General features: G+C 70.3%; 41 protein-coding genes and 2 tRNA genes (1 of these 43 cut by a window edge). 23 read left to right on the top strand and 20 right to left on the bottom strand.

All coding sequences use genetic code 11. From position 1 onward, the window contains the following. A protein-coding gene (locus LWF15_RS20460; protein WP_232812478.1) for a putative bifunctional diguanylate cyclase/phosphodiesterase crosses the window boundary here: on the top strand, positions 1-712 show its end. Its footprint begins 1,601 nt before the window's first position; 712 of the gene's 2,313 nt are visible here — the last part of the coding sequence; its start codon lies off the left edge, out of view; its stop codon occupies positions 710-712. Here the strand turns inward: LWF15_RS20460 and LWF15_RS20465 are convergent. The 4 genes from LWF15_RS20465 to LWF15_RS20480 all read right to left on the bottom strand — a co-directional run bounded on the left by LWF15_RS20465 (position 709) and on the right by LWF15_RS20480 (position 7,741). After that, on the bottom strand, positions 709-2,109 hold the full coding sequence (locus tag LWF15_RS20465) for an ATP-binding protein (protein WP_232812479.1): 1,401 nt from the start codon (positions 2,107-2,109) through the stop codon (positions 709-711). The genes LWF15_RS20460 and LWF15_RS20465 overlap by 4 nt on opposite strands. 4 nt (positions 2,110-2,113) lie before the next feature. Beyond that, the gene (locus LWF15_RS20470) at positions 2,114-3,226 is read right to left on the bottom strand and encodes a DUF2235 domain-containing protein (RefSeq protein ID WP_232812480.1); all 1,113 of its coding nucleotides are present in this window, start codon (positions 3,224-3,226) and stop codon (positions 2,114-2,116) included. A gap of 31 nt (positions 3,227-3,257) precedes the next feature. Next, positions 3,258-4,463, bottom strand: coding sequence for a glycosyl hydrolase (locus LWF15_RS37680; protein ID WP_232812481.1), 1,206 nt, complete (start codon positions 4,461-4,463; stop codon positions 3,258-3,260). A gap of 188 nt (positions 4,464-4,651) precedes the next feature. Further along, entirely contained in the window at positions 4,652-7,741 is a 3,090-nt protein-coding gene (locus LWF15_RS20480; protein ID WP_232812482.1) for an ATP-binding protein, read from the bottom strand. A gap of 362 nt (positions 7,742-8,103) precedes the next feature. On the opposite strand from LWF15_RS20480, the gene LWF15_RS20485 reads away from it, so the two are divergent. The 3 genes from LWF15_RS20485 (at position 8,104) to LWF15_RS20495 (ending at position 11,105) form a co-directional block, all read left to right on the top strand. Continuing rightward, positions 8,104-9,060, top strand: a complete 957-nt coding sequence (locus tag LWF15_RS20485; RefSeq protein WP_232812483.1) for a ferritin-like domain-containing protein — start codon at positions 8,104-8,106, stop codon at positions 9,058-9,060. 74 nt (positions 9,061-9,134) lie between these two features. Further along, complete coding sequence (locus LWF15_RS20490; protein WP_232812484.1) at positions 9,135-10,391, top strand: Nramp family divalent metal transporter; 1,257 nt, start codon at positions 9,135-9,137, stop codon at positions 10,389-10,391. A gap of 24 nt (positions 10,392-10,415) precedes the next feature. Then, the gene (locus tag LWF15_RS20495) at positions 10,416-11,105 is read left to right on the top strand and encodes a TVP38/TMEM64 family protein (protein WP_232812485.1); all 690 of its coding nucleotides are present in this window, start codon (positions 10,416-10,418) and stop codon (positions 11,103-11,105) included. On the opposite strand, the gene LWF15_RS20500 is transcribed toward LWF15_RS20495, so the two are convergent. The 4 genes from LWF15_RS20500 to mmsA all read right to left on the bottom strand — a co-directional run bounded on the left by LWF15_RS20500 (position 11,106) and on the right by mmsA (position 16,551). Beyond that, the gene (locus tag LWF15_RS20500; protein ID WP_232812486.1) at positions 11,106-12,293 is read right to left on the bottom strand and encodes a glycoside hydrolase family 26 protein; all 1,188 of its coding nucleotides are present in this window, start codon (positions 12,291-12,293) and stop codon (positions 11,106-11,108) included. Positions 12,294-12,515: 222 nt separating this feature from the next. Next, a complete protein-coding gene (locus LWF15_RS20505; RefSeq protein WP_232812487.1) occupies positions 12,516-13,640 on the bottom strand; it encodes a substrate-binding domain-containing protein in 1,125 nt (374 codons plus the stop codon). 62 nt (positions 13,641-13,702) lie between these two features. Continuing rightward, positions 13,703-15,007 (bottom strand): multiple monosaccharide ABC transporter permease, encoded by a 1,305-nt coding sequence (gene mmsB / locus LWF15_RS20510; RefSeq protein ID WP_232812488.1) that lies wholly within the window; start codon positions 15,005-15,007, stop codon positions 13,703-13,705. Beyond that, a complete protein-coding gene (gene mmsA / locus LWF15_RS20515) occupies positions 15,004-16,551 on the bottom strand; it encodes a multiple monosaccharide ABC transporter ATP-binding protein (RefSeq protein ID WP_232812489.1) in 1,548 nt (515 codons plus the stop codon). The genes mmsB and mmsA overlap by 4 nt, the downstream gene beginning before the upstream one ends. A 168-nt stretch (positions 16,552-16,719) precedes the next feature. Here mmsA and LWF15_RS20520 point away from each other — a divergent pair, with 168 nt between their 5' ends. Next, positions 16,720-17,946, top strand: a complete 1,227-nt coding sequence (locus LWF15_RS20520; RefSeq protein ID WP_232812490.1) for an ROK family transcriptional regulator — start codon at positions 16,720-16,722, stop codon at positions 17,944-17,946. A gap of 4 nt (positions 17,947-17,950) precedes the next feature. On the opposite strand, the gene LWF15_RS20525 is transcribed toward LWF15_RS20520, so the two are convergent. After that, complete coding sequence (locus tag LWF15_RS20525; protein WP_232812491.1) at positions 17,951-18,412, bottom strand: hypothetical protein; 462 nt, start codon at positions 18,410-18,412, stop codon at positions 17,951-17,953. Between the two features lie 119 nt (positions 18,413-18,531). Between LWF15_RS20525 and LWF15_RS20530 the strand changes: the two genes are divergently transcribed. Beyond that, positions 18,532-19,737: an MFS transporter gene (locus LWF15_RS20530; protein WP_232812492.1), complete on the top strand. Its 1,206-nt coding sequence runs from the start codon at positions 18,532-18,534 to the stop codon at positions 19,735-19,737. An 11-nt stretch (positions 19,738-19,748) separates the two neighbouring features. On the opposite strand, the gene LWF15_RS20535 is transcribed toward LWF15_RS20530, so the two are convergent. After that, positions 19,749-20,591 (bottom strand): alpha/beta fold hydrolase, encoded by an 843-nt coding sequence (locus LWF15_RS20535; protein ID WP_232812493.1) that lies wholly within the window; start codon positions 20,589-20,591, stop codon positions 19,749-19,751. A 159-nt stretch (positions 20,592-20,750) separates the two neighbouring features. Here LWF15_RS20535 and LWF15_RS37685 point away from each other — a divergent pair, with 159 nt between their 5' ends. Both LWF15_RS37685 and LWF15_RS20545 read left to right on the top strand, forming a co-directional pair. Next, on the top strand, positions 20,751-21,866 hold the full coding sequence (locus tag LWF15_RS37685; RefSeq protein WP_232812494.1) for a GGDEF domain-containing protein: 1,116 nt from the start codon (positions 20,751-20,753) through the stop codon (positions 21,864-21,866). Between the two features lie 251 nt (positions 21,867-22,117). After that, on the top strand, positions 22,118-22,426 hold the full coding sequence (locus tag LWF15_RS20545; protein WP_232812495.1) for a DUF7455 domain-containing protein: 309 nt from the start codon (positions 22,118-22,120) through the stop codon (positions 22,424-22,426). Positions 22,427-22,458: 32 nt separating this feature from the next. On the opposite strand, the gene LWF15_RS20550 is transcribed toward LWF15_RS20545, so the two are convergent. Then, positions 22,459-23,034, bottom strand: a complete 576-nt coding sequence (locus LWF15_RS20550; RefSeq protein WP_232812496.1) for a hypothetical protein — start codon at positions 23,032-23,034, stop codon at positions 22,459-22,461. A 285-nt stretch (positions 23,035-23,319) separates the two neighbouring features. Between LWF15_RS20550 and LWF15_RS20555 the strand changes: the two genes are divergently transcribed. From LWF15_RS20555 to LWF15_RS20565, 3 genes are all read left to right on the top strand, one after another. Continuing rightward, positions 23,320-23,392, top strand: a tRNA-Trp gene (locus LWF15_RS20555). A 19-nt stretch (positions 23,393-23,411) separates the two neighbouring features. Beyond that, positions 23,412-23,485: transfer RNA gene (locus LWF15_RS20560), tRNA-Leu, on the top strand. A 61-nt stretch (positions 23,486-23,546) separates the two neighbouring features. Then, a complete protein-coding gene (locus tag LWF15_RS20565; protein ID WP_232812497.1) occupies positions 23,547-24,119 on the top strand; it encodes a dihydrofolate reductase family protein in 573 nt (190 codons plus the stop codon). Here LWF15_RS20565 and LWF15_RS20570 read toward each other — a convergent pair whose 3' ends face one another. After that, positions 24,120-24,416: a hypothetical protein gene (locus LWF15_RS20570; protein ID WP_232812498.1), complete on the bottom strand. Its 297-nt coding sequence runs from the start codon at positions 24,414-24,416 to the stop codon at positions 24,120-24,122. A gap of 181 nt (positions 24,417-24,597) precedes the next feature. Here LWF15_RS20570 and mprF point away from each other — a divergent pair, with 181 nt between their 5' ends. Then, positions 24,598-27,282: a bifunctional lysylphosphatidylglycerol flippase/synthetase MprF gene (mprF, locus tag LWF15_RS20575; RefSeq protein WP_232812499.1), complete on the top strand. Its 2,685-nt coding sequence runs from the start codon at positions 24,598-24,600 to the stop codon at positions 27,280-27,282. After that, complete coding sequence (locus LWF15_RS20580; RefSeq protein ID WP_232812500.1) at positions 27,266-28,531, top strand: alpha/beta fold hydrolase; 1,266 nt, start codon at positions 27,266-27,268, stop codon at positions 28,529-28,531. Before mprF ends, LWF15_RS20580 begins: the two co-directional genes overlap by 17 nt. A gap of 6 nt (positions 28,532-28,537) precedes the next feature. Here the strand turns inward: LWF15_RS20580 and LWF15_RS20585 are convergent, their stop codons facing one another. Continuing rightward, positions 28,538-28,963 (bottom strand): DoxX family protein, encoded by a 426-nt coding sequence (locus LWF15_RS20585; RefSeq protein ID WP_232812501.1) that lies wholly within the window; start codon positions 28,961-28,963, stop codon positions 28,538-28,540. A gap of 275 nt (positions 28,964-29,238) precedes the next feature. Between LWF15_RS20585 and LWF15_RS20590 the strand changes: the two genes are divergently transcribed. Continuing rightward, positions 29,239-29,409 carry a hypothetical protein gene (locus tag LWF15_RS20590; RefSeq protein WP_232812502.1) on the top strand — a complete coding sequence of 57 codons (171 nt, stop codon included), beginning with the start codon at positions 29,239-29,241 and terminating at the stop codon, positions 29,407-29,409. A gap of 39 nt (positions 29,410-29,448) precedes the next feature. Here LWF15_RS20590 and LWF15_RS20595 read toward each other — a convergent pair whose 3' ends face one another. Beyond that, entirely contained in the window at positions 29,449-30,018 is a 570-nt protein-coding gene (locus LWF15_RS20595) for a DUF998 domain-containing protein (protein WP_232812503.1), read from the bottom strand. 255 nt (positions 30,019-30,273) lie between these two features. On the opposite strand from LWF15_RS20595, the gene LWF15_RS20600 reads away from it, so the two are divergent. Next, positions 30,274-31,284 carry a TerC family protein gene (locus tag LWF15_RS20600; protein ID WP_232812504.1) on the top strand — a complete coding sequence of 337 codons (1,011 nt, stop codon included), beginning with the start codon at positions 30,274-30,276 and terminating at the stop codon, positions 31,282-31,284. 57 nt (positions 31,285-31,341) lie between these two features. Here the strand turns inward: LWF15_RS20600 and LWF15_RS20605 are convergent, their stop codons facing one another. After that, complete coding sequence (locus tag LWF15_RS20605) at positions 31,342-31,941, bottom strand: HD domain-containing protein (RefSeq protein ID WP_232812505.1); 600 nt, start codon at positions 31,939-31,941, stop codon at positions 31,342-31,344. A 184-nt stretch (positions 31,942-32,125) separates the two neighbouring features. Between LWF15_RS20605 and chvE the strand changes: the two genes are divergently transcribed. Further along, positions 32,126-33,190 (top strand): multiple monosaccharide ABC transporter substrate-binding protein, encoded by a 1,065-nt coding sequence (chvE, locus tag LWF15_RS20610; protein ID WP_232812506.1) that lies wholly within the window; start codon positions 32,126-32,128, stop codon positions 33,188-33,190. Positions 33,191-33,196: 6 nt separating this feature from the next. Beyond that, positions 33,197-34,810 carry a methyl-accepting chemotaxis protein gene (locus LWF15_RS37690; RefSeq protein ID WP_232812507.1) on the top strand — a complete coding sequence of 538 codons (1,614 nt, stop codon included), beginning with the start codon at positions 33,197-33,199 and terminating at the stop codon, positions 34,808-34,810. A gap of 21 nt (positions 34,811-34,831) precedes the next feature. Here LWF15_RS37690 and LWF15_RS20620 read toward each other — a convergent pair whose 3' ends face one another. The 4 genes from LWF15_RS20620 to LWF15_RS20635 all read right to left on the bottom strand — a co-directional run bounded on the left by LWF15_RS20620 (position 34,832) and on the right by LWF15_RS20635 (position 40,272). Continuing rightward, entirely contained in the window at positions 34,832-36,349 is a 1,518-nt protein-coding gene (locus tag LWF15_RS20620) for an LCP family protein (protein WP_232812508.1), read from the bottom strand. A gap of 124 nt (positions 36,350-36,473) precedes the next feature. After that, the gene (locus LWF15_RS20625) at positions 36,474-38,804 is read right to left on the bottom strand and encodes a transglycosylase domain-containing protein (RefSeq protein WP_232812509.1); all 2,331 of its coding nucleotides are present in this window, start codon (positions 38,802-38,804) and stop codon (positions 36,474-36,476) included. A 200-nt stretch (positions 38,805-39,004) separates the two neighbouring features. After that, positions 39,005-39,922 (bottom strand): DUF1648 domain-containing protein, encoded by a 918-nt coding sequence (locus LWF15_RS20630; RefSeq protein WP_232812510.1) that lies wholly within the window; start codon positions 39,920-39,922, stop codon positions 39,005-39,007. Beyond that, positions 39,919-40,272 (bottom strand): GntR family transcriptional regulator, encoded by a 354-nt coding sequence (locus tag LWF15_RS20635; protein WP_232812511.1) that lies wholly within the window; start codon positions 40,270-40,272, stop codon positions 39,919-39,921. The genes LWF15_RS20630 and LWF15_RS20635 overlap by 4 nt, the downstream gene beginning before the upstream one ends. A gap of 126 nt (positions 40,273-40,398) precedes the next feature. Between LWF15_RS20635 and LWF15_RS20640 the strand changes: the two genes are divergently transcribed. The 5 genes from LWF15_RS20640 (at position 40,399) to LWF15_RS20660 (ending at position 44,615) form a co-directional block, all read left to right on the top strand. Continuing rightward, on the top strand, positions 40,399-41,361 hold the full coding sequence (locus LWF15_RS20640) for an ABC transporter ATP-binding protein (protein WP_232812512.1): 963 nt from the start codon (positions 40,399-40,401) through the stop codon (positions 41,359-41,361). Then, a complete protein-coding gene (locus LWF15_RS20645; protein ID WP_232812513.1) occupies positions 41,358-42,173 on the top strand; it encodes an ABC transporter permease in 816 nt (271 codons plus the stop codon). The genes LWF15_RS20640 and LWF15_RS20645 overlap by 4 nt, the downstream gene beginning before the upstream one ends. A gap of 21 nt (positions 42,174-42,194) precedes the next feature. Further along, positions 42,195-43,433: a sensor histidine kinase gene (locus tag LWF15_RS37695; RefSeq protein WP_232812514.1), complete on the top strand. Its 1,239-nt coding sequence runs from the start codon at positions 42,195-42,197 to the stop codon at positions 43,431-43,433. A gap of 10 nt (positions 43,434-43,443) precedes the next feature. Beyond that, entirely contained in the window at positions 43,444-44,058 is a 615-nt protein-coding gene (locus LWF15_RS20655) for a response regulator transcription factor (protein ID WP_232812515.1), read from the top strand. A gap of 128 nt (positions 44,059-44,186) precedes the next feature. Continuing rightward, a complete protein-coding gene (locus tag LWF15_RS20660) occupies positions 44,187-44,615 on the top strand; it encodes a response regulator (RefSeq protein WP_232812518.1) in 429 nt (142 codons plus the stop codon). Positions 44,616-44,765: 150 nt separating this feature from the next. Here the strand turns inward: LWF15_RS20660 and LWF15_RS20665 are convergent, their stop codons facing one another. Next, the gene (locus LWF15_RS20665; RefSeq protein WP_231443382.1) at positions 44,766-44,972 is read right to left on the bottom strand and encodes a cold-shock protein; all 207 of its coding nucleotides are present in this window, start codon (positions 44,970-44,972) and stop codon (positions 44,766-44,768) included. Positions 44,973-45,276: 304 nt separating this feature from the next. On the opposite strand from LWF15_RS20665, the gene LWF15_RS37700 reads away from it, so the two are divergent. Then, on the top strand, positions 45,277-46,930 hold a 1,654-nt coding region (locus LWF15_RS37700), incomplete at its 3' end, for a sensor histidine kinase (protein ID WP_232812516.1).

The raw sequence follows: 46,930 nt of genomic DNA on the forward strand, positions 1-46,930 counted from the left end.
GGTGGCCGGGGTGGAGGCGCTGGTGCGCTGGCAGCACCCCGAGCGCGGCCTGCTGGCCCCGGGACAGTTCCTCGAGCTGGTCGAGCGCAACGGCCGGATGCGCGAGCTCACCCAGTTCGTGGTCTGGAGCGCGCTGCGCGATGCGGCGGTCTGGGAGCGCACCGGGCTGAAGCCGCTGCGGGTGTCGGTGAACCTGTCGCCCAGCTGCCTGACCGACCCGGTGTTCCCGCTGATGCTCGACCAGATCGTTCAGGCCGGGGTGGAGCCCGGGGTGATCACCTTCGAGGTCACCGAGACCAGCCTGATGAAGGACCCGGAGCACTCGTTGCGGATCTGCGCGCTGATCGTTCAGGCCGGGTTCGGCCTGAGCATCGACGACTACGGCACCGGCTACTCCTCGCTGGCCTACCTGAGCGACCTTCCGGCCACCGAGCTGAAGATCGACCGGGCCTTCGTGTCGCGGATCCAGAGCGACGCGCGGGTGCGGGCGATCGTCTCCGGCACCGTGGACCTGGCCCACCAGCTGGGCCTGCGGATCGTGGCGGAAGGGGCCGAGCAGTCCGGGACCCTGGGCCTGCTGCGCGATCTCGGCTGCGACGAGGTGCAGGGCTACGTGTACAGCCCGCCGCTGCCGGCGGTGCAGCTGTACGCCTGGGTGCTGAATCAGGAGACGGCGCGCGGCTTCACCGACGACGAGGTGGTCAGGACCTAGGTGCGGGCGCCGTCCAGCTTCATGATCGCCAGCTCGAGGTCGGCCTGGGTGATCGGCCCGGCCTGACCGCCGCGGGCCTCGGTCATCGCCTTCTCCAACTGCGCCCGGCGCAGCACCTCGGCCAGGTCGGCCCCGGACAGGCCGGCCGACAGGTGGGCCAGCTCGGTCACCGAGACGTCGTCGGCGAACAGGCGGAAGGCGTCGGTGCTGTGCTTGCCCTCGAGCGCTTTCAGCAGCTTGGCCAGGATGTCGGCGCGAGCCGCGTCGCCGGGCAGTGGGACCGCGAGCTTGACGTCGAAACGGCCCGAGCGGATCAGGGACTCGTCCACCCGGTCGGGGAAGTTGGTGGTGGCCACCACGATGACGTTCGGGTTGGCCTCGATCAGGTCGTTCATCTCCTGCTTGAAGATGCCCGCCACCGAGTTGATCGCCTGGTCGGCCGAACCCTGCGGCCGGCCGGCGTAGCTGACGATGCTGTCGAACTCGTCGAACAGCAGCACGGTGGGCTCGGTGTAGCCGCGGGCCTCGGCGAAGACCTGGGCGATGTTGCGCTCGGAGGCGCCCATCCAGCGGTCGAGGATGTCATTGCTGCGGACCTCCTTCAGGGTGCCGCCGATCTCGTTGGCCAGGGCCCGGGCCAGGGTGGTCTTGCCGGTACCGGGCGGGCCCCACATCAGGATGCCCTGTGGCCGCCGGGCGCCCCAGCGGGCCATCACCTCGGGATGACGGAAGGAGTCGGCCACGTCGCGCAGCTGGCTCACCACGTCTTCGAGCCCGCCCAGGTCGGCCAGGCGGACGTCGTTGTCGAGCGGGGTGCGGGTGGCCGGGGAGTTGCGCGAGAAGCTCGGCCAGCTCGGGCCGGGGCCGGCCGCGGCCGCCTTCGGGTCGAGGCGGAAGCTGCGCCCGCGCAGGTAGGTGCCCGCCTCGGCGGTGGCCAGCCGGCGGGACCCCAGAACCACGAGCAGACGAAGGACGGCCTCGAGCCGGCGGGCGTCCAGCTCACCTCGGGGGAGGGTGGTCAGGAGTCGGTCGGTGACCCGGCCGTCGAGCATCGGGCGCCCGGTGACGGCCGTCGCCTCGACCCCGTCGGCACTGAGCTTCTCACCCCGGCTCTCGTTCTCGAACAGCCGGCCCAGCGCCTCGAAAACCGGTGCCACGTAGTCGGTGCCGACCATGAACTGGTGCAGCGGGCCGTCGAAGCCGGGCTGACGGACGGTGACCCGGCCCTCGACGTGGACCTGCTCGCCCTGGGAGCGCAGCACCAGGGCCAGGCGGGGCAGGTCGTCGCCGGAACCGGTGAGCACCGGCAGCGCGGTCGGGGTACCGAGGACCCGGGCGATCACCAGGTCGGCGGCGCCCAGGTCGAAGCGACCGCCGGCGGCCTCGAAGCTGTCCATTCCGTCACGATAACCCGGCTTGGGGAAGCTCTCCTGTGGCGATGGCCGGGGTGGCCCCCTGCACGGTGGCCGGGTCGACTCCCTGCCGGGCGGCCCAGGCCACCAGGTTGGCCGGCCGGTAGTCCGGATCGTCGCGCCAGCGGTCGAACACCGAGCCGTCGATGGTCTCGTTCAGCGAGTGCGACCAGCCGGGTCGTTTGCGGGTGGCCCGGGGCAGACGGCCGATGGGCCGGTGGAACGGGCGGCCCAGGCGGGTGATCCGGTAGAAGCCGAGCAGGAACGAGCCGAAGCTGTCCTCGACCGGCAGCAGATGGTCGCCCGCCTCCAGCGGGGCGGAGCCATCCAGGTGCAGACCGCACTCCTGGGCCCGGGCCCACAACCAGGCCAGCGGGATCCGGGCCAGGCTGGGGTCGTCGCGGTTGCCGCCCACGTCGGAGTGGGCCCCGGTGAACCAGCGCTGCTCCAGCGTCTGGTCCTCGTGGAGAAGCTGCAGCGGAACGTCTTTCGGGCTGAAGGCGGTCCACAGGGTGGGGGCGTAGGCCTGGCGGTTCTCGTCGATCGCCAGGGCGTGGAACATGTTGCGGTAGCGCACGCTGGGGTTGGTGTTGTGGAAGCGGATGGTGCTGCGGCTCAGGCCCCGGATGCGGCCCCAGGGCACGCCGAGCGCACCCACCGTGTCCCACACGCCCAGGAAGTGGATGTCGACCGCCCGGGCGCCGGGGGCGTGTCCCTTCGGGCCCTGCTGGTAACGCCGGTAGACCTCTTCGGCGGAGATCGGGGCCCGGCGGTCGGTCAGGCCGCAGCGGGCGATCATCCCGGCCAGCGAGCGGGCGGTGAACGCGCCCCGGCTGAAGCCGAACAGGAAGATCTCGTCGCCGTCGTCGTAGTTCTGCACCAGCCACTCGTAGCCCTGGCGGATGTTGCCGGCGGTGCCGAAGCCCAGGACGCCGCCGCGCAGCCACTCGCCCCAGCGGGTGCCCACCCCCTGGACGTAGACGCTGCGCTGTTCCACCCCGTCGGGGCCGGAGCCGGCCAGGGCGGCGTGCATGCGGGACACGTTCGTCCGGGCCGAGGGACGGTTCCAGGTGCCGTCGAAGAACAGGGCCAGGCGCTTCACCGCGACCTCCTTGGGCGAGAAGGCGACCAGCCTACTGCGCGAACAGTTCGCGGAACTCCTTGCCCGACTTCCGGAAGGACTTGGTCAGGCTGTGTTCGCCCTGGAAGGAGTTCAGGTTGAAGTAGTTGGCGTAGGCGACGTTGTTCTGCGGCCGGCTGATGTAGTCGTGCATGAAGTGGATGAACAGCGGGTTGTCACCGCCGCCGGTCTTGTCGAAGCGGTCCCACAGGCCCCACTCGGGCAGTGCGACCGGCTTGTCGTGCTGGGCCGCGAAGTCGGTCCAGAACGCCAGGCCGTGGGGGCCGCCGTAGATCGCCTCGGTCCAGGCCCGGGTCTGGCGCTCGTTCCGGCAGGCCTCGTCGCACTTCTTCGGGTAGGGGTAGACCCCGGCGTGCAGGTCGTACACGTCGACCCCGACGTAGTCCACGTATTTGTCGCCGGGGTAGTACTTCTCGCCGGGGTTGGGGTTGAAACCGTTGTTCGGGTTCCAGTCGAACTCGAAGTCCTGACCGGGCACCGAGCGCATCGCGTCGACGATCTCGCGGTAGAAGTCGATGTAGAGCTTCTCGTCGTCGGTGCCCCAGGCCCATGAGCGCAGGTTGAACTCCCAGCCCACCCGCAGGATCGCCTTCTTCTGACCGGCCTGCACCAGGTTCTCGGCCAGGGTCACGAAGTGATCGTTGTACTCGCCCTTCCCGCCCTGGCGCATCAGCGGGTTCTTGCGCTTCATGCTGTTGTCCGGGTTCAGCGTCTCGGGCAGCATCGGGACGGCGTAGACCAGGGTGTAGCCGCTGCCCTTCCACTCGGCCAGCAGGGCCTCCGGGTGGGCGATGTCGTCCCAGGTCTGGCGGGGGCCGAAGTCGGTGACGTAGCTGATCTCGTGCTTCGCCCACTTCTCGAAGGCGCGCACGTCGCCGAGCTTGGTGCCGGCGAAGACGCCCATCCGGACGGCGTCCTTCTTCTGCGCGGCCTCCATCTCCGGGGTGGACACGACTGCGGGACGGGTCTGCTGGGTCAGGGATTCCGTCGGGGAACTCGTGGTGCGGGCGTTACGCACGGAACTCACCGTGACCACCGCGGCGAGAGCTGTGATCAGAGTGAGAGCTGTGATCGGGGTGCGGTGACGGGAGCACCAGGTGCCCATCCCGCGCAGTCGCGAACCCAGCGAGCGACGCGGCGGCCGCCACTCCTCGGCCGGGCGGAGGTCCTGCTTCGTCGGCCGATCGTCGTAAATCACGGCGTCCACCTTGTCAGGCGATCACCGTTCGGCGTGGGTCGAACGAGCGCGTTCTGGGAACAAGTTTCGCCAGACCGCGTTTTTCTCGCCCCGGAAGTGCGTCAGGACACAAGCGTTACGGAAAATTTACTGATTGCCGGGCAACCTTGGGGCGGTGACCCGGGCCACGAAAGTGCCCACGGACGTCGTCAGTTCGCCTGAGAGGTGGTCTGCCGGGTCAGTCGTTCGAGCACCTCGGTCAGCTGGGCGGCCTTCCAGGGCTTGGGCAGGAAGTCGTCCATGCCGGCGTCCAGGCAGGCCCGCCGGTCGTCGTCGAAGGCGTTGGCGGTCATCGCGACGATCGGGATCCGGCCGCCGGTCTCGGCCGCGCGGATGCGCCGGGTGGCCTCGAAGCCGTCCACCCCGGGCATCTGGCAGTCCATGAAGACGGCGTCGTAGCCGCCTCCGGCCGCGGCGGCGACGGCCTGCTCGCCGTCCTCCACGATGTCCACCGAAAGGCCGCGGGCCTGCAGCATCGCCCGGGCCACGAGCTGGTTGGTGGGGTTGTCCTCGGCCACCAGGACCCGCAGTCCGAGGTTGTTCCGGGGTGACTGGGGTGATCGGGAAGAGCTGACGACCTGAGGACGACCGGGGCCTGGTTCGGGGGCTGCTTGCGTCGGGACGGGGTCGGGTTCGAGCTGCCGGGGGATCTGGCGCACGGCTGCCGGCGGCCCGGCCGCGGCGGGAAGCGGCAGGAGCACCGTGAACGTGCTGCCCACCCCCGGACGGGAGGTCACCGAGATGCTGCCCTGCATGGAGTCGACCAGGCCCCGGGTGATGAACAGGCCCAGCCCGGTGCCGCCGAAGCGGCGGGTGGTGTCGGAACTGGCCTGCTGAAACGGCTGGAACAGACGTTCCTGCTGTTCGGCGGTCATGCCGATGCCGGTGTCGGTGACCCGTAGGCGCACGTCGGGACCGACCTGGTCGAGGGTCAGGGTGACCGAGCCGGAGGGGGTGAACTTGGTGGCGTTGGCCACCAGGTTGGTCATCACCTGACGCACCCGGGTCGGGTCGCCCAACCGCCGCGCGGACAGGTCGGCCGCCACCTCCAGGTCCAGCCGCAGCCCGGCCTCCCGGGCCTTCAGCCGGCTCGGCAGCAGGGCCTCCCCGGCCAGTTCGGCCAGGTCGAACTCGACCTGTTCGAGGTCCACCTGACCGGCCTCGATCTTGGCCAGGTCCAGGCCGTTGTTGACCAGGTCGAGCAGCACCCGGCCGGAGGTGTCGGCCCAGCGGGCCCACTGCGCCGCCTCCGGCGCGTCGGGGGACTGGGCCAGCAGAGCGGTGAAACCCAGGACGCCGTTGAGCGGGGTCCGGATCTCGTGACTCATCGACTGCAGGAACTCGGACTTGGCCCGCGAGGCGGCCTCGGCGGCCTGCTGCGCCTCCTGCAGCCGGCGGTTGGCCTCCTGCAACTGCTCGGCCCGCTCGGCCAGGTCGATCTCCCAGCGCCGCCGTTCGGTGAGGTCACGCACCACGTAGACGCGCTGCGAGGCACCGAACACGGCGTCGTCGTCGGACACGTGCAGGCCGGCCGTCTCGACCGGCACGACGTGCCCGTCCTTGTGCCGCAACCGGGTCACCGCAGTACCCACCGACCCCTCGGCCGTGACCCGCTCGCGCAGGTCGGCGAAGACCGCCAGGGCCTCCTCGTCCGCGGCCAGGGCGCTCGAAGGCAGGGCCATCAGCTCCTCGACCTCGTAGCCGACCAGCCGGGCGTAGGCCGGGTTGGCGTAGACGATGCCGTAGCCGTTGGTCACCAGGACGCCCTCGCCCAGATCGCTGAGCAGGCCCAGCAGCCGTTCGTAGCGATCGTGCTCGGCGCGGACCTCGGCCTCCAGCCGCCGGCGCTCGGTGACGTCGTGGAAGACGGCCACGGCGCCGCCGCCCTCGACCCCGGAGGCGCCGGTCAGGGGCCGGCCGGAGACGCTGATCAGGACGCCCTCGGGATGACCGGAGTTGCGGATCAGCATGTCCACCAGGTCGGTCCGCTCCCCGGCGAGGGCCCGCACCAGGGGCAGTTCCTCGGTGGGGAAGGGCGTGACCCCGTCCGGCCGGTAGATGCCGTAGTGCTCCTGCCACTGCTGGGGATCGTTGCTGTCGCCGCTCACCCCCAGCAGGTCCCGGGCCGCCCGGTTGTGCAGCAGGAACCGGCCCTGGCGGTCGACCACGCCGACCCCGTCGGCGATGCTGTCCAGCACTGCCGACAGCATCAGGGCGTCCCGCTGCGACTCGCTCTCGGCCTTGTGGCGGGCCCGGAACTGCCGGTACACGAGCAGCATCAGCAGCACGGTGATCACCGAGCCGGACACCGCCACCGACGTGGCCAGAGGGCTGTAGCGGCTCTCTCCGGCGGCCCGGGTGCCCTGGGCCTGCATCGTCCAGCGCTGCTGGCCCACGGTGAGCAGGGCCTCGCTGACCGGGCCCTCGGGCCAGCTCTCGCCGGTGTGGATCGAGGCCAGCCGGGTGCTCCGGCCCTCGGCGCCGGAACCGGTGAGCGTCACGTTCACCTGGCCCTGCGCGGCCGAGGGCACCACCTGGTCCACCAGGTCCTGCACCCGCATGCCGAGCAGCACCCACTGGTCCGGCCCGGCCTGGTCCGGGTTCGGCACCGGGGCCACGATGCTCAGCGACAGCTGCTGCCGGGGCTCGGGCAGGGCCCGGTCCTTGAGCAGCACGTAGGCGTCGGAGATGGTGGTGCTCCGGGTGTCGCGGGCCTGCCGGAGGGCCGCGCCGAGGGTCGGGTCCTGCAGGGCGTCCAGGCCCAGCACACCGGGGTGCCCGTCCAGGGCGATGTGCACCACCCCGAACGCGTGCCCGTCCTGATCCTCGGCGTTTGCGGCCGGATCGAGGGTCAGGCCGGTCGCCCCGCGCTCGCGCCAGTCCTGCTGAACCTGCGCGACCTGGGCGTCGGTGGCGGCGACCACCAGGGTCACCCCGGACGCGCCGGCCAGACCCTGCCCGAACAGCGGCGCGATGATCCGGTCGAGCTCCCGCACCGTCACATCGGGCCGGGCCCCGACCGCCGCGGCCACCTGCTCGGCGGTGGACACGTAGCGCTGGGCCTGGGTGGACACCGCCCACCGGGTGATCTGGGTGCGCTGGTCGACCTCGCTCGCGGTGGCCTCCTGCTGCCAGCCCCACACCGTGCGCACCAGGGCCCCCGTCACCGACATGCCGACGACCAGGACGATCAGCAGCAGTACGGCGGCGGGGCCACCGACCCGCAGGGCTGCCTTCACCGACCTCACCACCCGGTCATCGGCTGGTTACCGGGCGGTCCTGATGCCTGCCGGGTGCTTCGCGTCCCGGGCCCCGGTCCCGGCCTCACCCGTACGGCCCTGGCCGCCCGAGGCGAGGTGTCCCCGGTCCGGGCCACGGTGAACCTGCCCGAATGCCTGAGTACCGACCTGCTCCCGCTCCCCGGGGTTCTCCCGTACGCTCCGGTACCGGCGTTGGTCGCGAAAAGAGCGATGAGGCAGTACTTCTCCCGTTTCTTCGCATTCTACCGGCGCTCGTCGCGGCGCCGGTCATCGGCATCTGTCCCGGTTCGGGCCCTTAGTCGGGGCCCCGGCCGACGCCGCCAATCAACAGGGGGCAGTGCATGTTCGGTAAGCGACTCGTGGTCGACATGATCGACCGCAGTTCGGAGAACCAGACGGATCGGCGCCGATTCCTGCGGGCGGCCGGAGCGGCCGGCCTGGGCGCGGTGGGGGCCGGCGTCGTGGGCGGGAGCGTCCTGGGGGCCGGGCCGGCCCAGGCCAGTGTCCCGGCCACCGACGAGGTCGAGGCGGCGGCCGCTCCCAGTGACGGGGCCGTCCTGAACTTCGCCCTCAACCTGGAGTACCTGGAGGCGGAGTACTACTCGTTCGCCGTGCACGGGCACGGCCTGGCCGACAAGCTCACCAGCGGCAAGGAGCGCCGGGGTGGGGTGATCGGCGGCAAGAAGGTGCCGTTCCGCAGCAAGCGCATCCACCAGTACGCCGCCGAGATCGCCGGGGACGAACTGGCCCACGTGAAGTTCCTGCGCTCGGCCCTGGGCAGCGCGGCTGTGTCGCGGCCGCGGATCGACATCCGCAACAGCTTCACCGCTGCCGCCCGGGCGGCCGGTCTGATCGGGGCCAAGCAGTCGTTCGACCCGTTCGCCAGCGAGGACAACTTCCTCCTGGGCGCCTACTTGTTCGAGGACGTCGGGGTGACCGCCTACAAGGGCGCGGCTCCGCTGATCGACAACAAGACCTACTTGGAGGCGGCCGCGGGCATCCTGGCGGTGGAGGCCTACCACGCCGCCACGATCCGCACCGCCCTGTACGAGAAGGGCATGTTCGACGCGGCGGCGAAGATCTCCAAGGCCCGCGACACCCTCGACGGTGGCAAGGACAAGGACCAGGGGGTGCGCTGGAAGGGCGACGCGAACATCGTGCCGGCCGCGATGAGTGGCATCGCCTTCAGTCGTTCCCCGGGCCAGGTGCTGAACATCGTCTACCTCAACCCGGGGTCGGTGAAGAAGGGCGGCTTCTTCCCCAACGGGGTCCATGGTGCGGTGAACACCAGCGCCTGAAGGTCCGTGCCCGGGGTGCCCGCCGTGACGGGCGCCCCGGGCCACCCGTTCCGCAGCGGCAGGAGAAGCAACGCGTGCAGGTAAATCCCGGGCCCGGGCCCGGTTTCGCCCCGGCCCCACCGAAGGCCCCGGCCCGGCCGGTCGGCCTGGTCACGGTACTCGGGCCGGCCTTCGTGGCCGCGATCGCCTACGTGGACCCGGGCAACTTCGCCACCAACTTCCAGGCCGGGGCCAGCACCGGCTACCAGCTGGTGTGGATCGTGGTGATGGCCAACCTGGTGGCCATGCCGATCCAGTTCCTGTCGGCCAAGCTGGGGGTGGTCACCGGCCGGAGCCTGCCGCAGCTGTGCCGCGAGCGCCTGCCCCGCCCGATGGCCCGCCTGATGTGGGGGCAGGCCGAGGTCGTGGCGATGGCCACCGACCTGGCCGAGTTCATCGGGGCCGCGGTCGGGCTCAAGCTGCTGTTCGACATGCCCTTCCCGATGGCCGCCCTGGTCACCGCGCTCGCCGCGTTCGCGGTGCTGTCGCTGCAGCGGCGCGGGCACCGTCCGTTCGAGGTCGCAGTCACCGCCGCGCTGATCCTGATCGGGGCCGGCTTCGCCTACCTGGCCCTGCGGATCCCGCCGGAACCGGCCGCCCTGGTCCACGGCCTGCAGCCCTCGCTGAGCGGCGACGACACCCTGCTCCTGGCCGTCGGCATCATCGGCGCCACGGTCATGCCGCACGCCATCTACCTGCACTCCGGGCTGACCGGCGGCCGGATCGACGTGCGCGACGTGGACGAGCGGGTCCGGGTGCTGCGCCTGGGCCGGGTCGACATCGTCGTGGCGATGAGCCTGGCCGGGCTGGTCAACCTCACCATGCTGGCGGTCTCGGCCGAACTGTTCCACGGCCACGCCGGTGACCTCACCCTCGAGGGGGTGCACTCCGGCCTGGCCGAGACGGTGGGCGGCGGTGCGGCGCTCGCCTTCGCCGTGGCGCTCCTGGCCTCCGGGGTCTCCTCGGCCGGGGTGGGGACCGCGGCCGGGCAGGTGATCATGGACGGCTTCCTGCGCCGCCGCCTGAGCCTGGTGCTGCGCCGGGCCGTCACCATGGTCCCGGCGGTGGTGGTGCTCTGCTCCGGGGTCGACCCCACCCAGGTGCTCGTCCTGAGCCAGGTGGTGCTCAGCTTCGGCATCCCCCCGGCCCTGATCGCGCTGACCGCGCTGACCGGCAGCCGGGCGGTGATGGGCGAGCACGCCAACACACCGCGGCTGAACGCCCTGATGGTGCTGATCACGCTGGTGCTGACCGGGATGAACGCGGTGGTCGTGGTCCTGCAGTTCACCTGATGAGGCGTGTGCAAGCATCCAGGGATGCAGCGCGCAGGTCTTCGTCTGGCCGGTTTCGTGGCCGTGCTGGTCACCCTGGGCCTGCTCACCACGTTCTTCCTGCCGGTCTCGGCCGACGGGCTCAGGGCCGGGGTGGACCGGTTCGGGGTCTTCGCGCTGCCGGTGTTCATGGCGGTCAGTGCCCTGCTGTCGCTGGTCTTCGTGCCCGGCCCGCTGCTGTCGGCCGCGTCCGGCGCGTTGTTCGGCACCGCCCTGGGGTTCACCTCCGGCCTGGTCACCTCGGTGGTCACGGCGGTGCTGGCCCTGCTCATCGCCCGCCGGGCGGGGGCCCCGGCGGTGGCCGAGCTCAGCAACGAACGGGTGCTGGCCCTGACCGACCTGGCCCGGGAGCACGGCACGCTCGCAGTGGTCCTGCAGCGGCTGATCCCCGGGATCCCGGACACCCCGCTGTCGTACGCGTTCGGCCTGATCGGGTTACGGGCTCACCAGATCGCGCTAGGCACGCTGATCGGCACGGCGCCCAGGGCGTTCGCCTACACGGCGCTCGGGGACGCGGCGGTGTCCGGGAACTCGGGCCTGGCGCTGGTGGCGAGCGGGGTGGGGATCGCCGTGAGTCTGGTCGCGGTGGTGGTCGGCGGCGTCCTGGTGCGCCGAAGGCGCCGGAACGCGCCCGACGACGGGCCGGCTGAGCCGGCCCGTCGGGGTGACGTCTAGCTAGGAACGGCGGATCTTGGCAATCATGGCCTTGTAACTGGCTGCCGCCCGGGGGTTCTGGGTGTCCGAGATGGCGCACCCGCAGTAGCGCGCGCTGTCGTTGAACAGCGAGACGAACCGGATCGAGCCCGGATCGGCGTTCTCGCGCCGCTGCAGCCAGTCGTAGACCACCTCGAAGAACCGCGGGTTGTCGCCGCCGGAGGCCCGGGACCCGGAGTAGACGCTGAACTCACCCACGGCGAACGGCACCCCCTTGGCGCGGGCGAAGTCGTACCAGTAGTCCCAGCCGTACTTCTGGGTGAAGTGCCGGTCGATGCTGGCCTGGCTGGTGTACGGCGACCACCAGTCGTAGGCGTCGAGCGCGATCACGTCGACCTTGCCGTCCACGTAGAGGCTCTCGACCGCGGCGACGGTGCCGTTCTGGGCCCCGCCCTCGTTGGGGTTGAACACGATCTGCAGGCCCGGGGCGGCCGAGCGCAGCAGGTCGACCGCCCGGGAGAACTGCCCGCGCCAGTCCCCGGCGTCGGTGGCGTGCGAGAAGCAGCAGTTCATCTCCCAGCCCAGGCGCACCAGGGCGTCCGGGTCGACGGCGGCGATCTTCGTGCCCAGGTCCTTCCAGTTCTGGTCGCTGCCGGCGTTGCGGTCGTCGGTCCACAGCGGCACCGACAGGATGAAGTCGTCACGCTCGGCCCGGAAGCCGGCCGGCACCGTGGCGGCCCACCAGTCCTGCAGCTGGGCCCGCCAGTTGGTGCGGGTGGTGTAGGCGGCGACGTTGTCGACGGGGGCGCCCCGCCAGGCGGCGAACCGCGTGGCCCGGGTGCTGGAGTGCTCGAAGAAACCGCCGTCGCTCCAGGGCATTCCGGAGGCGTACCGTGACGGGCCGCCCGGTTCCGCAGTGGGAGTCACGGTGGGAGTCACGGTGGGAGTCACGGTGGGGGTCACAGTGGGCGTTGCGGTGGGTTCCTCGGTCGGACCGGCGGTCGGTGTCTCGGTCGGGATCGGGGTGTCCGGGTGGGCCAGGATGTAGTTGCGCACCGTCTGGTTCGCGTCCAGGGCCTGCTGCTGCGTGGGACTGGCCACCGCGCCGCCGTTCTCGGCATCCTCCGCGTAGGCGCCACCGGCTGCCACCCCGGCGGTGATCGCCAGGGCGGCGGCGAGCGCGGCACTGACCGGATGAATGCGTCTCATGGGCTCTCCTGTGGGTCCGTCCGATCCGGCGGATACGGCAAAAGCCGCCGAGGGCAGCGGTTTCTGCCCTCGATGACCCATTCGGAGAACGTTGTGATCAACTCACCTGCACCGGTGACCGCTCCACCCGTACGGGGGACAGGCATCTGGGGGGTATCCGGCAAAACGACAGCAGGACCCGTGACCGGCGGCCACGGATCCTGCTGTTGCGTTCTCGGGGGACTACTTGGTGAGCGGGCCGAGCGTCGGGTCGTCGGCGTAGGCCTCGGCCGCGTTCTCCTTGGTCACGATCACCGGGTCGAGCAGGTACGACGGGATGACCTTGACGCCGTTGTCGTAGGACTCGGTGTCGTTGACCTCGGGCTCGTCGCCGGCCTGCAGCGACTTGACCATGGTGATGGTCTGGGCCACCAGCTTGCGGGTGTCCTTGTTGATCGTGGAGTACTGCTTACCGGCCATGATCGACTTCACCGACTCCACCTCGGAGTCCTGACCGGTCACCACCGGCACCGGCTTGCCGGCCCCCTCGACCGAGGTGAGGATGGCGCGGGCCAGGTTGTCGTTCGGCGACAGCACCCCGTCCAGCTCCTTGTCCCCGGTGTAGGCCGAGTTCAGCAGCGAGTCCATCCGCGACTGGGCGTTCTCGGCCTCCCAGCCCTGGGTGGCGGTCTGCTTGATGTCGGTCTGCTTCGAGCCCACCACCACGTCACCGGACTCGATGGCCGGCTGCAGGATGCTCATCGCGCCGTCGAAGAACACCTTGGAGTTGTTGTCGTCCGGCGAACCGGAGAACAGCTCGATCGTGTACGGGCCGTTCGGCTTCTTGGCCTTCATCCCGTCCAGCAGCGCCTGGCCCTGCAGCTCGCCCACCTTGAAGTTGTCGAAGGCGACGTAGTAGTCCAGGTCGGGGGTGTTGGCGATCAGCCGGTCGTAGGCGATCACCGTGGCCCCGGACTGCTTGGCCTGGGCCACCTGGGTGGACAGCTGCTTGGCGTCGGTGGCCCCGATGACGATCACCTTGGCGCCCTTGGTGACCATCGCGTTGATCTGCTGCTGCTGGTCGGCCACGGTGGTGGAGGCCCCGGCGTACTGCACGTCGGCCTGGAAACCGGCCTCCTTCAGGCCGTTCGTGAACAGGTCGCCGGCCAGCACCCAGTTCTCCGAGGTCTTGGCCGGCAGCGCCACGCCGACCAGCGAGTCGGCGGCGAAGCCCGCCTCGGCCTCGCCCGTGCTGCCGCCACCGCCGGAGCCGGAGTCGCCCTCGTCGTCGCGCTCGGAACCGCACGCGGTCAGGACCAGAAGTGCTGCGGCGCCGAGGACGACGCCCTTGGTGAGGAGATTACGCATGCTGGATCGGCCCTCCATTGGGTTGGTGAACAGCATCGTTCGGTGATTCGCGGGCAGGTGAATCAACTTGCCGGGGTGGTCGTGCGGTCCTGGTGGCCGCCGTCGGCCAGCGAGACCAGGCCCGGGTCCGGGGGATCGGACCGGAAGGGGCGGGTCAGCGCTTCGATCACCGAGAAGCGGCCCTGGTTCTTGTTGTAGACGTCGAGGGCGACGGCGGCCAGCAGGAACAGGCCCTTGATGATCTGCACCATGTCCGAGCCGGTGCCGATCAGCTGCAGGCCGTTGCTCAGCACCGCCATCACCAGACCACCGACGATGGCCCCGCTGATCGTGCCGAGACCGCCGGAGACCGCGGCGCCGCCGATGAAAACGGCTGCGATGGCGTCCAGTTCCCAGCTCAGGCCGTCCTGCGGGCCGGAGGCCGTGGAGCGGGCCACGTAGATCATGCCGGCCAGCGCGGCGAGCACCGACATGTTCATCATGACCATGAAGTTGACCCGCCGGAGCTTGACCCCGGACAGCTCGGCGGCCCGGGCGTTGCCGCCGACCGCGTAGATGTAGCGGCCGCCCGCGGTGTTCCGGGTGTAGAACGAGTAGGCCACGGCCAGCACGAGCAGGATGATCCCGGAGATCGGGAAGCTGGTGCCGACCCGGCCGCCGGCGAAGCGCAGGGTCACGTAGACCACCAGGGCCAGCAGCACGGCGATCCGCACACCGGTGATCCACAGCGGGGCGGGGGTGGCCCCCTCCATCTGCCGGCGCACCTGGCGGGCCCGCAGTTCCCGCACCACCACGGCCACGCAGATCACCAGGCCGAGGATCAGCGTCGGGTTGTTGTACCCGGTGTCCGGTCCCACCTCGGGCAGGTACCCGGCCCCGATGTCGCGGAAACCCTCGGGCACCGGCACGGTGTCGGCGTTGCCGATGTACTGGTTGCCGCCGCGGAACAGCAGCATGCCGGCCAGCGTGACGATGAAGGCGGGCACCCCGATGTAGGCCACCCAGAAGCCCTGCCAGGCACCGATCGCCGCCCCGACGATCAGCCCGAGCAGGATGCCCAGCGGCCAGGGCAGGTCGTTCTCGGCCATCTGCTTGGCCACCACGATGCCGGTGAACGCGGCCACCGAGCCGACCGAGAGGTCGATGTGCCCGGCCACGATCACCATCAGCATGCCGATGCTCAGGATCGAGATGTAGGCGTACCCCTGGATCAGCGACATCAGGTTGCCCGAGGTGAGCAGCAGCCCGTCGGTGCGGATCTGGAAGAACAGGATGATCGCCACCAGGGTGAAGATCATCCCGAACTGGCGGGCGTTCGAGGTGCCGCCGCCGAAGAGGAAGCGCTGCAGGTCTCTCACGTAGTTCATCGGGTCGGCATCCTCTTCGTCGAGGTCATCTTCTTCATCAGCGTCTCCGGATCGGCCTCGCCCCGGCGGGTCTCACCGGTGATCTGCCCCTCGGCCACGGTGTAGATCCGGTCGCACAGGCCGATCAGCTCGGGCAGTTCCGACGAGATCACGATCACGCCGCGGCCCTGGGCGGCGAGGGACTGGATGATCCCGTAGATCTCGTACTTGGCCCCGACGTCGATGCCCCGGGTGGGCTCGTCCAGGATCAGCAGGTCCGGGTCGGTGAACATCCACTTGGCCAGCACCACCTTCTGCTGGTTGCCGCCGGAGAGTTTCACCACCCCCTCGTCCACCGTGGGGGTCTTGATCCGCAGGCTCTTGCGGTAGCTCTCGGCCTCGCGGTACTGCGCGGCCTTGTCCAGCACGCCGCGGTGGGTGATCTTGCCGAGTTTGGCGGCCACCACCGAGGTCTTGATGTCGTCGAGCAGGTTCAGCCCGATCGCCTTGCGGTCCTCGCTGACGTAGGCCAGGCCGTGCCGGATCGCGTCGGCCACCGACTTCAGCTCGACCTCCCGGCCGTCCTTGAAGATCCGGCCGTGCAGGTAGACCCCGTACGAGCGGCCGAACAGGCTCATCGCCAGCTCGGTGCGCCCGGCCCCCATCAGGCCGGCGAAACCCACGATCTCGCCGCGCCGTACGGTGAAGCTCGAGCCCTTGCAGACCAGCCGCTCGGTCGAGATCGGATGGCGCACGGTCCAGTCGCGCACCTCGAAGAACACGTCCTGGATCTGGGGAGTGTGCGGTGGGAAGCGGCTGTTCAGCTCCCGCCCGACCATGCCGCGCACGATCCGGTCCTCGTCGGCGCCGGAGGCGGCGACGTCCAGGGTCTCGATCGTGCGGCCGTCGCGCAGGATCGTGATCGAGTCGGCGACCGCCTCGATCTCGTTCAGCTTGTGCGAGATCATGATCGAGGTGATGCCCCGCTCGCGGAAACCGCGCAGCAGGTCGAGCAGGTGCCGGGAGTCGGTCTCGTTCAGGGCGGCCGTCGGCTCGTCGAGGATCAGCAGCTGCACGTCCTTGGCGAACGCCTTGGCGATCTCCACCAGCTGCTGCTTGCCCACCCCGATGTCCTTGACCAGGGTGTCCGGGTCGTCCCGGAGCCCGACCATCTCCATCAGCTGCAAGGCCCTGTGGTTGGCGCTCTTCCAGTCGATCCGGCCGAACCGCCGCGGCTCGTTGCCGAGGAAGATGTTCTCGGTGATCGACATGCCCGGCACCAGGGCCAGCTCCTGGTGGATGATCACGATGCCGGCCCGCTCGCTGGCCCGGATGTCGGCGAACCGGGTCTCCTCGCCGCGGTAGACGATCGAACCCTGGTACGAGCCGTAGGGGTAGACACCGCTGAGAACCTTCATCAGCGTGGACTTTCCGGCGCCGTTCTCGCCGCAGATCGCGTGGATCTCGCCGGGGCGCACGACGAGGTTCACGTCCGCGAGGGCCTTGACCCCCGGAAACTCCTTGGTGATCGAGCGCATCTCCAGGAGTGGCCCAGCGGCATCCATGCATCCTCCAAAGGTGCTGCCGCGAAAACTTTTCGGTTTCCACGGCCTGGTGTGACCGTTCCCCGCACCGCATCGTCCGTTGCTCGACGAACGCTAAATTCAATTGTTTTACTAAGTCAACGGCGTCCCGCGACTGTGTCGACGAACGGTGAGGGAAGGGGGTTGACTGTGCGCCAGAGGGGAACCAACCTCCCGAAGGTCGGCCAGTACAACCGGGCCGTGGTGCTGGACAAGATCCAGTTCTCGGACGGGGTCAGCCGGGTGGAGATCGCGGAACTGACCGGGTTGACGCCGCAGACGGTCTCCGGCATTGTTCGCCGTCTGATCGCCGAAGGCATCGTGCGGGAAGACGGTGTCGGCCTGTCCAACGGCGGCAAGCCGCGAATGCGCTTGCGGGTCAACGCTTCTTCCGGGCGGGCCGTCGGCGTGCACTTCGACCCGGCCGAACTGTCCTGTGTGGTGGTCGATCTCATGGGTCACCCGCTGGGCAGCCTGCGCCGACCGACGCCGCCCGACGCCGATCCTGCGAGTATCGCTGCGGCCGTGGCCGATCTGGTGGACAAGGTGCTGGCCGGTGCGGGCGTACCCCGGGAAGACGTGCTAGGTCTCGGTTTTGTAACGCCCGGTCCGATCGCCCACGAGGACGGGCTGCTGATCAGCCCGCCGCAGCTCTCCGACTGGAATCGGGTGCCCCTGAAACGGCTCGTCGCGGAGGCCACCGGATTACCGGTCACCCTCGACAACGACGCGACCGCGGCCGCGATCGGCGAACGCTGGGCCGGGGCCGGCCGAGGCGTGGCCAACGTGGCCTTCTTCTTCGTCGGCACCGGGGTCGGCGGCGGGCTCATCCTCAACCACCAGGTGCACCGCGGGGGCTCGATGAACGCGGCCGAGTTCGGCCACACCTCGGTGTATCCCGACGGCCCGGCCTGCTACTGCGGGAACCGGGGCTGCCTGGAGGCGCTGATCAGCCCCAAGGCGATCACGGCCGACGTGCGGCGCCGGCTCGAGGCCGGCCAGGGCCGGGGGTCGGCGCTACGGCAGCTGCCCGTGCTGGAACACGAGGCGATCTACCGCGCCGCCGCCCAGGGCGACGAGTTCGCCGGGCAGATCGTCGCGATCGCCGCCGAGCACCTGGCCACGGTGGTGGTCAACGTGGTGAACATCGTCGACGTCGACCTGGTGGTGCTGGGCGGGCACGGCCTGCGCCATGTGGAGGAGCGGTTCCGCAGCACCGTGGAACAGGCGCTGCAGACCCGCCCGATGGCCCGGCGCATCCGCACCGCCCGGGTCGAACTCTCGCCCCTGGCCCGCGACGCGGTCGCGATCGGCGGAGCGGCCCTGGTGCTCTACGCCACCTACTCGCCCCAGGTGTCCGACCTGCTCTCGTTGTGAAGCCTCAGCGGCGACGGGCCACTGACAGGGAGACCACGAACTGGCCGCCGCCGGAGTCCACCGCCGCACTGACCGGCAGGTCGGGCGCGAGGCGGGAGAACCGGTCTTCCAGCCACTGCGCGGTCTCGGTGGCGTCCTTCTTGTCCGGGCAGCGGGCCACCACCTCACGTCCGCCCTTACGGTGCAGGCGCTCGGCCACCGCCAGCAGCGGCGCCGGATCGGCGATCATCGGGCCGGTCGGCCAGGGGATGACCGGCGTGACCGCACCCTTCTTGGTGTTGCAGGCCCGGTGGGCCAGCCGCTCCGCCCCGGCGAAGTCGTTACCCACCTTGGCCCTCGGCTTGTTGGTCCGGGCGTCGACACTGGGACCACGATCGTCGTTCACCGATGCTTCGGGATCAACCGGCTCGTCGCAGACCCAGCATCGCCAACCATCGTGCTCACCGACGTCTTCAAGCTGACTCATGGAGGTACACGCTAGCCAACGGGTGCATGTGCGGGGCTGGGAACGGCCGGTGGGGGAGACCGCAGGTGGGTGGAGAAAAGGATTTGCGGTCGGAACGGCCGGTCGCCTTCGCTGAGCCGATGCGCGGACGACGGGTGTTCGGGACGCTGCTCGGCGCGGTTCTGGTTCTGGGGATCGCGGATTCGCTGTCACAGCCCTACCTGGCGCTGTTCGCGGCGGTCGAGGCCGGGATGCAGCCGTTCCAGGTGGGGGTGCTGGCCTCGGCGACCGGGCTGGGCGGGATCGTGATCAGCACCTGGCTCGGGCACCGCTTCGACCGGGCGCCCACCCGCTTCTACATCGTGCTGGCCTGCCTGGGCGGAGCGGCCGGCTACGCCCTGCTCACCGTCACCCGCGGGTTCTGGCCGCTGCTCCTGCTGTCGCTGACCCTGCTGGGGGTCGTGGCGGTCGCCTTCCCCCAGCTGTTCGCCCTCGCCCGGCAGGTCATGGGCGACTCCGAAGGCGCGCGCTGGGCGGCGCCGGTGCTGCGGTCGGGCTGGTCACTGGCCTGGGCCCTGGGACCGCTGCTGGGGGCGCTGATCCTGGCCCGCTACAGCTTTTCCGGGCTCTTCTGGGCCAGCGCCGCGGTACTGCTGGGGGCCGCGCTGATGGTTCTGGTGGTGCCGATGAAAGTCGGCCCGGGGCAGGTGACGGCCACCGAAGCGGTGGCCCGCGTACCGCTGCCGCGCGCCCCGATCGTGCTGCTCACGCTCGGCGTGGCGCTGTTCTTCACCTCGATGATCGCCGGTTCGCTGGTGCTGCCCTTCTACGTCACCGACGAACTGGACCTGCCCGCCTCCCGCATGGGCCTGCTGTTCAGCGCCTGCGCCGCGGTGGAGGTGGTGGTGGCCCTGGGGCTGGCGCTGATTCCGCCCGACTGGGGCCGGGCCTGGCTGGTTCCCGGTGGAATGCTGCTGATGACCGGTTATTTCGCGATCACCATGCTGTCCCAGGATCTGACCGGGCTGTTACTCGGCCAGATAGCGCGCGGGGCAGCGATTGCCGTGGTGGGCGCCGCCGGAATCGTCTATTTCCAGGACGTGATGGCCCCGGCGGTCGGGCGGGCCACCACTCTGTTCTCCAACGCCACCACCGCCGGCGTCCTCGGCGCGGGGCTGTTGGCCGGCTCGTGGCTGGAGGTCTTCAGCTACCGCTGGTCTCTGGCCCTGTGCGGTGCCACCGCCCTGCTCGGGGCGGTGGCGTTCGCCTGGGGCGGCAGGCAGCTCTCGAACCAGACTGAGGACGAGGGGACCCGGCCCGTGGAGCCGGGTCCCCTCGTCCTGTGATCGGGTTCTGGTCAGGCCTGGACGAACTGCAGCAGGGCCTTGTTCACCTCGTCCGCGTGGGTCCAGAGCAGGCCGTGCGGCGCGCCCTCGAGCTCCACGTACGTGGCCTCGGGCACCGCCGCAGCGAACCGGCGGCCGGTGACGTCGACCGGCAGGATGCGGTCACCCGTACCGTGCAGGATGAAGGTGGGAAGCCCCGCCTCCTTCACCGCCTGGACATCGGCGCGGAAGTCCTCCAGCCAGGCCGGGACCACCGCGTAGGCGGCCACCGGGGCGCTGCGGGTGGCGGTGTTCCAGCTGGCCCGCACCACCTCCTCGGAGATCTTCGTACCGAGGTTCTCGTCCAGGTTGTAGAAGTCGTTGTAGAACTGCGTGAACCAGGCGAACCGGTCACTACGCGCGGCCTGCGCGATACCGTCGAAGTTCTCCCCCGGCACACCCTCGGGGTTGTCGTCGGTCTGCAGCAGGAACGGCTCCAGCGAGGCCAGGAACGCCAGCTTGGCCACCCGCCCGGCACCGTAGCGCGACACGTAACGGGCCAGCTCACCCGTGCCCATCGAGAACCCGACCAGGATCACGTCGTTCAGGTCCAGCTCGGTCAGCAACGTGTTCAGGTCCGCCGCGAACGTGTCGTAGTCATAGCCACCCGCCACCTTCGACGACGCACCGAAACCACGCCGGTCATAGGTGATCACCCGATAACCCGCACCCAGCAGCGCCGCGGTCTGCTTCTCCCAGCTGTCACCGTCCAGCGGATACCCGTGGATCAGCACCACTGGCTGACCCTCGCCCTGGTCCTCGTAGTGCAGTTCGATATCGGTCGAGTTCTGCTTACCGACCTTGATCGCGCCCATTGTGGTGTCCTTCCTGGATCCGGCTGGTTTCCGTGAGACGGAGGCAGGTAGCGCAGGGCCGGGCCCAGCTATTCCCCACTACAGCTTCGGGCAGAGTTGTCGAGATTTTGGGGCATGGGGATGCTCGGCTGGGTCGGCTGGATGCCGAAGGGGTCGCCGGTGACGGACGAGTCCTGGCACGCCCGCCACCGGATCGTGCGCCTGACCCTCTGGGTCAGCGTCCCCGTCCTGCTGATCACCGGTCTGCGCGGGCCCCGGCCGCTGACCGAGACCCTGGTCATCACCGGGCTGGTGGCCCTCGTCGGCCTGTCCGCCCGGCTGGTGCGCTCGCGGGAGCTGAAGGCCGAGCTCGCCAGTGTGGCGGTGATCGGAGCCTCGTTCGCCGGGGTGGAACTGTCCGGCGGGCAGATCCACGCCCACCTGTTCATCCTGTCGGCGGTGGCCGTGGTGGCGCTCTACCAGCGCTGGGGGCCCCTGCTCGGCACGATCGCCGCGGTCGGGGTGCACCACTTCGTCTTCAGCCTGCTCGCCCCCGAGCGCGTGTTCAACCTCTCGATGGGCGGTATGCACGGGGTCGGCGGCCAGCACATCCCGACCGGCCTGCTGCTGGTCATGGTGCTCACCCACGTTGTGGCGATCGCCGTGGAGGTGTTCGCGATCCTGGCCTTCTGGCGGTTCAACGAACAGCTCAGCGACCGGCTGCAGGACACCGTGGACCAGCTGCGCCTGCGCGAGGAGGAACTGCACTACCAGGCCACCCACGACTCGCTGACCGGTCTGCCCAACCGGGCCCGGTTCGGCGACGAGGTGATGGACCAGCTGCAGCAGGGCCGGCCGTTCGCCGTGCTGATGCTCGACCTGGACGACTTCAAGCCGGTGAACGACCGGCACGGCCACCACGCCGGCGACCAGCTGCTGATCGCTGTGGCCGAGCGGCTGATCGGCTGCCTGGGCGGCTCGGACCTGCCGGCCCGCCTGGGCGGCGACGAGTTCGCCGTGCTGGTGCGGGAGCGGACCGACCTGCACAGCATCCAGCACGTCGCCGACCGGATCATCGCCGCCATCCACGAGCCCTTCCACCTGCAGGAGGGCGACGTCGCGGTGAGCGTCAGCATGAGCATCGGCATCGCCCAGGCCGACGAGACGCTGACCGCCGCCGACGTGCTGCGCCGCGCCGACTCGGCGATGTACCTGGCCAAGCGGGCCGGGAAGGGGCAGTGGGTGCTGCGTGACGGCGAGCAGCCGCCCGTCGAGGTGCACCCCACCCGCCCCTGAGGTGCCCGTCACACCCGATCAGAGCACGGATGTGGCGCGGGCCACGGGGGAGGGCCGCCCCAACGGGTGAGGTCGGTCTCTCTCGCGTGCACAGGTACCCCCGGGCGGGGCATGGTCGCTTCAGAGGTCGGGAATCCGGACGACGAGGGTGACGTTCAGTACCGATGAGGAGTTGCCGTCACGGCGTTCGTGACACCGGGCCCACCTGGGCCAGGGTCGAAGCGAGCGCCCGAACGAAAGAGGTACCCCGCGTGACCGCCATCGCCCCCGAACTGCAGGCCCCCTCGACGTCCGCCTTCGACGCCGTCCCGGCCCTGACGGCGGCCGACCGCTGCGATGCGACCACCACCACCGTGCGGGAGGGCTCCGGCAGCCCGAACCCGCGCGTGGCCTGCGGCGCCCAGGCGTACGTGACCGCCCTGTTCCCCAGCGGCCGCACCCTGATCTTCTGCGCCCACCACGGTCACAGCCTCGAGGCCAGCCTGGTCCAGCAGGGCGCCGTGATCCGCGACGACTCCGGCGTGCTGCAGCAGAACACCAAGCCGGGCGCCTCCGCCTGAGCCCATCTGATCAGCCTCTCTGCGGCTTCCCGTCACGGACGGGGAGCCGCAGGCTCGTTTTGGCGGGGCAGGGCTGCCTCGAGCCGGGCCAGCCGCTTCCGGGCCTGGCGGGGTGAGAGGGCGACGAAGCCGGTGAGCCAGAGCAGCATGGCCGTCATCACCAGGAACCAGGGCGACCAGGCGAACGCGGTCACGGCGAAGCCGATCGCCAGGGCCAGCATGACGGTCAGCGAGACAGCGATCAGGAACCAGTGGCGCCGGGCGGTCTCGAGCCGTTGCGCGCACAGGTCCCGAGCCGCCCGCACCAGCCGGGGGTCTGCTGGCACCGGGCCTTTGACGCTGGCCCGCCGTGCCTGCTCGAGCTCGTCGGGGTCGAGCCCGGTGAGCTCGGCCTCGCGCCGATTGCGGCGGGCGATGAGCGGAACTCCCACCAGGCCGGGGCCGATCCCGGTGACGAACCCGGACACGGCGTTAGACACGACCCCACCGTTCAGGTCGAAGCCGAGCACCAGCACAGCCACGCGCACCGAGGCCCCGAACAGGCCGGTGAACACACCCGCGCCGATCGCCAGCAGCCAGACGGGCAGATTCAGCAGTTTGCTCCGCATCTGCGGATCTTGACCCAACCCGGGTGGGACGGCCAGCGGAGAAAATCGGTGGCACGGGGGAGTGGTGCGGTGTGATGCTGATGCCGCGCCAGAACGGTTCTGCGGAAACCCGGTTCGCAGACCACCCGTCCGGAGAGGAGCCGCAGGATGTTCACTCAGACCCTGTTGTGGCGACTTCTCCGTGCGCATCCGGGAGGCCCCTCGCGACCCTGAGCAGGTTCAGGTGTCTTTGAGGGCGCCGCTTCCCGGAACACCCGGGAGGCGGCGTTCTGCGTTGTCTCCCAGAGGGACTTGGCTCAGCTGGTAGAGCGCCGGTCTCCAAAACCGGATGTCGGGGGTTCGAGTCCCTCAGTCCCTGCGCAAGCAGCTAACAGCACGCCCGTGTAGCCCAACTGGCAGAGGCGCCGCACTCAGAATGCGGAGGTTGAAGGTTCGACTCCTTCCACGGGCACTGGCCGGCGGCCGATAGCGTCTCTTCCGTCGAAGATCGCCGAGCCGGTAAGGACGCATTGATGCGCACTCTGATCAGCACCGCTTTCGTCTCGCTCGACGGGGTCGTCGAAGGACCGGGCGGGGAGCCCGGTTACCGGAACTCGGGGTGGACGTTCAAGAACGTCGACTTCGTGCCCGAGGCCTACGAGATCAAGGGCCGGGAGCAGACCGAGGCCGGGGCCATGCTGCTGGGCCGGGTGAGCTACCAGGCCTTCGCCCCGGTCTGGCCGGCGATGGAGGACTTCGCCATCTACAAGGAACTGCCCAAGTACGTCGTCTCCACCACCCTCGGCGAGGACGACCTGGTCGAGGGCTGGGGCGAGACCACGATCCTGCGCTCGGTGCCGGAGGTCGCGGCCCTGAAGGAGACCGAGGGCGGGCCGATCATCGTGCACGGCAGCGCCACGCTCAACCAGGCGCTCTCCGACGCCGGCCTGATCGACCGCTACCACCTGCTGGTCTTCCCGCTGCTGCTGGGCGCGGGCAAGCGGCTGTTCAGCCAGAGCGACAAGGACGTGCAGAAGCTGCAGCTGGTGGAGCACGAGACCTACTCCAACGGCGTGCAGAAGAACGTGTTCGACGTGGTGCGCTAGCTAGCAGTCCTCGGCGGCGTACAGGTCGCAGTCGAGCTCGGCGCCCGTCCCGGTGCTGCTCGTGTCCTCCAGCAGGCCACTGTCGCTGACCTGGTCGAACAGGGCGGCCGCGCCGAGGAAGAACAGCAACAGGGTCAGGACCCAGATGACCACGGTGCCCAGGATCAGGCCGACCACGACGGCCCCCACGGTCTGCCAGAACGACAACGGTTCACGGGTGCGGCGCTGCATCGGACGGCCGTGCTGGGGCTGGGGGTGGTGGGGCTGGTCCTGCTGCCAGTTGTTCGGGTAGCTCACTTCGCTCCTCGGGGGATCGCCAGGGTCACTGGGACGAAGTGTGCTACCCGGAGGTAAGCAGGCGCAGGCGTTTGCGTGATCGCCGGGGCCCACGTCGGTTCGGGTGAACCGCCGGGCCGCCGGTGGTACCCCGTCTCAAGTCGTCCTGACCCATCGTCGATGACACCGCACGATGACTGGGATGAGTGATTCTCCGCAGGCCGACCACGTGGAACGCCGTTCGCGGCTGCGTGGCCGGTGGGTCGCTCAGCTGGCGGTGCTGGGGGCCCTGGTGGCCGCCGTCACCGTCCTGCAGCAGCGGCTCGCCGGATACCCGTGGCACCGGCTCTCCGAGGACCTGGGCGCGATCGGGCCCGGGCCCCTGGCCCTGGCCGTGCTCGCGACTGCCGCCTCGTACTCGATCATGGTGTCGTACGACGCGCTGGCCCTGAACTACGTCGAGCACGCGATGCCGTTGCGGCGCTACGCCGCGGCCTCGTTCGTGGCCACCGCCTTCGGCAACACCCTGGGGGCCTCGGCCCTGGTCGGGGCCGCGCTGCGGGCCCGGGTGTACTCCGCCTGGGGGTTGCCCGCCTTCGCGATCACCCGGGTCACCGGGTTCAACCTGGTCACCCTCAGCCTGGGCAGTTCGGTGCTGATCGCGGTGGGCCTGATCTGGTCGCCCGACGCGGTGCTGGCCTGGCTGCCGTTCGGCCGGGTGGTCTCCGCGTTGCTGGCCGCGGCCCTGCTCGGCGGGGTGGTCGCCTACCTGGCCTGGTGCGGCCGGGGCCGGCAGCCGGTGATGGTGAAGAACTGGCGGATCGACCGGCCGACCCGGACGATGGCCACCACCCAGCTCGCCGTCTCGGTGGTCGAGTGGCTGACCATGGCGGCAGTGCTCTACGTGCTGCTGCCTGAGGGGCACGGGCTCGGGTTCGCCGCCTTCTCCGTACTTTTCGTGCTGGCCACCACCCTGGGCCTGATCAGCAACGTGCCCGGCGGGCTCGGGGTGGTCGAGGCCGTGCTGGTGGTGGCGCTGGCCGACAACACCCCCGAGACCGGCCTGGTCACCGCGCTGATCGCCTATCGCCTGGTCTACTACCTGGTGCCGCTGGGCGTGGCGGCGGTGGTGCTGGCCGTGCTGGAGGCCCGGCGCAGCCCCGACCGGGCGACCGCGCTCGCCCGGGTCGCCGACATCCTCACCCCCTCGTTCATGGCGTTGCTGCTGATCGTGCTGGGCGCCCTGATGATCATCACCGGCCAGGTACCGGGCGGGCCCGGAACCATCATCAGTTCCTTCACCACCAGCCTGGCCGGGGTGGGGGTGCTGGTCCTGGCCCGCGGCCTGCACCGCCGGCTGCGCGGGGCCTGGGCCCTGACCGTGGTCGCTCTGCTGGTCTTCGCGGCCACCCACGCCACCCTGCTCGCCGTCTTCGCAGTCGCCCTGGCCGTGCTGCTGGTGCTGGCCCGGCCCGCGTTCCGGCGCAGCACCTCGATCCTGGCCGACCCGCGCGGCTGGGCCTGGCCGATGGCGGTCACCGGGATCGCGGTGGCGCTGGTCTGGTGGCACAACGACCGGCTGGCCGAGGCCAACGGCGACCGGCCGCTGGCCGCCACCGTCACCGGTGACGGGTCCGGGGCCGCCCGGCTGGTGCTGCTGCTGTTCGTGGTGGCCCTGATCTTCGCCGGGATCCGGTTGCAGCGGCCCACGGCCGGCCCGCCCACCGCCACCGAGGACGACCTGGAGCGGGCCGTCCCGGTGATGGCCCGGGCCAGTCACGGCAACGCCAGCCTGATCTGGACCGGCGACAAGCGGGTGCTGTTCTCGGCCGAGGGCAACGCCCTGCTGATGTACCGGGTGGCCGGCCGCAGCTGGGTGGTGATGGGCGACCCGGTGGGCGAGGAGTCCGAGTTCGACGAGCTGATCTGGAAGTTCCTGGACCTGTGCAACAGCCGCACCGGGCGGCCGGTGTTCTACTGCGTGCGCGAGGACCTGGCCGACCTGTACCGCGAGCACGGCCTGCTGCTGAACAAGCTCGGCGAGGAGGCGATGATCCCGCTCGGCGACTTCAGCATGACCGGTTCCAAGCGGGCCAAGCTGCGCAGCGAGTGCCGGGCGAGTACCAAGGCCGGGGTCACCATCGAGGTGCTCCAGGGGGAGGCGCTGCAGGCGGTGATGCCGCAGCTGCGCGAGGTTTCGGACCTCTGGCTGACCAAGCACAACACCAAGGAGAAGTCCTTCTCGCTGGGTGCCTTCGAGGAGGAGTACATCGCCCGGTTCCCGGTCGCGGTGGCCCGGATCGAGGACGAGGTGGTGGCCTTCGCCTCGCTGTGGGCCAGCGGCGCCCGGCACGAGGTCAAGGTCGACCTGATGCGCCGGCGTCAGGAGGCGCCCCGCACGGTGATGACCCACCTGTTCGTGGAGTCGATGAACTGGTCGAAGGAGAACGGCTACGAGACGTTCAACATCGGCATGGCCCCGCTGTACGGGCTGAACATCGACGGCACGGGCTCGTTCTGGGAGCGGATGGGCAGTCTGCTGTGGACCCACGGCGAGCACTTCTACAACTTCCAGGGCCTGCGTCAGTTCAAGGAGCGGTTCTCCCCGGTGTGGGAAACCCGTTACGTGGCATCGTTCGGCGGGCCCGCCCTGCCGGTGATCATGATCGACGTGGCGATCCTGGTGGCCGGCGGGCTGCGCGGCATGGTGCCGCACCTGCACCGGATCCCCAGCGGGATCCCCTCGCCCTCACGCCAGAAGCAGCCGGTGGCGGTCGGCGCCGGAGGATCGACCGACGAGGCGGTGGCCGCAGTTCCGGCCCCGCGTGAAGGGAACGCGGCGGATGCCGAGAGTGGGAACACTGCCAAGAGTGGACGTCCGGGGTGACCTTTCGGTCGATCAGCAGGGGACGATCGTGGTGAGGGACGGGATCGGCAGGCTCACCCCGGCCCTCGCGAAAGTACTTTTCGGACGGCACGGGTTCGTGATCCAGCGACCGGTGTACCCCGACCGTGCCGAGACGTTCCCGCTGGCCGTGATGCGGACCGGCCCGCCCAGTGATCTGCCGGTGCTGTTCATCCCCGGTGGCCCGGGCATGGGGTCGGTGCTGCCCTACGTGGGTCTGCGCGCCACCGCCACCCAGCACGGCCTCGACGCCATCATGGTCGAGCACCGCGGAGTCGGCCTGTCCCGCAGAGACAATCGCGGCCGCGACTTACCCCTCGACGCCGTCACTCTGGAGGCTGCCGCCGACGACCTGGCCGCCGTCGTCCAGGAATGTGGCGTGAAGTCGGTTGTGGCGTACGGAAGTTCCTACGGCAGTCACCAGGCCCAGGTATTCGCCGCCCGCCATCCGGAACTGGTGGCGGCGATGGTGCTGGACTCGCCCCTGCTCTCGGTCGAGGACGATCTGGCCATGGTGCGCGCGCACCGGCGCCGTCTGCTGTGGGACGGGGACGATCCCGCCCTGATCGCCGTGGCCTCCGCCGTGCAGGACCTGGCCGCCACCGGGATCTCGATGGCCGAGCTCAGTCATGCCGTAGAGGTGGTCTATGAGTTCGCCGGGCCGCAGGTGCTGCTGCGCCTGCTGCGTGCGCGGCGGGCGGGGCGGCAGAAACAGCTCTGGCGCCAGGTGAGCCGACTGGGAGTGCGCCAGCTCGAGGGCCGGGGCGTGTCCGGTGTGATGGAGCCCGATCTGGTGGCCGGGATCGCCTACGGGCAGCTCGGTTTCGGTCTGCCGGTCGACGGTGAGCCGCTCGACCCCCAGTTGCACTTCGCCGAAGCAGCCGTGCGTCAGCCTGCCTTTCACGGGCAGCCGCTCGACCTGCCCACCCAACTGGCCGCTTTCAATCGTCCATTGGTGGTGGTCTCCGGGGATCGCGACCTGCGCACGCCCCGCCCGATCGCCGAGCGGGCAGTGAGCCTGGCCCCCGACGCCGTACTGGTGCCGCTGGTCAACATGGGCCACAGTGCGCTGGACGCGCATCAGTCGGCGGCCGTGCACATCGCGCACGCCCTGACCGTTGGTGCCGCCCACGGATTGCCGGCCGAAGCCGGCCGACTGTCGGGGTTGCGGCGCCGGGGGGCCTCGCACTGGCTCGGACACGCCCTGAACGTGGCCACCCGGCTGCCTTGACCAGCGTCAGTCGCGCTCCGGCTCGGCCGGTTCGGGGCGGTCCGTACGGGTGGCCCGAAGTGCCCAGAGCACCAGAAGCGGCTGGAAGAGCAGGCGTACTGCGCGCTTGGTGTCGGTGTCCAGGCCGAAGCCGTCGCGGCCCTCGGTGAACTGGGCGATGTTGCCCGGGAAGACGGCCACGAAGAAGGCGGCGGCGATCTTGCCGACGGTGGCCCGGCTGGGCTGGCGCCAGGTGGCCAGCAGGGCGGCGCCCAGGCCGATCTCGACGGCGCCCGAGGCCAGCACCACGGCATCGGCGTCGGCCGGGAACCAGCTCGGCACCTGCGCCTGGAACTCGTCCCTGGCGAAGGTCAGGTGCGAGATGCCCGCGTAGGTGAGTGCGCCTCCCAGCGCCACCTGCGCGGCTGTCTTTCCCCAGGCTCGCCTGCCCATGCGTCCTCCTCGGCCGGTGACCGGTCCACGCACGAATTGGCCGGACCGAACGTTCTGTGTCAGCTAGTTGACCAGGCAATCTCAACCGGCGCAAATGGTGACCCCGGTAGCCCCCTGACCAGCGCCGGACCGGTGAACCCGGGGGTGATCTTCCGGTCGGGAACGGCTGTTCCGGTCAGAAGCGGGCTCCGGGGAGCGCATACTGAGGTGTGAATTCTCGCCCTTCGCCAGCGCGACGTGTCCTGGCCGGCAGTCCGTTCGCACCGCCCACCCGGGTGCCTACCGCCTCCGAGCGCCTGGAGGACGGTGATCGCATCACGCACGACCGCTACGGTCTGGGCACGGTGGTGCGCATCATTGACGACCATGAGGTCGTCTGCAACTTCAAGCACGACCTGGAGGGCACCTCCCGGGTCGTCTCCCACCTGAAGCTGACCAAGCTGTAGTTCGTGGTGGTGGCCCGCTGCACGCCCCACCGTGGGCGTTCAGCGGGCCCGGACCACACCCAGCACCACCAGGAGGGGCCAGAGCGCCTGGGCCGCCGCGGCGGCCCGCTCGGCCAGACCCAGGGCACCTCCAGCCCACCCGAGGGTCAGGCCGAACCAGCTCACCAGGGCCAGCAGCACCGCTGTGGCGATCCGGGAAGCGACCGGTCGCAGCAGGGTGGCCGAATCCGGCCGGCTGCTGAACCAGGGCCACAGGGCCAGCGCAGCGAAGGCGGCTGTCGCGGCCGAGGTGTGCGCCGCCGAAGACCCGCCGCCCGCCGGCAGGGGGAAGGCCGCCACCAGCATCGTCGCCACGCCCCCGGCGCCGAGCAGCAGTCGTCCGGCCCGGGCGGCCTCGCTCAGGCAGTAGGCCGTGACGCAGTGCGCCACCCCCACCCCGATCAGGGCCAGCGTCATGATCCCGCGGTCCGTCGCCCCGAGCGCGGCCAGGTCGCTGATCGTGTCGTGCAGCGGATCGAAGCCCGGCGGCTGCCGCGACTCGGCCAGCAGCCAGCCGCCGATCAGCAGGACGGGCGCCGCGGCGGCGGAGACGACGGCGGGGGATCTCACCTGGCCACGGTAACGCTCACCCAACCAGGTGGCAGAGTGTGACTTGATGCTGTCGCCTTGCGTCCGAACGCGGATTCCTGAATCCTGTCTGTAGTCCGAAGGGGAGTACCCGACCTCACTTCGCCTCGTCGTCATTACGGGCCCGGCCTATCCGGGCCCCGGCGGGCAGCCACCGTTCACGGTGGCCCGGGGAGACCTTCATCCAGCAGAGCCAGCCCGTGCGTACGGGTTCGGCTGGACGAAGGGTGTGCGTTTTTGGACGTCTCCATCTGGGCCTGGGTAGCGGTCATGGGCGCGGTCGGCGCCATGCTCGCCGTGGACCTGTTCCTGCACCGCGACAACCACGTGATCGGCTTCCGCGAGGCCGCCACCTGGTCGGCGATCTGGGTGGCCGCCGGCCTGGCCTTCGGTGCGGTGCTCTGGGTCTGGCAGGGCGGCGACGTGGCCGGTGAGTACTACGCCGGCTACCTGATCGAGAAGGCCCTCTCGATCGACAACGTGTTCGTCTTCGCCCTGATCTTCACGCATTTCGCGGTGCCCGACGCGTTCCAGCACAAGGTGCTGTTCTGGGGTGTGCTCAGCGCCCTGGTGCTGCGCTTCGCCTTCATCTTCGTCGGCGCCGAGCTGCTGGAGACCTTCTTCTGGACCGCCTACGTGTTCGGCGCGTTCCTGATCTACACCGGCTACAAGATGGCCTTCAACCACGGTGACCAGACCCCGCCCGACCGGAACCCGGTGGTCCGCCTGGTGCGCCGGGTGATCCCGACCGACCCGAACTACCACGGTGCCGCGTTCTTCACCCGGGTCGACGGAAAGCGCGTGGCCACGCTGCTGTTCGTGGTGCTGGTGGCGGTCGAGGCCACCGACATCATCTTCGCGGTCGACTCGGTGGCCGCCATCCTGGCCATCACCACCAGCACCTTCATCGTCTGGACGGCCAACGCCTTCGCCATCCTGGGCCTGCGCAGCCTGTACTTCTGCCTGGCCGGGCTGCTGCGCCGGTTCGTGCACCTGCACTACGGCCTGGCCGTGCTGCTGGCCTTCGCCGGGGTGAAGCTGATCCTGTCCGAGACCCCGGTGGGCAAGCTGCCGATCCCGCTCACCCTCGGCGTGATCGTCGTGGTGATCACGGTCTCCATCGTCTGGAGCCTGCGCAGCACCCGCGACAACCCCGAAATTGAAGACGCTGGTGAGCCTTCCGACGAGGACGGCACCGATGCAGTGGTCGGGTCGGGTGATTCGGACTCGGCGGTCTCGCACCGCTAGTCCCGAGAAACTGCAAGCAGGGCGGCATCTGAGACAGATGCCGCCCTGCTCGGCGGTTCAGGCCTCGTGCGGGTGCCGGCTCAGCTTGTCGGCCAGGCCGCCCTGCACCAGCCGGTGCGCGGCGGTCTGCGGCTTGCGCGCGGCCTGGTCGGTGACACAGGCGGTGAACTCCGGGCCGAGGGTCAGACGGGGATGCGCGGCCAGCACTTCCTGGACGAACTCGGCCGGCAGCACGTCGGGGCGGGCGCCGGAGATGTCCAGCCCGGTAGCGATCTCGAGAAGGTACCCCTCCTCGTCCATCGTCGGATCGACCGAGGGCCAGTTGTGCCGGATGATCACGTCGAGCGCGCGCTGCCGCCGTTCGGCCGGCCAGCCCGCCCCGGCCGTGAGGGCGACCGCGGCGTGCCCGCCGGCCTCCTCGTACGACAGCGAGACGTTGTCGAACTGCGGGGTGATGCCCAGATCGTGCAGCACGGCGCTGACGTAGAGCAGTTCGTGGTCGAAGCCGGTGCGGCCCTCGACCTGGGCGAAGGCCTCGGCCCACAGCCACGAGCGCACGCCGTGGTTCAGCAGGGCGGGGGAGTAGTACGCGGAGGCCAGTTCGAGGGCGGCCTGGGACGCGGGGGTGGCCGGGGGAGTGAAGTCACGCAGATGCACGGGGACATCCTGCCTGAACGCCCCGGCGGCGCGGAGCTCAAGTCCGGCCGGGATCCGCCCGTTAATTCCTTCAAGACGGGACCGGTCCGGCCGAAGGGTTCAGTCGATCCGCGGTGTGAACCGGCCCGCGGCTGGTTGAGGGGGATCCACGTTGCGACGTAGAGCACTGGCCTGGGCTGCCACGATGGTTGCCGGCAGCCTGCTGCTGGCGGGGTGTGGCGGTGACGGCGACGAGGCGGAGCCGGGCGTGTCGGTGTCGGGCGGGAAGATCGGCCTGGCCATGCCGACCACCTCGTCCTCGCGCTGGGTGAACGACGCCGAGAACATGGCCAAGCAGTTCGAGCTGCTCGGCTACGAGCCCCTGGTGGAGTTCGCCGAGGACAACGTGCCCGCCCAGGTGGAACAGATCCAGGCGATGATCGACCAGGGGGCCGAGGCGCTGGTGGTGGCCGCGGTCGACGGGACCGCGCTGGCCGACGTGCTGAGTCAGGCCGCGAGCAAGGACATCCCGGTGATCTCCTACGACCGGCTGATCCGCGACACCCCGAACATCGACTACTACGCCAGTTTCGACAACTTCCGGGTCGGCGTCCTGCAGGGCGGTCATCTGGTCGACGAGCTGGGCCTGCGCTCGGCCTCCGGGCCCTTCACGATCGAGCTGTTCGCCGGCGACGCCAAGGACAACAACGCCGGGTTCTTCTTCGACGGGGCGATGAGCGTGCTGCGCCCCTACCTGAAGCAGGGCAAGCTCGAGATCCGCAGCGGGCAGAACAAGTTCGCCCAGATCACCACGGCCGGCTGGAACGGTGAGGTGGCGCAGAAGCGGATGGCCAACCTGCTGTCCGCGAACTACGGTTCCGAGAACCTGGACGCCGTGCTGTCCCCCTACGACGGCATCTCCCGCGGCATCCTCACCGCTCTGCAGGCCGACGGCTACGGCAAGGGCGGCAAGCCGCTGCCGGCCATCACCGGACAGGACGCCGAGCTGGACTCGGTGAAGCTGATCGTGGCCGGCACCCAGAGCGAGACCGTGTACAAGGACAGCCGGGAACTGGCCAAGGTGGCCGTGCAGATGACCGACTCCCTGCTGGCCGGGGCCACCCCCGAGGTCAACGACACCAAGCAGTACAACAACGGGGTCAAGGACGTGCCCTCGTTCCTGCTGCAGCCGGTGAACGTGGACCGGTCGAACTACGAGACCGTGCTCGTCGACGGTGGGGTCTACACCGCGCAAGAGATCGGGAGCTGAGCCACCGTGACAAGCTCGTCCGGGCCCGTGCGCCCCGTCCGGCGCGGCCTGATCGCCCGCTTCCTCGACCTGCCCACCTGGACCAAGCTGACCGCCCTGGTCGCGGCCAGCGTGCTGGCCCTGCTGACCTGCCTGGCGCTGAGCGCGGTGACCAACCGGTCCAGCACCGCCACCAGCCGGGAGCTGCGTGACCTGAACGACGCCGACGCGATCGTGCTGCAGCTGAACACCGTTGCCGGCGAACTGAAGTCGCAGGCATTGAGCGCGATCCTGAGCTCCTCGCCCGAGCGCCAGCAGCAGAACCTGAAGGACCAGGCGGCGGTCGCCGCCGACCTGATCAACCGGCTCGACGCGCTGTCCCTGCCCGAGGGCAGCCAGGCCCAGATCGACCGGATCAAGACCGTTTTCACCGAGTACCAGGAAGTGGTGGACCGGTTCGCGGCCGGGGTGATCGCCGACCCGACCACCGCCCGGCTCGGCTGGGAACAGGTCGGGGTGGACAACTACCTGGTCAGCGCGGTGACCAAGAACGGCCGGGCGTACTTCGCCGAGCAGGTCGACCGGGCCGACGCGGCCCAGCGCGACACCCAGCGCCAGGACTTCCTGATCATGGTGGCCGCCGTGCTGGTGGCCTCGCTGATCCTGGTCCTGATCGCCCGGTTCGTGGTCACGTCGGTCACCCGGCCGCTGATCCAGGTGCGCCGCTCGGTCGACGCGATGGCCGAGGGTGTGCTGACCGTGCCGGCCGACGTGCACTCGCGCGACGAGATCGGCCGGATGGCCGAGGCTCTGGACCGGGCCCGTGACCAGGTGCGCTCGATGGTCACCTCGGTCTCGGCCTCGGCCACCACCCTGGCCGAGGCGGCCGGGCAGATGGCGGCCACGTCCTCGACCATGGCCGCCTCGGCCCAGACCTCCAGCGGTCAGGCCGGTGAGGCCTCGGTGGTCGCGGCCGGCGTCTCCGACAACGTGGCGACGATCGCCAAGGGCTCGGAGGAGATGGACACGGCGATCCGGGAGATCGCCCGCAACGCCGGTGAGGCGGCCAGCGTCGCGGTGCAGGCGGTCGACGTCGCCGAGCACACCACGGTGCAGGTGGCCCGGCTGGGGGAGTCCTCGGCCGAGATCGCCTCGGTGGTCGAGATGATCACCTCGATCGCCGAGCAGACCAACCTGCTGGCGCTGAACGCCACGATCGAGGCGGCCCGGGCGGGCGAGAGCGGCAAGGGGTTCGCCGTGGTCGCCAACGAGGTGAAGGACCTGTCCCGGGCCACCGCCCAGGCCACCGGGGAGATCACCAAGTGGGTCACCTCGATCCAGGGCGACACCAAGGACGTGGTCGGGGCGATCGAGGAGATCAGCTCGGTGATCAACCGGATCCGCGACTACCAGACCGTGATCGCCGGTGCGGTGGAGGAGCAGTCGGCCACCGCGGCCGAGATCAGCCGCGGCGTCACGGCCCTGTCCGGAGGTGCCCAGGACATGGCCGTCAACGTCTCCACCATCGCCGACGCCTCCCGGGTCACCACCGAGGGGCTGTCGGAGTCGGAGGCAGCGGTGGCCCGGCTCAGCCGCATGGCGGCCGAGCTGCAGGCGCGGGTGAACCAGTTCCGGGTCTGATCCGGTCTGATCCTGGTCTGATCAGCAGACCTGGGACACGTCCTGGGCGCCGGCCGGGTCCGGCTCGTCCTTCTTCTTGTCCTTCTTGCGCTTCGGCTTCCCCTCCGGGGTCACCGTGGCGGACGGAGTGGGCGTGGAAGTGGCGGTCGCTGTGGCTGTGGCCGGGGGGTTCACCGAGTTCTGGATGGCCTTGCGCACCTGACGCCGGATCAGGTCGTAGTCCGGGTTGCTGCGGCTGGCGATCACGTCGTCGGTGAAGGCCAGGCTGGTCACCTTGGCCTTCTGCACCCGGGTGGCCAGCTCGACCCAGGCCTGCAGCTGCGAGCGCGGGATGCCGGTGGACATGTTGTCCTTCAGTGCGCTCGCGATCGCCGGGAAGTTGCTGGCCAGCGTCACCGGATCGGCCTGCTCGGTGACCGCCGCGATCACACAGCGCTGGCGGCGCATCCGGTCGTAGTCGCTGGTGCTCCAGCGGCTCCGGGCGAACCAGAGCGAGTGCCAGCCGTCCATCTTCTGGTTCATCCCGGCCTCGATGTAACCGATGGTCTCCCAGGGGTGTTCGGAGTCACCGCCGATCGGCAGGCGCTCGTGCACATCGAGGGTGAGGCCGCCGACCGCGTCGATGAACTCCTCGAAACCCTTGAGGTTGAGCATCGCGTAGGTGTCGATCTCCAGGCCGAGGATGCCGGTGACCGCGTCCTCGGTGGCCTTCAGACCGGGGTTCTTGCTGCCGGCGTAACCCTCGGCGTCGAGCGCCCAGGTCCAGACCGCGTTGAGCAGACAGGCGTCGTTCGCGCAGTAGAAACCGTCCGGCCAGGCCGCGGCCCCGGGGGTGCCCTTCTTGAACGGCACCCGCTCGAGGTTGCGGGGCAGGCTGAACAGCACGGTGTTACCGGTCGAGGGCTGGATGCTGGCCACGATCAGGGTGTCCGGGCGCACGCCCTCGCGGTTACGGCCGGCGTCGGAGCCGATCAGCAGCACGTTGATCCGCTTGGTGCCGGCCCACGGGTCGACCGCCTCGGTGTCGGGCCGGGCGTCCGCCGCGTCCTTGTCGCTGCTCTCGTCCTCGTCGAACACGGTCTTCACCAGATCGCGCTGCACCAGCGAGTAGTCGGTGGCGAGGTAGGCGGGCACGCCGACGCCCACCACCAGCACCGCCACCACGACCCAGCTGACCGCCTTCTGGCCCCGGCCGAGGCCGGACCGCCGGAGCAGCTGGGCGTTGGTGAGCAGGATGAGCAGGGCCCAGAGGACGCCGGTCACGACGACCGCGATCGCGAACAGGAGCAGTCGTTGCGGGTCGAGCGCGAACGACAGCCCACGGCGCAGGACATCGCCGGTCAGCAGCCAGACCAGCAGAGCGGCCAGGACCACGACCGTGACACTGAGGACGGCGGCACCGGCCCGCCGCCGGCCCGCCGCCACCAGGCCGAGGCCGGGGATCAGCGAGCCGATCACCGTCCAGGACACGACCCAGGGCAGCCCGTGCTCCTCGGCGCTGGCCGGTGCGGAGTTCGCACCATCGGGCGACGTGCTCACCCTCGACTCCTGTCGTGTGATCCATCCATGGCTACCCGCTGTGCGCTTGGCATTGCGCAAAGTGCTTACCGGGCAGGAAGTTCAGCTAACTGGTCAGGATAGATCGTTTACCTGAGTGAGCGCGTCAGCGGTCCTGGTCCTCCTGGCCGCCCTCGTCGCCGCCACCGTCTCCGCCGTCGTCCTGGGAGTCGTCGCCGCCGTCGTCCTGACCGTCGCCCGAGTCGTCGTCGGAGTCGTCGCCCCCGTCGGAGTCGTCGTCGTCCTTGTCGTCCTTCTCGGGCGGGGGCGGGGGGCTGCCGACCAGGCTGCTGTCCACCTCGCCGAACTGCTTGACCGGTTCGCCCTCAAGCGACTTGCTGGTGATGTCCTTCCAGATCTTCCCGGCGAAGGTGGCTCCGTAGACGGCGCCGTAGTAAGTGCCGTTGATCGTGACGCCCTGCATGTTGTCGCGCTCACCGTTCACCGTCTCCGGCCCCACCCAGACGGCGGTGGCCATCTGCGGGGTGTACCCGGCGAACCAGGTGTCCTGCGAGCTGTTGGTGGTACCGGTCTTGCCGGAGGCGGGCTGGCCGCTGCTCAGCGAGCCCACGCTGACCGCGGTGCCGGAGGTGAACACCTTGCTCATGCCCAGGGTGGCGGCGTTGGCGACCTTCTCGGAGACGGTGCGCTTGCACTTGCCGTCCGGCACCTTCAGCTTCTTGCCGTTGCGGTCCTTGATCGAGGTGACCACCACCGGGTTGCAGCGGATCCCGCCGGAGGCGAACGTGGCGTAGGCGGTGGCCATCGTCATCGGTGACTGGCTGGCCGTGCCCAGCGCCACCGAGGGCTCGCACTGCGGCACCTTGGTGGTCATCTTCGGCTTCTTGGCGTCGTAGTTGCCGGCGATGCACGGGTCGACCACCGACTGGGCCCGGTGCATGCCCAGGTTCGAGGCCATCTTCTGGATGTCGCACAGGTCGAGCTGCTGGGTCATCCGGATGTAGGCGCCGTTGATCGAGTCCTTGGTGGCGTCCCAGGCACTCATCATGCCCTGGCCCTGGCCCTCGGCCGAGTTCTGGAACGTGTAGCTGTCGTAGCTGCCCACGCTCTGCCCGCACGACTTGAACGAGTTGATCGGCAGGGTGCCCGGGGAGCCGTCGAGCTGGCTGTACAGCGAGCGGCCGGCGTCCAGCCAGGCGGCCAGCACCACCGGCTTGAAGGTCGAGCCGGTCTGGAAGCCCGAAGAACCGCCGTACTGGTAGTCGGTGGAGTAGTTGACCGTGGTGTTCTGCTTGGCGGCCTTGGGGTTGTAGAACTTGTTCTGGATGATCGAGAGCACCTTGCCGGTGCCCGGCTCGACCGAGACCGTGGCGGTGGCGATGCGGCTCGGGTCCTTCGGCGGGATCCGGTCCTTCACCGAGTTCCAGGCGGCCTTGAGCACCTTCGGCTGCAGCGTGGTGGTGATGGTGTAACCGCCGCGCAGGATGGCATTCTCGCGCGCCTCCTGGGTTTCACCGAGCGCCTTGAAGTCGTCGCTCTCGGTGATCACGTTGTAGACGTAGTCGCAGAAGTACGCCCGGGTCTTGGCGTTGGCGCAGCCGGCCCGGGTCGCGGTGATCTTCGGCTTCAGCGGGGCCTTGACCGCCTTGTCGTGGGCGGCCTGGTCGATCTTGCCCAGCTCGAGCATCTTGTTCAGCACCCGGTTGCGGCGGGCGGTTGCCCGCTCGTGGCTGGTCGGGTCGCCCAGCTTGTACGCGTTCGGGTTGTGGATCATCCCGGCCAGCATCGCGGCCTGCGGCAGGGTGAGCTTCTTGGCGCTGGTGCCGAAGTAGTACTTGGCTGCCGCCTCTATGCCGTTGGTCTGGCCGCCGAACCAGGCGATGTTCAGGTACCGCTCCAGGATCTCCGGCTTGGTCAGCCGCTTCTCCAACGCGGTGGCCAGCCGGATCTCGCGCAGCTTGCGGTCGGAGGTGGTGTCCGTGGCCTCGAGCATGCCGGCCTCGTCACCCTTCACGTAGGCCTGCAGCTTGAGGGTGTTCTTGACCAGCTGCTGGGTGAGCGTGGAGGCACCCTGCGACTCGCTCTTCAGCACCGTCACCGCCACCGCGCGCAGCAGGCCCTCGGTGTCCACCCCGCTGTGCTCGAAGAACCGCTCGTCCTCGATCGAGACCACCGCGTCCTGCAGGAACGGCGAGACCTTCTCGAGCTTGACCGGGCTGCGGTTCTCGTCGAAGAACGTGGCGATCGGTGAGCCGTCGGCCGCCAGCACCTTGGTGGTGGCCGAGACCGGCGTGTCCTCCAGCTCGCTGGGCAGGTCGAGGAACGCGTTGACGGCGGTGTTGGAGGCCACCCCGGTGGCGCCGACCGCCGGGGCGACGAGCCCGGCGGCGATGACCCCGCCCACCAGGCTCACCGCCGTGAAGGCCCCGAGGAGGCCGGGGATCGACTTGCCGCCGGTCTTAGCAGTTGCGTTCAAAACTCTTCCAGCACCCTTGGTCTGCCGTCGGCCCGCGCGCAGCGGAACGTCGGCGTTCAGCGGAAAGGAGGATGGACCGCCCCGCGCGCGTGCGGCGGTCAGCGGTACCTACGCGAGGGTATCGCCCCGGCGGAGGTGGACGCCCTCGTTCTGGAGGATGAATCGCCCCGGTTCACGAAGTCATCCCCCAGGATGAGGACTCAGCCCTTCGACCGGGTGCCGAGGGCGGCGAGCAACCCGGCCGGCACCTCCGGCCGGTCGAGGGTGACCGCGAACTGGCGGCCTCCGTCGAGGTGCAGGACCAGGCCCGGGCCGCGGCGCAGCACCAGGGCCGAACGGCCCGGCAGGATGCGGTATCCCCAGCCACCCCAGGCGCCGGGCTCGATGGTGGCCGTCTGCGCGGCCTCGATGCGGGCCAGCGGAATGCGTTTCAGCGGAAGGCCGATCAGCGCGGCCACCAGACGAAGGCCGCGCCGGTCGACGGTGACCCGGATGCGGGCGAAACACAGGGTGACGGCCAGTGGCACGAGCAGGACCACCCACAGCCCGGGACTCACCGTCAGCGCCAGGGCCAGCACCACGGCCCCGGTGAGCGCGGCGGCGCCGGTCAGGAGTGGTGACGAGAGCGTGGTGGCGAAGGCGGCGCGCTCGTCCGGCCCCAGAGGCAGCGGTTCGGCCGACTCGGGGGCGGAGCCGGTGGCCGGGCTCGGGCCTGCGACCTGACGCACCACCAGGCCCCAGGCCAGGCCGACCACGAAGAGGACCAGCCACCAGCTCAGCCGGGGGTCGGCGGGGTCGGCCAGATTCATCTGGGCGGTGGCGACGAAGGCCCCGGCCGTGCCGCCGGCCGTGGCGCCCGCCGCGGTCACCGCGAAACGGAAGCCGGGGGTGCTGCGCAGCCGGGCTGCGGCTACCAGCGCGATCCCGCCGCAGAGGGCCCCGACCAGGAGCGTCACCGCGAAAAGGGCCTGGAACGAGGAGAACCGGTCGGCCCCGCCGCCCGGCCCCCAGTGTGTCGCGATCGGGTCGGGCAGCCGGTCCGACCAGGCGACCCGCCCCACCACCGGGACCACCAGGGGCAGCCAGACCAGGATGACTGCTGCGCTCACTCGTCTCATGCCTGTGCCTCCTTGAGAATCGCCAGCACCTCTTCGTCGCGCAGCCCCTGTCGCCGGGCCTCGCGGGTGAACTGCCGGGCCAGTTCGACCAGACGCAACCGCCCCGCGTCGGCATCGCCCCGCACCACTGCCCCGCGCCCGCGGCGCAGGTCGACCAGCTGCTCGTCGCGCAGCTGGCCGTAGGCCCGTAACACGGTGTGCAGGTTGACCTCGAGCACCGCGGCCAGTTCGCGCGCCGAGGGCAGCCGTTCGCCCGGGGCCAGTTCGCCCCGCAGCAGCCCACCCCGCACCTGCGCCGCGATCTGCTCGGCCAGGGGCTCGGAGGAGGCCAGGTCGACTCGGAACAACATGTTCGCATTCTACTATAACAATGGGCGATCACGAGAGGGCGGCCGAGCCGGTGATGACATCTGTCATCGGTTCCTGGTGAGCTACGGCAGCGGCCCGGCCGCTGCTCCGGGGACAGGCTGGAAGACATGAACAGCGAAGTCTCAGACGAGTTCGCGGTCCGCGTCCGGGGGCTGCGCCGCACCTACGGAACCGGTGCCTCCGCCTTCGAAGCCGTCCGGGGCGTCGACCTCGACGTCCGGGCTGGCTCCGTCACCGCGCTGCTGGGCACCAACGGCGCCGGTAAGACCTCCACCCTCGAGGTGATCGAGGGGCTGGCCGCACCGACCGCGGGCACCGTCCGGGTGCTCGGCCTGGACCCGGTCGCCGATCGCGCCGCGGTGCGCCGCCGCACCGGAGTCCTGTTGCAGCGCAGCGGTTTCTCCGGCGACCTGACGGTGCGCGAGACGCTGCGGCTGTGGGCCGGCACGCTCTCGGCGCCGCGGCCGGTGGAGGAAATGATCGACCGGCTCGACCTGGGCCGCCGGGCCGACACCAAGGTGCTGTCGCTGTCCGGGGGTGAGGCCCGCCGCCTCGACCTGGCCTGCACCCTGATGGGCGACCCGGAGCTGGTGGTGCTCGACGAGCCGACCACCGGCCTGGACCCGGAGAGCCGCCGCGAGGTCTGGGCCCTGATCGACGGGCTGCGCGAGGCCGGCTCCACGGTGCTGGTGACCACGCACTACCTGGACGAGGCGGAGACCCTGGCCGACCGGCTGGAGATCATGCACGCGGGCCGGATCGTGCGCTCCGGCACCCCCACCCAGATCGCCGAAGGACACCCGTCGGTCATCAGTTTCGCCCGGCTGGCCCAGGTCCCGAGTGACCTCGGCGCGGTCACCGACCTGCGCGAGGAGCACGGGCGGACCGTCCTGCACACCACCGACCTGCAGACCTCCCTGGCCCACCTGCTGGCCTGGGCCGGGGGCCGGGGAGTGCGCCTGGAAGGCCTGGACGCCCGCAGCCCGAGCCTGGAGTCGGTGTTCCTGGCCATCGCCGACGGCCGTGACCCGGCCGTGCACACCCCCGAACTGGAAGGAAGCGTCCGATGAGCGCCACCACCGCCACCAAGGTCCCGGCCCGGGGCGGGTTCTCGGTGACCCGTACCCTGCACCTGGCCCGCTGGAACGCCGTGCTGCTGGTCCGCAACCGGCTGGCCCTGACCTACGCCCTGGTCATGCCGCTGGCCCCGCTGCTGACCCTGCTGGCCGGGGAGCGCGGACTGACCAGCCTGGGCGCCACCGCGGTCGCCGGGGTGCTGCTGCTGGCGGGCCTTTTCCCGGTCTTCTACAACGTGCTGTCGCAGTTCGTCAGCCGCCGCGACGAGCTGGTGCTCAAGCGGATGCGCACCGGTGAGACCCGTGACGCGGAACTGCTCACCGCGATCGCCCTGCCCGGGGTGGCCTGTGCGCTGCTGACCACCGCGGTGGCCGTGCCGGTGGCGGTCGTCGCGGGTCAGGACGCCCCGGTCAACGTGCTGCTGTTCGCCCTCGGGGCGCTGCTGTCGGTGGTGATGTTCGCGGCCTTCGCCTACTGGACCGCGGCCTGGACCCGCAGCGCCGAGGCGGCCCAGCTGACCAGCCTGCCGGTGATCGTCCTGGCCTCGGTCGGCCCGTTCGTAGGGGGTCTGCCCAGCCTGTCCGACCCGTTGCGGGAGGCCATCTCGCTGACTCCCGGGGCGGCGGTCAACGAACTGGTCCGGGTCGGCTGGTTCGGCCTCGACTCCTTCGACGCCACCACCACGACCCTGACCTTCGCCGAGACCTGGAGCCTGGCCGGGCAGCCGCTGGTGGTGCTGGTGGTCTGGACCGGCCTGGCCCTGCAGCTCGCCCAGCGGTCGATGCGCTGGGAACCGCGCACCTAGTGCGCGTCCTAGGCTGATCCGGTGAAGTTCCGGAGACCACGCCGCTGGTCAGAACTCAGCCGCGTGGAGCGCGTCGACCTGTACACCCGGCAGTCGCTCTACCTGGTGCTCTGGGGCATGTGCGGAAGCCTGCTGCTGTCGTCCGCGCCGGCGCCGGGGGCCGGGCAAGGCACCGCCGTGATCATCGGCGCGGTGGTGGTGACCATGCTCGGCACCGCGGTGATGCGGGCGGTGATCGACAACTATCCGAACATCCAGCCGTTCCCGGTCCGCCCCACCGCCGCCCTGCTCGTGGTCAGCCTGCTCTACCTGGGCCTGGTCGGTCTCCCGGCCTCGGGCGAGGCCCAGGGGGTGGTGGTCGTGGTGGTCACCGCGAACTTCGCGGCCAGCCTGGGCGGGATCCCCGACCGCTGGGCCTCGGCGGCGGTGATCCTGGGCTGCGCCCTGGTGGTCGGGGTGGCCGGGACGCAGTGGTTCAGCGCGGTGGCCGGGCTGATCATCGGCCTGGTCAGCGTGATCAGCGTGCGGATGTCGCTGTGGCTGTACGGGGTGGTCGCCGAGCTCGACGCGTTGCGCCACACCCAGTCCCGGCTGGCCGTGGCCGAGGAGCGGCTGCGGTTCTCCCGCGACGTGCACGACGTGCTCGGCCGGCACCTGTCCACCATCGCGGTGCAGGCCGAACTCGCCGCCACCCTGGCCCGCCGGGGCGACGAACGAGCCGCCGACCAGATGATGGAGGTGCGCCAGGTCGCCCACGACGCCCTGACCGAGGCCCGTGCGCTGGCCCGCGGCTACCGCCCGACCAGCCTCGGCCAGGAGCTGGAGGGCGCCCGGGCGCTGCTGCGCTCGGCCGGGATCGAGGTCGCGCTCGAGATCGGGGTGGTGCCCCGGGCCTGGCACGAGGCGGCCGGCTGGGTGGTCCGCGAGAGCGTCACCAACGTGCTGCGGCACTCCTCGGCCGGCTCCGTGCGGATCTCGTTCCAGGACAACGACCTGCGGATCGAGAACGACGGCCTGGGCGAGCCGGCGGCCGAGGCCGGTCTGGCGTCCGGCTCGGGACTGCAGGGCCTGCGCGAGCGTCTGACCCCGCTGGGCGCCGGCCTGGAGGCCGGCCGGGAGAATGACCGCTGGGTGGTGGTGGCGCACCTGCCCGGCACCGGCCCGCTCAGCGCCGCCGGACCCGCCGGCACCAGGAACAGCCCCGACCAGCAACCGGTTCTGAACCCAGCACCGGACCCGACCAGACCCGTCGCCGGCTAGGAGAACCCTCGTGAGCGCCCCCGTCCGCATCCTGCTCGCCGACGACGAGAACCTGATCCGTACCGCCCTGGCCCAGATGCTCAGCCTGGAGGACGACCTCGACGTGGTCGCCGAGGCGGCGACCGGCGACGAGGCGATCGCCATGGCGGTGAAGCACGAGGTCGACGTGGCCGTCCTCGACCTGCAGATGCCCGGCCCGGACGGGATCGCGGTGGCCGAGCAGCTGCGCACCCGGCTGCCCGGGTGCGCCACCGTGATCGTCACCAGCCACGGACGGCCGGGGCACCTCAAGCGTGCCCTGGCCGCCGGCGTCCGTGGTTTCCTCCCGAAGACCACCTCGGCCGCAACCCTGGCGAGCGTGGTGCGCACCGTGCACACCGGGGGCCGCCACGTAGACCCGCAGCTCGCGGCCGAGGCGATCGCCGCGGGCGACAGCCCGCTCACCCCACGCGAGTCCGACGTCCTGGAACTGGCCGCCACCGGCGCCCCGATCGACGAGATCGCCGCGCGCGCCTCCCTCTCGCCGGGCACCGTGCGCAACTACCTCTCGAACGCGATGACCAAGCTCAACGCGGCCAACCGGCACGACGCCTGCGCGATCGCCCGGCGCATGGGCTGGATCTGATCGTCCGGTCGCCCGAGAAGCCCGGGGATGTCACGATGACGGCCTAGGTTCTGTCCTGGGCCGGTCCCGCCCGTCGCGCGGGCATGATGCCCGAGCCGGCCACTACGGCAACGATTCTTGAGGTGCGCATGCAGTCGCGGGTGCCGGTGGTGCTCCTGGTGGAGGACGACCCGGGGGACGTCCTGATGATCACGGAGGCTTTCGAGCGGGTGGAGCGGCCGCCGGTGCTGCACCGGGTGGGTGACGGGCAGGAGGCCCTGGAGTTCCTGCGACGGCCCGGGGCACCGCAGCCCGACCTGATCCTGCTCGACCTGAACATGCCCCGGCTCGACGGCCGCCGCACCCTGGCCGCGCTGAAGGACGACCCGGTGCTGCGGGCGGTGCCGGTGGTCGTGTTCACCACCTCCGACGCCGAGGCCGATGTGCTGAGCAGCTACCAGCAGCACGCCAACGCCTACGTCACCAAGCCGATCGACCTGGCCAGCTTCGAGGACGTGGTGGAGCGGATCGAGCGCTTCTACACCGCCACCAGCGCCCTGCTGCCGGTCCAGCGCTGACCACCCGGCTTCTCCGCCGTACCCCGCACCCGAGGTGCGATGACGGGCTCGGGCCGCCACGGACGTCCTCTGGCTCAATGCCCTTCAGAAGGGGCGCAAAATACGGATGGTGGGCAACTCGCAGTGCGAGATGCCCACCATCACGTGCGACTACTGAGCGAGACGCACAGCCTCGGCCTGCGGGCCCTTCTGGCCCTGGCCCAGCTCGAACTCCACTCGCTGACCCTCGTCCAGCGCGCGGTAGCCGTCCATCTGGATCGCCGACCAGTGGACGAAGACGTCAGCGCCGCCCCCGTCGATGCTGATGAAGCCGAAACCCTTTTCGGCGTTGAACCACTTGACCGTACCCTGTGCCATGTTTGTCCTAAGTTCAGGAGGCCCACGCAGGTCTGTTACCTGGTGTAGCCGACCCCCAGCTTAGGACAGAATGGCGTGCGGATGCACTCGGCAGCAAATCGAGCCTGCTGAATCGCCCACTTGCCGGAGACAAAATCTCAGCTCATCCCCATGATCAGCGGCCTGGACGGGGGATTTGCCCGGCCCGAAACGGGTTCAAGTGCTCCCATCGGGCGGCCTCGCGGGGGCCGATCCGCAGGGTCGGGCCCGGGGACGGGGGCTTTCCCTCTTGTCCCGATTCGCCCCGGCGATCAGGGTGGCGATGGTGAGCTCGACGTCTCTGGTCGTGACGTCGCCCCCGTCGTCCGGGCCGGCCTCCGATACCCGGCAGTGGTCCCGCACCATCGCCGTCACCCTGGGGCTGTCCGCGGTCGGGGCCGTCGTGATGGGCCCGCTGTGGCGGGAGTACCCGGTGGTTGCCGTCGGCAGCCTGCTCTTCGGGGCCATGCTCACCTGTGCCGGGGTGATCCTCTGGGAGGAGCCCGGCCACCGGGTCACCGGCGGGCTGCTGATCGGTGCGGCCCAGCTGTGGGCCCTGGGCTGGAGCGAGGAGTGGGCCTTCGGGCCGATGCCGCTGATCTCGGGCATCTCCAGCTTCGTGGCGCTGTCCCTGGCGGTCTGGGCGATGTTCCGCTACCCCGACCCGGCCCTGCTCGACCGGGCCGAGCGGGCCTTCGTGACGGTGCTGGGCGTGGTCCTGGTCGGCGGCATCCTGGCCCAGGACGTCACCATGCGCCCGGAGTGGAAGCACTACGACCCGGACTCCTGGTGGATCACGGTCTACGCCGACCGGTCGCTGAACGAAGCGGTGGTCCAGGTGGTCAGCGCCGGTCAGCTGATCCTGGCGGGCCTGTTCACCGTGCTGTGGATGGTCCGGATCCGCCGGATGCGAGGGCTGGACCGGCAGGTCCTGACCCCGATGGCGATCGCCGCCCCGGCCACCACGCTGGCCGCCGTGACGGTGCCGATCGTGCAGCTGCTCGGGGTGCACGGCGATGCGAAGGACTACACCTTCGCCCTCCAGGCCGCCCTGTTCGCCCTGGTCCCGATGGCCTTCCTGGCCAGTGTGGTGCGCCGGCGGCTGGCCGACCACGCAGTGCTCACCCTGGTGCGGCAGGTGCAGCAGCACCCCACCCCCGAGGCGGTGCAGACGTCTCTGCGCACCGCCCTGCTCGACGAGTCGCTGAGGGTGCGTTACTGGGCCCCCGAGCTCAACACCTACGTCGACGTGACCGGCAGGCCCGACGATCCCGAGCATCCCGGGCCGGACGAGAAACGCCTGCTCCTGCCGGTCACCTCGGCCTCCGGCACCCCGCTCGCGGTGATCGACACCGACCCGGCCCTGCGCCGCCACCCCAACGTGGTCACCAACGCCCTGGCCGCCAGCGGCCTGGCCCTGGAGAACGCCCAGTTGCAGGCCGTGGTGCTGGCCCGGCTGAGCCAGGTCCGGGCGATCCGGATGCAGGCCGTGCAGGCCGCCGCGGCCGAACGCCGCCGGGTCGAGCGCAACCTGCACGACGGCGCCCAGCAGCGGCTCCTCGCGCTGAAGCTCTTCCTGGCCGCGTCCGACTCCGAGCAGCTGTCCGACGAGGCCCGCAAGCGCCTGCGGGCGATCAGCAAGGAGATCTCCCGGGCCCTCGACGAACTGCGCGACCTGGCCCGGGGGATCCACCCGGCGGTACTGAGCCAGGCCGGGCTGGGGGCCGCGGTGGAGGCCCTCGCCCAGCGTCAGCCGGTGCCGGTCGACGTGCGCCTGCCCCTGGGCCGCTACCCGGCGGCCACCGAGGAGACGGCCTACTCGCTGATCAGTGCGGTGCTGGAGGTGGCGGGCGAGGAGCCGGCGGGGCGGGTGCGGGGGGGGATCCGGGGGCACGGGGCCGGCGGCCTCCCTGCGGTCGTGATTGGGGACGACGCGCACC

The sequence above is a fragment of the Kineosporia rhizophila genome (assembly GCF_021277265.1).
Taxonomy (GTDB): domain Bacteria; phylum Actinomycetota; class Actinomycetes; order Actinomycetales; family Kineosporiaceae; genus Kineosporia; species Kineosporia rhizophila.

Bases quoted from the DNA above. Each gene is read 5' to 3' on its own strand.
- LWF15_RS20585 (WP_232812501.1), bottom strand. From the start codon at position 28,963: ATGGGCAGGCGAGCCTGGGGAAAGACAGCCGCGCAGGTGGCGCTGGGA.
- LWF15_RS20565 (WP_232812497.1), top strand. From the start codon at position 23,547: ATGCGCACTCTGATCAGCACCGCTTTCGTCTCGCTCGACGGGGTCGTC.
- chvE (WP_232812506.1), top strand. From the start codon at position 32,126: ATGGTTGCCGGCAGCCTGCTGCTGGCGGGGTGTGGCGGTGACGGCGAC.
- LWF15_RS20485 (WP_232812483.1), top strand. From the start codon at position 8,104: ATGTTCGGTAAGCGACTCGTGGTCGACATGATCGACCGCAGTTCGGAG.
- LWF15_RS20465 (WP_232812479.1), bottom strand. From the start codon at position 2,109: ATGGACAGCTTCGAGGCCGCCGGCGGTCGCTTCGACCTGGGCGCCGCC.
- LWF15_RS20530 (WP_232812492.1), top strand. From the start codon at position 18,532: ATGCGCGGACGACGGGTGTTCGGGACGCTGCTCGGCGCGGTTCTGGTT.
- LWF15_RS20665 (WP_231443382.1), bottom strand. From the start codon at position 44,972: ATGGCACAGGGTACGGTCAAGTGGTTCAACGCCGAAAAGGGTTTCGGC.
- LWF15_RS20635 (WP_232812511.1), bottom strand. From the start codon at position 40,272: ATGTTGTTCCGAGTCGACCTGGCCTCCTCCGAGCCCCTGGCCGAGCAG.
- LWF15_RS20630 (WP_232812510.1), bottom strand. From the start codon at position 39,922: ATGAGACGAGTGAGCGCAGCAGTCATCCTGGTCTGGCTGCCCCTGGTG.
- LWF15_RS20645 (WP_232812513.1), top strand. From the start codon at position 41,358: ATGAGCGCCACCACCGCCACCAAGGTCCCGGCCCGGGGCGGGTTCTCG.
- LWF15_RS20550 (WP_232812496.1), bottom strand. From the start codon at position 23,034: ATGCGGAGCAAACTGCTGAATCTGCCCGTCTGGCTGCTGGCGATCGGC.
- LWF15_RS20500 (WP_232812486.1), bottom strand. From the start codon at position 12,293: ATGAGACGCATTCATCCGGTCAGTGCCGCGCTCGCCGCCGCCCTGGCG.
- LWF15_RS20640 (WP_232812512.1), top strand. From the start codon at position 40,399: ATGAACAGCGAAGTCTCAGACGAGTTCGCGGTCCGCGTCCGGGGGCTG.
- mprF (WP_232812499.1), top strand. From the start codon at position 24,598: ATGAGTGATTCTCCGCAGGCCGACCACGTGGAACGCCGTTCGCGGCTG.
- LWF15_RS20535 (WP_232812493.1), bottom strand. From the start codon at position 20,591: ATGGGCGCGATCAAGGTCGGTAAGCAGAACTCGACCGATATCGAACTG.
- LWF15_RS20495 (WP_232812485.1), top strand. From the start codon at position 10,416: ATGCAGCGCGCAGGTCTTCGTCTGGCCGGTTTCGTGGCCGTGCTGGTC.
- mmsA (WP_232812489.1), bottom strand. From the start codon at position 16,551: ATGGATGCCGCTGGGCCACTCCTGGAGATGCGCTCGATCACCAAGGAG.
- LWF15_RS20525 (WP_232812491.1), bottom strand. From the start codon at position 18,412: ATGAGTCAGCTTGAAGACGTCGGTGAGCACGATGGTTGGCGATGCTGG.
- LWF15_RS20505 (WP_232812487.1), bottom strand. From the start codon at position 13,640: ATGCGTAATCTCCTCACCAAGGGCGTCGTCCTCGGCGCCGCAGCACTT.
- LWF15_RS20660 (WP_232812518.1), top strand. From the start codon at position 44,187: ATGCAGTCGCGGGTGCCGGTGGTGCTCCTGGTGGAGGACGACCCGGGG.
- mmsB (WP_232812488.1), bottom strand. From the start codon at position 15,007: ATGAACTACGTGAGAGACCTGCAGCGCTTCCTCTTCGGCGGCGGCACC.